Raw genomic sequence first — 57,671 nt, forward strand, 5'->3', positions numbered from 1 at the left:
TGGCCAAGTGGATCAACTCGGCGGCAAGGCCAGCGCCCAAGTGGACACGACTCAAATCGCCCCCATCCATTCCCCGGCTCCGCAAACCCAGGCACCGCACGAACACCCGCCGCACCATCATACCCCCCATGAGCATACCCCCCATGAGCATACCCCCCATGAGCATACCCCCCATGAGCATGCGCCCCACGAATCCCATCACCCGCACCCCACGCCTGAGCGAGAAGCCCAAGCCGGACGCGAGCCAGTCACAGTATTAGAAACCCAGGTGGATGACTTATCGCCCCAGGCGATCGGCTATGTGTACGATCGCCTCTTTGCCGCCGGAGCTTTAGACGTTTTCGTGCAGCCCGTGATGATGAAAAAATCGCGACCGGGACATTTGCTGGTGGCGATCGCCGATCCGCCCCAAGCCGATGCCTGCGAAGCCGTCTTATTGACCGAAACAACAACGCTGGGAGTGCGCCGCACTGACCAAACCCGACTACGCCTACGCCGTGAACAAGTGCCCCTCCAGCTGCCTTGGGGAACGGTGCGGATGAAGGTCGCCTTTATGCCGGACAGCGATCGCCCCCTCAAAGCCCATCCCGAATACGAAGATTGCGCCGCGATCGCCCGACAACACCAACTCCCCTGGCAGGCAGTCCACAACCAAGCCCTGGCCCAATGGCACCAGCAGAGATCGTCCTAAACACCCCATTCACTACCAGCGTCTTCTTTCCCCTCGCCCCCCTGCTCTCCCACCCTTTTACTCGTTTCCTCACTTCCCCAAATCCCCCGCGAAAGCTGGCAAACTACAAAATAGCTCTTACCATAACGGTGATAGGCAAAACGAGCCGCAAGATTGAGTGGGAAAAGAGGTTCATGAATCGATTGCTTCGGTGGTTGGCCACATTCGCAGGAGTTTCTGTCGTCGGTTTGGGAGTGACGGGCTGCTTTCCTGATTTCTCCTCCAGCTCCGATGAGGGCGAAGACGACACCCTCGAATTTCGCTATGTAGACGGCGATGAAGAGAGCGAAAACTACCTGCTGGAACTCCGCATCAACGGGCCAATCCTCAATAGTCCCTCAAACTCCGGTTTCTTTGGGCTCGACTCGAGCGTGACCTATGCCTATCAGTTTCAAAAACTGATGGAAAAAGTCGCCGAAGACGATCGCATCCAGGGCATCTTTTTGCGAGTCTCGACGCCTGGCGGCACCGTCGTCGGCTCCAACGTCGTTTATGACGCCCTCGCGGCTTATAAGGAAGCCACCGATAGTCCGATTTATGCCTACGTTGAGGGTCTATCAGCCTCTGGTGGCGTATGGTCTATGGTGGCGGCAGATCAGATTTTGGCCGCACCGGGCAGCGTCATTGGCAGTATTGGCGTCATTGGCCCCACCCTGGTGTATTTCAACAATCCGGTCGCCCTCGATGGCGGCTTGCTGGGCGGCGGCGTTACTACCGAGGGGGGCATTCAACAATTTGTGATTTCCGCTGGCAAGGGCAAAGATCTGGGCAACCCCTTTCGCCCACCAACTGAAGAAGAGCTCGAAAATTGGCGGGTCAATATCAACAATGAATACGACGACTTTGTGACCCATGTGGCCGCAAACCGCGACATCACTGAACAAACCCTGCGGCAAGATATGGGGGCGTTTATCTTTGGCACTGAGCAGGCCGAGCAATATAACCTGATCGATGGCACCAGTGGCCGCCCCGAGGCGATCTCCGCCCTGGCCGAGTCGCTCGAACTCGGAGAAGATTACCAACTGGTGCGAGTTGGGTATGACGAACCGAGTTTGATTGAAATTTTGTTGGGTCGCGCCCCTGTAGAGCTCACCTACGAGCAAGAGCAAGCGATTATCCAGCAAGACCTCTGTGATTTGCAGACTTACAGCTTCCTCGCCTATTACGGCGATGTCTATCAGCTCTGTCCGACGTTAGAGCCAGCAGAATAGGCGCGGGCGTTGCTGATTTTGGGGATGAATTGAATCGCGGACAGAAATAACGACACGAATTGATTCACCATCGATCGTGGAGAGCGGGCATCTTGCCCGCGGTCTAAAAAACCGAATTCATCCTGCGATTTAGCAGCGCCTAGGCGCGAATTGCTGAGCCTTTACCAACGACGTGATGCTAGTCGTTACAAAGGCTCTAGCAAATGCCCACAACGCTCGTAATAGCTTTCGGCCACTTTATCGGTGGAGCAAATTTCTAAACATCTTTGGAAGCGTTGTTGGGCCTCAGCAAAGCGGTTTTGATAAAAATACGCGAGCCCGATTTCAAAATCGGTACGGCTCTTGAGTTTGCCAACTCTTTGCTCAGGGGGATCCGGCTCAAACACTTCGTACACACTGACATAGGCGACTTTGCCCTTCACTTGGACGCGATCGATCACCCGCATCGCATATCGATTCGAGTCACTCAATTCCAAAAAAGTGTGGTGAGAAATTAACAAATTGGCACTGTAAATCCGCGTCATGCGCTCAATCCGTGCGGCGACGTTAACGGTGTCACTAATGGCGGTACTATCCATCCGATTGCGGCCACCGACGGTGCCCAACATCACCGTGCCGGTATTAATGCCAATGCCAAACTCGAGGGCAGATTTGTGATATTGCGATCGCTCGGCGTTGTATTCATCTAACCGCCGCAGCATCTCAATCGCGGCTTGCAGCGCATCGTCTGCCCCCCGGCTAAACAGCGCCATAATCGCATCGCCAATATATTTATCGACAAAGCCATGATGTTCTGCGATCGCGGGCTCCATGCGCGACAAAAACGCATTCAAAAATTTGAAATTATCCGCTGGACTCATCTGTTCCGACAACGTGGTGAAATCACGAATATCCGCAAATACCACCGACATTTGCCGCTCCACATGATTCCCGAGTTCAACTTCGACAATGCTTTCTTTTTCTAAGAACTGTAAAAATTCGCGAGGCACAAAGCGCCCATAAGCCTGGTTGATTTTGGCCAGATATAGGTGTGTCTTGAGCCGCGCCAGCAGCTCATTTTTCGAAATGGGTTTAGTGAGATAATCATTCGCCCCTGCCGAAAGCCCTGCCACGAGGTCACCCACCTGGTTTTTGGCCGTCAGCATCATAATCGGCAGCACATGCGCCGGATACGTTTCTCGCAGCTGACGACAGACTTCAAACCCCGTCATTTGCGGCATCATGACATCCAACAAAATCGCATCGGGTTGCAGACCATTTTCGAGCAGGGCCAGCGCTTCTGGGCCGCTACCCGCTTGCGTCACCCGGTAGTTGTGAACTGCTAAGTGATTGCGAATTACCTGCCGATTGATGGGTTCATCATCCACCACCAAAATCGAAAAGTTGCTGCGTGCCAACACCGCATCGGCTACATCATTAGCGGCTGAACTGACTTCGATCGCGGCGCTGGTCTCAGTGGCAGTGCTGGTCTCATCGGCTAACACCACAGGCTCAGGCTGCAATCGCGTCAGGGAAAGGCGCGATCGCTCAGCCGTCAACCCTGACAAGCCCGAATCGGCGATCGCGAGTCCAGGGGCCTGAGTGGTGATGGGTAGCGTAAAGGTGAATTGTGACCCCACCCCGACAGCCGACAACACCTGAAACGTCCCCCCCTGCAACTCGACCAACTTTTGCGACACCGCTAGGCCAATGCCCATGCCTCCGTAGACCCGTGCGGTCGAACCATCCGCCTGCACAAACGGTTCAAAAATGCGCTCGAGTTTGTCTTCGGGAATGCCAATCCCGGTATCAGACACGGTAATCGCCAAGTAGTAGCCAGCAGTGTTTGTGTTAATCGCGCTCGCATCGGCAGCGTCAGGAAGGGCGGATGAAGGAGACGTGGTGGTAGCCGCGATCGCGCCTGGGTCGTTTTGATGCGGGTGATTGTCGTCAGACGGAGAATACGATTGGCGCACAATTCGATGTGCCCCTGACGCTGACAATAATTCATCAAAATGTTGCGGGCGTGGACAAATGCTCGGCAAATTGGCCGACAGCATGACTGGTTGGGCCTCATCTTGACGAATGATCTGGGCCGAGATGCCCACCATGCCGTAGTCGGTGAACTTTACTGCATTGGCTACCAAATTGTGCAAAATTTGCTGTAACCGATTTTCATCCGCTAACACGGGCGGCAATTTAGGCGATACCGCGTTAATCAACTGCACCTTTTTTTCCCGAGCCAGGGGCCGACTCAGCGTCAGCACCACTTCTGCCGCTTCGCGCACCCCGACCGGGCGCGGATGAATTTCGACCCGGTCTTGTTGCAGTTGAGCAAAGTCAAGAATGTCATCCACCAATGCCGACAAGCGCTTGCCACTGGCGACAATCATGGCTAAGTTGCCCTTCGTTTGTCGGGTCTGGGGGCCACTAGCGCCATCAATCAGCGACTCGGCCAAGCCAATGATGCCGTTCAGCGGTGTCCGCAACTCGTGGGACGTATTGGCCAAAAACTCATCTTTTAATTTGTCGAGACGTTTCAGCTCTTGGTTATGGTTTTCGAGTTGTTCAAATGATTGTTTGAGCTGCTGGGCCATGCTCTCAAAGGAGTGCGACAGCTCCGACAGTTCCTGAAAACGACCGTTTGGCAGCGGCGAGTCCCAAGTCCCAACGGCGAGCTTTTTCGAGGCTTCGCTCAAACGATGAATCGGTTGGGCCACCCAACGGGCGGTAATGCCGGCAATAATGCTCGCCACAATTAGGGATAGCAGACACAGCAGCAGCGTATTGCGCGTGTTTTCAGCGATTTGCCCTTTGAAATCCGCTTCGGGAATGGCCGTCACAATCAGCCAATCGAGTCCCCGACCATCGCGGAACGGCACAATTTGGACTAGTTGGTCTTGTCCGTCTAGATCGTAGGTAAATTGCTGAGCGGTGTTGACCTGTTCCAGGCTGCCATATTCCTCAATGAGATACTGGGCGGTTTCGCGAATAATGGGTTCTTTGCTGGCAGTGGCGGGCAGTCGGGTCTGTGCCCCACTGTCTAGGGTGAGGAAGGGCAACTCATCAGCTGAAGTGGCAACGATATCGCCAGTGCGCTCGATGATAAAGGCTTCGCCATTAGGGCTAATGTTGAGCGTGCGCAGATAGCCGCTAATTTGCTCTAGGGTCAGGTCGAGGGCTAAGACGCCGCGCAGCTTGCCGCGATCGCCATGAATCGGCGCAGCCAAGGTAATGCCTAAAACAGAATAGTCTTGCGACGCAAATTCATAAATAGGACTCCAGCTCGCATGGCGATTCTTCACCACGGCTTGGTACCAGGGTCGTCCCCGGGGGTCATAGAACTGCGAGCTCAACTGTTCGCGCCGTTCTCCCGCTTCATTCAGTCGATAGGTTTGCCGTTGAGGCAGCGTTTCTGGCGTCACTTCCCACAGCACGGTCTGGCCGTTGTTGCGCTCTTGGATGCCCACAAAAGTGCCGTCGGGATAACCCAAATAAATGCTAGTAATGCCGTCAGAGGCCCGAATTTGGTGCCAAAAATGTCGCGCAATCGTTTGGGAATCGGATAAGGCGACATCGCCATAAAACAGATTGCTGCGACTATCACGCTGCAGCAAGTTGGGCTGCAGCAAATAGGTCTGCACATGTTCGCGAATGCGATTCGCGGCTTCTTCGCTCAGTTGCGACGCCAGGTCATCGACGGCTTTTTCTCCGTTGCGCCAAGAGAGTGCTGTCGTCAACCCCACCGCTGCCGCAATTTGCAGCACAAACGACACCACTAAGACGAAGCGTAACGATAGCTGTCGAGAGCCAGAAGGTGACGAACGCGGGTGAGGTGGAGTGGACATACGGTGAACAGTCGTCGCGGGTGAGCATGAGCGAATCAGGGGGCGATCGCTGGAGTGTGATTGGGCGGCTCGATTCCCGAATTCAAATTAGGCAGTACACCAACAAAATTCCCTAATTTGGCCTTAGGAGTCTCTTTCTAACACCAATCAAATGAATCCGGTAAGTTTGGTTAAGTTCTCCTCAAAAAACTCCAATAGGTTGCGCTGTGTGTCGCCTTGCCGACGTTCACGATCGCGCTTACAAGGCTCAGCCCTTGCATTTGTGTAGGTCACTAAAGCCTTAAACGAAGCCCAGAGAAAATAATCAATTTGAGCCCCTATTTCGAGACTCTCAGTAATTTGGTCGCGATGTACCGCGATCAGTTAGTTAATCTCCTTCATGACTCCAGAGCATCTTCCTCCGTATACGTCCGTATACGGAAAATATACTGATCTATGGTTATTTATCCCGAGTTTGCTTGAATTTTTACTGAAGTCGGGATTAAGTTTCTGTAGATCTCCGGTCATCGGTTCGAGAATCTATACTGAATCTGAAGGCTGTGTTCGTAGCCTTGTTTTTCTGTTCACCGAAGATTAACTGGTCTTGATTCAATCTGAAGCGCTTTCTTTATTAGAGTGGTCTCGTCTCTGTCAACATTTATCCACCTTTGCGGCGACAAAGTTGGGGGCGATCGCGGCTCGTCAGCTACAGCTGCCCGCTCGTCAGGCTGACAGTGAGCAACTTTTGGCGGAGACCAGCGAAGCGATGCAAATTGACCAGCGACCGCCGGGTCTAAAGTTTGCGGGCATTCAAGACATTGGTGACGCCCTCGAACGCGCTCAGCGGCAAGGCTGTTTGCAGCCGCCAGAACTGCTGGATATCGCCACGACTCTCGCGGGGGCACGCCAACTGCGACGGGCGATCGATAGTTTTGAAGACGGTGAGTTGCCCACCTTGTCACAGCTAGTTGCCCCGCTGCGCACCTACCCAGAGCTGGAACAGGAGATTCACTACTGCATTGACGATCGCGGCAAAGTCGCCGATCGCGCCACCCCTAAACTCGGCGGCATTCGCGAGCAGTTAAAAGAACAGCGCAGCCAGATTTATCAAAAGCTGAATCACATCCTGCAACAGCACAGCAACGCAATTCAAGAAGCCGTGATTACCCAGCGGGGTGATCGCTTCGTCATCCCTGTCAAAGCGCCTCAAAAAGATGCCATTTCTGGCATTGTTCACGATGCTTCCACCAGTGGCGCCACCCTTTACATCGAGCCCAACAGCATCATTCAGATGGGCAACCGTCTGCGACAGCTACAGCGCCAAGAGCAAGTAGAAGAAGAGGCGATCTGTCGAGCCCTGACGGCTAAAGTTGCTGAAATTCATGACGATCTCGAAGACCTTTTGCGCATCGTCACTGTGCTCGACTTGGCCGCTGCCCGGGCGCGTTATGGTGAGTGGCTCGGCGCCAACGCCCCCCGCTTTGTGCCCCCTACCGAGCAAACAACTTTGCGTAGGCTGCGGCATCCCCTGCTGGTATGGCAACAGCGCCACGAAGAAGGCAGCGACGTGGTGCCCATTGATGTCATTGTGAATCCGCAAACCCGTGTGGTTGCGATCACGGGTCCCAACACCGGGGGCAAAACCGTCACCCTCAAAACTATTGGCCTAGCGGCCCTGATGGCCAAAGCGGGACTCTACGTTCCGGCCAGAGAGCCCGTGGAACTGCCCTGGTTTAACCAGGTGCTGGCCGATATTGGAGATGAACAGTCTATTGAGCAAAGCCTGTCAACTTTTTCGGGACATGTCAAACGGATTAGCCGTATTTTGGCGGCCATACAGTCCTTGAGCGAGTCATCCCTCGGACCAGGAGCTGGATTGTTAGCCGCTAGCGACGATCCAGCCGTCAAATCACCCGTGCTCAATGCCGATGGAGCGCTGCCGTCCTCCGCAGAGCAGAGTGAGCATCTTCCTTCGCCAACAGACATCCCCGCTCCCTCATCGTCAACCAATCAGGCCCCGGCGCTCACCAATACGCTGGTCTTGCTTGACGAAGTGGGCGCTGGCACGGATCCCTCAGAAGGAAGCGCATTGGCGATCGCGCTGCTGCACTATCTTGCTGACCATGCCCGGTTTACCGTCGCCACCACCCACTACGGCGAACTCAAAGCGCTGAAATACCAAGATGATCGCTTTGAAAATGCCTCAGTGGAATTTGACGATGTGAGTTTGTCCCCGACCTATCGCTTGCTGTGGGGCATTCCGGGCCGCTCCAATGCCCTGACCATTGCCCAGCGTTTGGGCTTAGATGAGACCATTGTGGCCGAAGCCCGCGATCAAATTGGCATTACTCATCAACAAGATGTGAATCAGGTCATTGCCGGGTTAGAAGCCCAGCGCAAGCAGCAGGAAACCAAAGCGGACGCCGCTGCTCAACTCCTGGCAGAAACGGAAAAACTACATCAACAAGTGGCTCGCAAGGCCGCCTTTCTCGAAGCGCGCGAGCGGGAACTCAAACAACAGCAAGAGCAAGCGGTACAAGCTGCGATCGCGGATGCTCGCAAAGAGATTGCGCGAGTGATTCGCCGCTTACAACAAGGTGAGCCGACCGCCCAAGCCGCCCAAAAAGCGACTGATGCCGTCAATCAAATTGCGACCCAGCATCAAGCCCCCACCCCAGCAAAACCGCCGAAGCCTGGATTTAAGCCACAAATGGGCGATCGCATCCGCATTCCCAGCCTGGGGCAAACGGCTGAAGTCCTGACTGACCCCGACGAAGACGGTAAAGTGATGGTGCGGTTTGGGTTAATGAAAATGACCGTAAGTCTGGCGGAGATCGAGTCTCTGCAAGGCGAAAAAGCAGAGTTGCCCAAACCGAAAGTAACTCCCCCCCCACCTCCGTCATCACCACCCACAGCTCCTGCGGTCCGCACGTCAAAAAATACATTTGATTTAAGGGGCATGCGAGTCGTCGAAGCGGAGGGTAAGTTGGAAGATGCCATTGCTTGCGCCCAAGGCCCCATCTGGATCATTCACGGTCATGGGACTGGCAAACTGCGGCGTGGTGTGCATGACTACCTCAAACGACATCCTCAAATCCAAAAGTTTGAAGCGGCAGAGCAAGCAGATGGCGGCACGGGTGTCACCATTGCTTATATGTAACGCTAAACTTCGGTAACAGGATTAGCCGTTGAGTCGCTTTCCACAGGTTCTGAATGAGTTCACCCCCTGAGTCTAATCTTGCCAAAGCGGCATCTCAATCTGTCGCCATTCCCCGTAGTTTGAGTCTCAAGACCAAAATTACGGGAGTGATGTTATTGACAGTAAGTGCGATCGCGGCGATCGTCCATTTCCCTTGGGCTTACACCTCCCGTCAAAATGTTGACGATATGGTGAGTCAAATCAACAGCGAGTTGATGAACAGCACCGAAAACGAAGTGGGTCATTTATTTGAAAACATTCTGTCTTCTAAGCAACTCATTACTAGTAGCTTAGACGAGGGCCTGATTCAGCTAGACGACCCCGAAGTTCAGGGACGATTTTATCTCAACTTGTTAAAGGCTAATGAAAATTTCACCTGGGTACAATTTGCCTTTGCCAATGGTGACTACTTAGGAGCGCAAAGGCGCTCCGACGGCTTATACAACCTAATTCAGCGTCAATGGGATGACACGCTAGGAGCCCAAGCCGAGCCTGGTTCAGAACTCGCTGAGGTGCAGGCAAAACGGGCCGAAATCGCCGATCAATATTTGCAAGATCAGCGGTTGCCAGCTGACTTTGAAACAGCTGACAAAACAGTGCGAACCTATCAATTCCAAGCCAACAACGATTGGCAAATTTTGGAAGAAAGTACCGGTAAAGAATTTTATTACGCTCCTATCAGACCGTTCTATCGGGATGCCTTTGAGCAACCTGACGAAAATGTCTGGACTGATTTATATGTATTTAAAACCGGCAATGCCGTTGGGTTAGATGCCGCCACTACCTATCGCGAAGCAGAGGATTCGCCCATTCGTGGCGTGATCAGCATTTCGTTTGAATTACAGCAAATCTCTCAGTATCTTGACGAACTCAAGGATGACGGTGAGGGGGCCATTTTTATTACTGATTCGCAAGGGTCTGTCATTGCCTCCAGTAATCCTCTGGCCTTATCTGAAACGTTTGTGGGGGAAGGCACCAATGCAGATGCGGAATTATTGCCCCTCGGTCAAGTAGAAGATCCCTTATTACAGGTCGCTTATCAAGCCTTTCGGACTAACAATATTGAATTAAATCAATTAATTGGGTTGCAAGAACTGACATTCTACGACTCGACTACCCGACAACGGTATTACATTGCGGTTCAACCCTTAGGGCAACTTGATTGGGTGGTTGGGACGGTTACCCCCGAATCGGTATTTTTAACCCGCATCAATCGCAGTCGTAATCGACTTCTTATCGTCATTACCGCATTTTTAGGAGTTGGCGCGATCGCCGCTGTTTGGTTAAGTGATCGTGCCATCACCCGCCCCATCATGAACATTAGCGACGCCGCAGAAGCGATCGAATCTGGCACCTTTACCAAGGTCAGCCTTGATGAAACCATTAATCGACGCGATGAACTCGGCAAACTCGCCCGGGTCTTCGAAAAAATGGCCCAGGAAGTTTATAACCGCGAGCAAAATCTCAAGCGTCAATTACAAGCCCTCAAAATTGAGATTGATGAATCTCGTAAAAGTCGTGAAGTTAAAGAAATTGTTGAAACCGACTTTTTCAAAGACTTAAAAATCAAAGCACAACATATGCGTGAGCGTCGTCATCACAACAGTTTTGATAAGTCTTCAAAAGAAGATGCGTGAGAATATCCTCGGGGCTTTGTTTTAGGCTGAGCAATTGAATGGGTCGATACCAGTTGTTAGAGAGCTCGCCAAATCGCTAATATGATTGCTTTTCGGACTGAGCTTTCCACTCTTCAAATGCAGCGATCGCTTCTGTCGCCATGAGAGGCTGCATAGTAATTTGACGATCTTCGCGAGCTTTTGCAACCTCATCGTAAAAATACTGGCTACTAAAGCCAAATCGTGCCGCCACTTCTTTGGTATTGCCGTAGTAAATTTTGTTGAGCCGCGCCCAGTAAATTGCCCCCAAACACATCGGACAAGGCTCACAACTAGTGTAAATTTCGCAGCCTGCCAAATTCCAACTGCCTAACTGCTCACAAGCCTGCCGAATCGCAGTCATCTCAGCATGGGCGGTCGGATCATTGACCGAAGTCACTTCATTCATTCCCCGCCCCACAATCTCGCCATCTTTGACAACTACAGCCCCATAAGGGCCTCCTCGACCTTCACGAATGGCCTGTTTTGAAAGGGCGATCGCCGCCGCCATAAATTGTCGATGGGTGGTATCTGTCATACGTCACTATCAAATAAAATCACATGCAGCGTAATTTTACCGGGCATTTCCACCGCAAACACCGAAATCAACCTGACACCTAAAAATCTGATCCCGTAGACACGCTTTCAAATGCAATGGGTGAACTCAAACTTTGCTCGATAAATTCGGTGGCTTGTTCAGCCGACAATGGACGTGAGAACAGGTATCCTTGCCCATAATGACAGCCAGCAATCTTTAACAATTTGAGTTGCTCTAAGCTATCAATGCCTTCAGCAACCAATTTCATACTGAGCTTTTGTCCCAAGCTAATAATCGTTTCGACAATGTCGTGATCTTCAACACTATTCTCCATGCTGCTGACAAACGAGCGGTCGATTTTTAGCGTATCAGTGGGAAATCTATGCAGATAACTCAAGGACGAATAACCGGTCCCAAAGTCGTCAATTGCCAATTGCATGCCGAGCGCCTTCAACTCTAACATCAGTTTATGGGCAGCCTCCACATCGCGCATGATCATACTTTCAGTAATTTCGAGTTGTAGATAATGTCCAGGCAGATTCAGCTGTTGCAAAATAGATTTAATTTGTGGCACTAAATCTAGCTGATCAAATTGTCGCCGTGATAAGTTAACATTCATTTTCAGGGAGAGTTCTGGAAACTCCTCATGCCAGGCCTGGATTTGCTGACATGCAGTTTTAATAATCCATGCTCCCAAGGGAATAATCATGCCAGTTTCTTCAACAACTGGAATAAAGTCATTAGGAGAAATTAATCCTCGTTCTTCTTGATTCCAGCGAATGAGTGCCTCAAAACCGGAAACTTTACCTGTTTCGAGATGAATAATGGGTTGATAAAAAAGGGAAAATTCTTTATCTTCTAAGGCTTTGATTAGATCACTCTCCAGGTCTAATCGAGCAACGGCTTCTTCACGCATATCGTTTGAAAACACTTGAAATTGAGCCTCTTTCAAGGCTTTAGCCCGATACATTGCGGTGTGCGCATCTCGCAATAGTTCTTCTGGAGTTTGCCCGTAGTTGGCTTGAGCGATCGCCAACCCGACGCTAGCCGAAATCGATAGACGATGATTCCCTAGCATCATTGGACTCGATAGTTTGCTACGCATGTCATCCAAAAATGCTTTGACCTCAGCTTGGCTGATATTATGAAACAAAATTGCAAATTCATCTCCGCCGACTCGAGCGACCTGTCCATACTCGCCCAACATCTTTCGCAAACGCTTAGCAATTTCTATAAGGACACGATCACCAGCAAAATGTCCTAGACTTTTATTAATAATTTGGAAGCGATCAATATCTAAAAATGCTACAACCACAGGATTAGCTTTCTGACTATTTAGAGCTCGCTGAATTTGCAGTAAAAAGACCTCTCGACCCGGCAGATCGGTCAGGCTATCATAAGTTGTACGATAAATCGACTTTTGAACAATTACTAATGTCCCTGCACCCAAAATACCTATTAGTGGTTCAAATATGGGTAGCCAAATAAACTCTGATAGCGCCATCCAGCCCATCCCAAACAAGCCTAGCGGGAGGGCAATACCAGCCAACAGCAATATCTCAGGGCGGCGAATCTTCCAGGTCAGAAAGCTGGCTAAGCCAGTCCAGGCAAATAGCCACAGCAACTCCCCAGAGGGCGGTAAAAAGATGTATTGGGCGGTCCTTCCCTCGGCAATATCCAACAGTTGGCTAATAATTTGGGCGTGTACAACGACCCCAGCCATTTTGAATTGATTATCTCGACTAGCGCTGTAAGGCGTAAAAAACTCGTCTTTGAGACTTGGAGCCACGGACCCAATCAACACAATCTTGCCGTTGAACTGAGCCGGCTCAAAATTCCCTTGCATAACATCTTCAACAGAGATGACTTCTGCCGCTGCTGCTCGCGATCGAAATCGCATCAGCATCTGATATCCCCGATCGTCAGCATATTCATACCCCCCCGACTTCGCATCTAATCGGGGAATTGGCTGACCATTGATATAAAGGGCATCCTCATCATATTTGAAGAGCGTGTCGCTTTGCGGCAAATAGGCCAGGGCAGAGCGCAATGCAAAGGAATAAAAGGGGCGGTCCGTCGCGCTCACAAATAAGAGCCCACGTCGCACGACCCCATCGGGGTCGATGCTGAAATCGTTGAAGCCCACTCGTTCCCACGGCACGCTATCGGGAGGGGGCACTTCGCCAACGCTTGGATCAGTGCCCACATTAGTGATGGCAATGAGATTATTGGCCGAAAGTTGTGTCTGCAGATCCGCTAATCCTGGCGGATGTTCAGTTTTGCGATAGATGTCTAACCCGACAACTTTGGGATTGTATCTCTGGATAATCTGCAAAACTTCGGCTACTTCGCCGTCTGAAAGTGGATGCCCATATTTTTGAATATCAGTTTCTTTAATGCCAACGACGATCAAGCGAGGATCTTGGCCTTCATCTCGTTTGAGCCTGACTAAGGAATCATAAATAAAGAGTTCGAATCGCTGGAGTCCACCTAATGCCTTAGCCCCAGTGATCAAAGTCGTCGCCAATAGAGTCGCGATCAAAATTGAGCGCCCACTGAATGGCAACGACTGTGACAATCGGCTAACTATCGGTTTGACTGTTTGGTTTAGCTGTAAGAGCGATCGCACCATATGAGCCACATTGCTGAATGGACTGCCTTGGTAACTGAGAGGTCAAAGGCGATTGATCTCTACATACTCACCCTGGCAGCACTATTCCGGTCAAACACAGACTGTGGTTTAATGCTCAGCACTTTTTCCCAAACATTGATGTAACGAAAATAATTCGTAATCCTATAACGAGAAACCGAATATCTAGCGACCAGTAACATTGACATTGTTTGCGGAAATTCTAGTCGCTAGATGTAGTTAGATTAACGAACGTCTGTTGCTTGGACCGTGAAATGAGTGCCGCCACCGCGGCGCTGACCCGGAAATTCATCGCCGCCACCATCGGCTAAAGTCTCAGTGGGAATGCTTAAGAGCACTAAACTAGCACTACATAGAAGACCTAAAAAGAGTAAACCGCGAGGAAGAACCAGTAGTTGAATGAGTAAAGATTTCATGGCTTATGCACCTGACTGATTGCTGTGATGGTAGTTGCCTGTACGTCAACAAGGGGCAAGAAGCGTAACAGAGGTTTTGAGTAGATTTGACACCTAAGCCGTATGTGCGACTGAGGGCCAAGCGCTTTTCATACGTTTCATCTACTATTTAAGCTTCGATTCCCCTAAACCAACACAGGGATGTTACGGGAATAAGTTAAATCCCCAGATTTCCTCAAAGTCAGCAGTCAGAGTTGCTTAGTATTGAGGATTATCAGCATCCTAGGGCAGTCCACAAGCCTTAAGCATCGCCACAGCGCTCAGGAGAGACCCCAATTTCGTTAAGTATTTATAACGGGGCTGAAAACACTTTCATGAAGCTATTTTTACCTTTTCAGCCTATATACACGTAAGTGTTTGGGTAAAGAATGAGTTGTGAGATTCCTTGCCTGAGCATGCGATACCAATACTTGAGTTGGCAGGCTCAGGCAGCGATTGACCTCTGACAGCCAGGAGGCTGAGGCTCGTGGCTGATTTGTTGGAGGACTGTGGGGCATGATCATTGAAATGGCCGCTCTATTTGCCGTCGTGTTTGAATCATGAACCCTAATCGTGGGTCAGAGAATTGTCTTCGATACCTTATGCTTGCTCACTTTGGCTGGCTACGAAAATTCTTGTCCCAACACGATGACGGCTAGTAACCGGTGCTGAGGCCAAAGCGACAAGCTGCCATCGGTATCCCTAACGCCACAATTACGATAAAGTTCTGTCACAAATCAATCAGATAATGGCAAGCTTACTTACCGTTATGCTTGTTCCCCAACAGGGTGAATTTTTGACATTGGCTAGATGCGAAAACTATGGGCGAGTCTAAACAAATTCGAGTCGGGATTGTCGGTGCTTCGGGCTATGGCGGTGTGCAACTAGTCCGGTTGCTGAGTGAGCATCCTCACGCTGACATTACGTATCTCGGGGGTAACAGCAGTGCTGGACGTGAATATGTTGAGATTTACCCACATTTGGCAGTGCCGCTGACGGTTGAGGCGGTCAGCGTTGAGGTGATTGTTAACCGCTGTGATGTGGTTTTCCTGTCGTTGCCTAACGGTCTGGCTTGTGAGTTAGCGCCGCAATTGTTGGCACGTGGCTGTAAGGTACTGGATCTATCAGCAGATTACCGATTTGCCAACTTAGACATTTACCAAACCTGGTATGGCAACGATCGCTCTGATGCGGGCACAAATCAACAGGCGGTTTATGGTTTGCCTGAGTTGTTTGGTGAGTGTTTGCCAGAGGCTCGTCTGGTGGGGTGCCCGGGGTGTTACCCCACGGCTAGTTTGCTGGCGATCGCTCCCCTATTGAAGCAAGGTTTGGCCCAACCTGACAGCCTGATTATTGATGCTAAATCTGGCACTTCGGGAGGCGGTCGCCAAGCCAAAGAACATTTACTATTGGCCGAGGCCGACAATTCACTGGCCGCCTATGGGGTGGCGAAACATCGTCATACTCCGGAAATTGAGCAAATTTGTTCGCGGCTGGCGGGTCGAGAGGTCATGGTGCAATTTACGCCGCACTTAGTGCCGATGGTGCGGGGCATTTTATCGACGGTCTATGCCAATCTCCGTGATCCGGGGCTGGTGCGCGAAGATTTGCACACGATTTACAGTACGTTTTATCGGCGATCGCCCTGGATTACGGTATTGCCGACGGGGGTTTATCCACAAACCAAGTGGGCCTGGGGAACGAATCGCTGCTTTCTCAGTATTGAAGTTGATGCTCGCACGGGACGTGTCATCGTCATGTCGGCGATTGACAACTTGATGAAAGGTCAAGCTGGACAGGCTGTTCAGTGTTTCAACCTGATGCACGGTCTAGATCAGCAAATGGGGTTACCCAAGCAAAGCTTTTATCCGTAAGAAGTGGTGGGTATTTAATAAGAACGGCGACTCGGCTGTCCGCTGCCAGTCTCGATGTTGTATTGGGCAAAGAAGAGAGTCTACAGCGTTTTGATTCTGATAGTTTCTGGCGTTCTCCGCGAAGACTATTCGTTTCAGCGGGGAGCGGGCCTGTTAGCCAGTTTCCTCTGATTGCAAGTCAGGCTAGTAAGCGATCGCTGTAGGGCAAGTCTGCAGGCTCATACTCCATCAATCTGAGGTGAATAGGGCAAGCTGCTGGATCGCCCATGTCGTATCGCTTGTTGTAGATTCTGCAAGAAGAAGAAGCCCTCTAATCGCTCAGTGCTGATTCAGTATTTACCCCCTATAGAGATATATGATGAACGATTGATTCATCTATGTCGGTGAGGTCAGGGATTTGAGTTCAGTGTTGCGTCCACCGGAAAAGCTCCAGGCTAGGCCAGCTCAATCCATGCAGGCCACTTGGGTCTGGGTGCTGGCGTTATTTCTGCTGGGGCTACTCCTGCGGGTCACCAATCTTGACCTGAAGACGGCTTGGATGGATGAGGTTAGCACTGTCATTTTTAGTTTGGGCAACAGCAGCTTTTTGTTGCCGGTGGATCAACTGGTTGATCTTGACGCCCTACTACAGCCAATTCGGGCCCAAGCGAGCGCGACACCAATTGATTCCGCCAGATTCCTGTTGCAAGAAAATAACCATCCGCCGCTGTACTTCATGCTGGCCCATCTGTGGATGGATCTGTTTTCGACGGATGGCGTGACCGCGTCGTTGCCGATCGCGCGACTATTTTCAGCCTTTTGGGGCGCAGCAGCGATTCCGGTTATTTACTGGGCGAGTCGGCACACCTTTCAGTCGCGATGGGCAGGGATATTCAGCGCCGCGTTGATGGCGGTGTCACCCTTCGGCATTTTTTTGGCCCAAGAGGCCCGACATTATGGCTTGGCGATTACCTTGATCAGCCTGTCGTTGGGATGTTTTGCGATCGCTACTCGGGCAATTTTGGCGGGCAATGCGCCGAGTTGGCGACTGTGTTTGGGATGGATATTGGTCAATGCGCTGGGGTTTGCCAATCACTACTTTTCGGCGTTGAGTTTTACGGCTGAGAGCATGGTGTTAGCGGCGATCGCGCTGCACCAGTGGCGGCATGAGGGAATCGCAGTGCTGAGGTGTCGCGGCTGGCGACGAATTTATACAGTGGCGCTGATGACGACGGTCAGCATTTTGGTTTGGTTGCCTGTGCTGATCAACTTTTACGGTAGCCCCCAGACTACTTTCTTGAAAGAAGAGGGTGCTTCTCTCATGAAGTTCATCAACCCCATCGCCCAGAGCTTTGCGGCGATGGTGACGAGCTTTGTCACCCCTGCCAACTTTTTTGCCCAAAATCCTTGGCAGATTGCGTTTATCGCAGGGTCCATCTTATTCACGTTGGCATTCATTGTGATGTTTGTGCCGGCGATGGCGCGAGGGACGCGGCTGCTTAACCGTCGGCCGACGGGCCATACGGGGTTGGCAATTATGGGCGGCTTTGGCTTAGCGATGCTGGGACTGTTTGCCCTGATTTGCTACGGCCAAGGGTCGGACATTACGCGCGGCTTGCGGTACATGTTTACCTACTACCCAGCGCTGATGATTTTGGCGGGAGGGATATTTGCCACTTACTGGCAGGGGCGATCGCCTGCCGATGCCCTCAGCGTGGCCACACCATTCACTCAATATCGCCTCAGTGGGCGGCGATTTGTGCAAGGGGTTTGGGTCGCCGGCCTGCTCAGTGCGCTAATGGTAGTGAATAATCTGGCGTTTCCTAAGTACTACGCCCCCGATCGCTTCATCCCCTTTATGCAGGCCCATTCATCTCATCCGATTGCGATCGCCTCGACCGAGAAAATCTTTGCGGAACCGACCGTGATTGGGGCCAAATTTCTCAGCCTCGGATGGGAGATTGAGCGCAGTTTTCACCCCGATGATGCGGCCAGTGGCTGGACCACCCCACCCGTCTTTTTTGCCATCAAACAGGGGGATGGTGTCGAGCGCCCCGTCACTGAGAGCTTTGCCAATCTGGTCAGTCAGTTCACTGAGCCAACGGACCTTTGGGTGATTCGCCCAGAAATCGATCCCGCCGATCCGCTCATTACGGCGAAACCTTCGATCTGTCAGTTGGCAGCTGACCAACCGCAAGGGAATAAAGGCGGTTACCTATACCTGCACTTTAGTTGTCGTAATTCAGCGCCAGCTTTAGGATAAGGCCCTGCTTCTCAGGATGAATTGAGTTACTTCTCCAGAGGCGCTTGTGACACCGTTGGGGAGACTTGGCATTTTGCTCGCGAACGCCAATTTCCTCTCTTCCAGCAATTCAACCACACTTGGGATCGCTGGGAACTCTAAAGGACTCAGCGCTGCCAAACCCGGGGAATCGTAACAGCAGTGCCGCCATAGTAGGGACGCAACAACTGCCACACTTGCACAAACCAGCGGCGGGCCTCACTAGTCGATTGGCCCCGATAACGACAGAGTAAGCCTCGCTGTAGGGCTGTTACCCCCGCCTCGCCTCGGGGATGGGGCTGCTGCTCCCAAGCAGCGCGCGCGGCGTTCACAACTTCATCGGTAGGCATAGCGCCGACCCACACTAGCGTGCCGATCACGGGGCAAGCGTTCAAAGCATGGGGACTTTGCCAGAGCGTGTCGCTGCCGACGAGTCGTTGCGGATCGACCCAAATGAGCTGGCCATCGTGCCATACCTCAAACCGCGATCGCACCTCGCCCTGACAAAACCTTTCGCCCCGTGCCGTGCGGCCTAAGCGAAGCACATCCCACCCGAGCCAGTGAGCCTCGGCGGCGAGTTCAACCCGCCAGTTTTGATGGTATTGCGCACCCTCAAACACGATCGCCTCTTGGGGCAACCATTCCAGCCAAGCCCCCGACTCAACATGAATAGAGCCGTTTACTTGGGCGGGTTGGGGATGGTCGGAGTAAATTTTAGCGGCGGCGGCAGTGGTGACGAGGGCGGCGGTATTGGCCTGTAAGTACAGGTCATAGCTGAGGCGATCGCCCCCGACCATGCCCCCGGCGGTATGCAACAATACCGACTGACAAAGGCTTGGCCCCTCTGGATAAAACGGTCGCTGTACCTTTAGCGGCGCTTGGGTTTGCGCCTGTGGCACCGTGCGATCGCCGCGTCGTTCAAACGTAAGGCAAGCTTGTCCGTGCCACGATCGTCCCGACGGCGGCGGGGGGGCAACGGCTGAATGAATGACCTCAGACCCCAAAATTCTTCTCTCCGTAGACTGGCATGGCTGACAGCATAGCGGATTCAGCCGGAGCGATCGCGCTAATGGCTGATTTTGGTTAAGGCTGACAATTGTCATCACGTGCGGATGTCATGGCTGAACAGGCGATGTAAAGCGGGCAGGAATCCCTATAATGAGTGCCGTGATCCGTTGTTAAATATTCCTAACGGCAGTCCGGAGCTGGTTTCGTCTATGACTAAGTCTGAGCATGGGTTTCCCGGTGCAACCGCCCGCCCGTCTACGATTCGCCCAATTGGGGTCTATGCTCTGTCAGGACTGGCGTCTGACGGCGATCGCCTCTTTTCTATTGATACGGTGCGCGGCTATCTCGTCGCCATTGATCCCAAAACGAACAACACCGTCATTCTGAATCCCTACCAGCTCGAAGATAAAGAATGGATGGGGGTGGGTGGCTTGTCTCAAGCGGACGATACGTTTTGGTTTACGCAGGATGAGTCGGTTTTTTGGTGCGATCGCGATACTCTAAAGCCGACCTTTTTTGCGCGGTTGCCTTACCCGGCTGATGGCGTCGCGGTTTGGGATGCCACCGTTTACGTGAGTTCCCAAAAGTCGGGCTATATTCATTTATTTGAGCGCAGTAGTGGCGCGAAACTGGGTAAATTTCCGCAGCCGGGCGTCGGTGCTGAGACTCTGGCCGTCAATGATTCTGGGCTCTGGGTCTGCGATCGCGATGAGCAAACCGTCTATTGCCTGAATCCCCGCACGGGCCAAATTCAACTGAGTGCGCTGACCCCTTTTACATCGCCCACAGGCATTACGTTTCACCCCGGCGAGGGCAACAGCGAACCGACCTGCTACGTGGTCTACGCCGACGAAGAACCCTATCTGCGAGATAACCCCAACAGCGAGACGCCGTTAGAGTTGGCGTTTCGCGATCGCACCTTCATCCATCCCCTACATATCTACACCAATCCTGACGAGCGTTATACCCTCTCCAACGGTTTTCTGATCGAGATTTCTTACGTCGAAGAGCTGTCTCAGTTAGATGCTGTGAGCCTGGATAACGTGGAGTGGCGCATTGCGCTACCGGCCAATACTCAGCGACAACGATTGCGCCATGTGGAACCGATCGGTCACCCGTTCACCATCGAAGAACAGGATGGTCAACAGGTGGCGGTATTTCGATTCGACCACCTCAAACCCTTTCAAGGTGGCCTGGTGGGATGGAAGGCAATCGTTGAAATGTATAGCCTGAAATACTTTCTCATCCCCGACGATATCGACGCCACTTTGCCGCTGCCAGCAGGCTTCCAGCGGTATCTCATCGATGATGACGAACTCTCGATGGATACCCCCATCATTCAGCAAGCGGCGCGGGATGGGGCAGGTCGTGAGACGAATGTCTTGCGCAAGATGCTGCGCATTCGGAACTTTGTGTACGATCGCCTCTCGTACGGGATTCAGCCCAAAATTGACACTCCCGATATTGCCTTTGAACGCGGGGTGGCTTCCTGTGGGGAATATGTCGGGGTGCTGTTGGCGTTAGCCCGACTCAGCGGCATTGCCTGTCGCACCATTGGCCGCTACAAGTGTCCGGCGCATCCCGAATCTCGCCATCTGCCACTAGAACCCGACTTTAACCATGTCTGGTTAGAGTTTTACGTACCCGGTGTGGGCTGGCTGCCAATGGAATCCAACGTTGATGATGTGATTGAACAGGGACCGTATCCCCAGCGCTACTTTATGGGCCTGGCCTGGTATCACACAGAACTGGGCAAGGGCATTCCCTTTAGCAAGCTCAATGCGGACGACAAACCCGAGAAGCTGTCGGTACGGCACTTAGCCATCAATCACATTCGTTTTCAGATTTTGGATGAACTGGTGCCAGCGGCGGCAATCACGGCGCCGGTGAATGCCGTAGGCACTTAAACGCGCTGCATTGCACCGGAATTAGTATGACCCGCGAGCCCCATTTCTCTGCATCGAACTTGTCCTCGCCGACTACCGAGCGGCTGCGATCGCTGATGACGACAGCGGGTATTCCCAGTTTTCGCGCTCTGGCGCGACAAGCTCAGGTTTCCGACTGGGCGATTCGGCAATTGCGGGGCGATCGGATTCAGACAATGCGCCTCGAATCGCTGCAAAAAATTGCGGCGGCCCTAAATCTCTCACTGACTGAGCTCCTGCAACAGTTTGGCGCGATCGCCGATGCGTCATCGGTGTCACATGACACCGCTCAGGATGTCGCGCTGGCATCTCTCCAGGCAGAATATCAGCGTCTGCAAACTCAACTGGAACAACAAGTCACCCAATTACAAACGCAATTTCAAACCGCTGCCCTGAGCACGTTGGAATCCTGGCTGCTCCAATGGCCCACCGTCACCCATGCGGTTGAGAAAAATCCTGACTTACCCGCCAGTCGCTTGGTGCCTCTGGTGCAACCTGTACAAACTTTAGTGGAGCAGTGGGGGTTGGCAGCGATCGCCCCAGTTGGGGCCACCGTTCCCTTTGATCCACAACTTCATCAACTGATGAGCGGCCATGCTGAGCCTGATGATCTGGTCAGAGTCCGCTATACCGGCTTTCGCCATCAAGGCAAACTGCTGTACCGCGCCAAAGTCAGCCCAGTCGAGACTTAACGGCTCCATTTTCATATCAGCCTGTAAAACAGCACAGACGGAATTACCACTCCTTCAGCCAATACCTAAAAAGGCCATCGCAGTCAGGTGTTTGGCCTTTTCAGGGTATTGGCCGTACCCTGTAGCATTATCGCTTCGTGCCACAAAAAGCCAGCCATCGCGGTGTGGTATCACCCTGTAGCGTTGCTGAGTGGCCCGGTACCCGATACACGTGAAAGGCATCAGGGGCAAAGCCTGCCTCCAAGGCATAATTCGGAAACTCTGCGAACCTAGAGGAAGCGAGATAGGGTTCTGAGTTGGCCCATACCTCGGTATCACGGAAATACCGGGCAACGGCACTCGGGGGATCCATGAATAGCTGACTCTCCAAGTGCACCATCACGCCACCGGGCTTTAGCAATCGATAACTCTCAGCAAAGACCCGCTGCCGCGCCACTCCCGGAATTTCGTGTAGCAGAATGTGACTCACCACCAGATCAAAGGACTGATCAGCAAAATCAGTTTTTTCTGCATTTTGCTGGGCAAAACGCACCGACTTCCCTAAAAGATTCGCTCTTGCTGCTCCATAACGCAGCAGCGAGGCTCCCAAATCAACCCCTGTGACTCGGGCCTCAGGGTACGCTTCGGCATAAGGCAAAGTGCTGTGTCCCACGGCACAGCCTAAATCTAAAATATGGCGAGGATTGAGGTGTGGATAATGTTGTGCGAGCACTTGATGAATCAGCGTTTGGCCCAATTCATCATTCAGCGGGCCAAACCAACCGCGACCGTACAAAAAAGTACCGTGGTCGTACAACAAGCCTGTGCCAAATTCATCTGCTTCGTCATCTAAGTGATAGCCCCCGGGCATCCGGTGAATGTCGGCTTTGCGCTGATGGAGAGGAATCACAAAATCGCGCTGGAGTGCTAAGTTCTCGCCCGTTACTTGATGGGCGGCATACACTGCATTAAGCCGATCTCGATCGGCCTCAATCGTTTCCAAAACCCTTGCCCAAAGCCGATCCTGCCACTCACCCCGTTGCCGATGTACCGCCGCCACTTCTGGGCAGGTGTCAAGCTCATAGCGAATGTGACGATACTGCGTTTCCTCATCAGTGTCAGAGGGCAGAGCCGCGATCGCCTGCGTGATCTTTTGTTGGAACAATCCAAACATCGAATCTCGAAATTCTTTGATTTGACTGATCAGTGCAACATCATCTGATGCCGCATGGGCTCGCGGAATCAAATCATGCTGAAATTGCTTGCTCAGTAGGACCATAGGGCTTATTCAATAATGGGGAAATCGAAAACCTAGGTTCAAAATAAATTGCTTCCTCTCTAAGGACTTCAGCACATTAACGACGCCAAAACAAGAGCTTCGACAACAACTTAGGACTTCTGGCATTTTGTGGTTTCGCGGTGGGATTCGCTGGTAAGACCTTGCTGCTGGCCTGCTTCTCGACGGCTGTATTGAAGTATTTGAGTAAAGTCTTCTGTTCAACCGGCTTCCAAGAAATAATGGCCGTGGCAATGCAAAGGTAAATCGCTACCTGGGCCAGAATTTGCGCGAGTTGATCAGCGGTTAAGTCGCTGTCGCCCTCCAACATCGACGGGGCTACCAGCGGATTGCGACCATTCAAACTGGTTACCTCCAGGTCGCTAACTAAAGCCAAGAATTCTGCCATATCAGCCGATGCGGCTAAGAGCCTTTCCGCAGTATCGGTCAGTTCCTTAGGCGGCTCACCAACTCGCTGATAGAGTTGTGCGTCAGGATGACTGCCGTCGAGACCTGAATCAGTGCTATCGGCCCGCACAAAGGTGTCTTCCAAATTGTCATTACTCGCGATCGCGGCAAGTGCATCTCCCACCTGGCCATTAGGTGTCGAGGTTTGTGGGACACCCCCAACTTTGGCGGCCACAGTCGAACCGTTTTCAGATGGCGATTCCGAATTCACTGGCACCTGATTCGAACGAGACATCCCCCCTAGATTGACCAGATTTCTGCCGCCACCCGCATCGACCGTATCATCACCGCTACCAGCCAAAATAATGTCGTCGCCATCGCCAGTCGTAATATTGTCGTCCCCGCGACCAGTAATGACGACGTTGTCACCTCCAGTCACGCGCACAATGTCATCACTATCCCCAGTGGAAATAATGTCGTTCCCACTCCCGGTAAAGACGACATCTTCGTCGGCTCCAGTCACCACAACATTGTCACCATTACCCGCATTCACCCAGTTATTGCCATCACCAGCCAAGATGATGTCGATGCCATCGCCAGAACGGATAATGTCATCACCACTACCGGCGGTAATTCGGTTCCAGCCGTTGCCTGCGGTGATGATGTTATCGCCGTCACCGGCATCAATCACCCCAATACCATCGCCAGAAATAATCGTGTCATTGCCACTACCCGCATTGATGAAGTTGACGCCATCACCTGCAATCACCATATTGTTGCCATTCCCGGCGTCGATGTCGTTAAAGCCGTTGCCAGCCAAAATGACATCATCATCCTTGCCAGTGGTAATGGTGTTGGTACCGTCTCCTGCGACCACAGTGTTGTCGCCATCCCCAGCCGCGATGTCATTGGTGCCATCGCCCACCATGATCAAATCTTGACCGCTGCCTGCGGTGATGGTGTTTGTACCGTCACCGGCCGAAATGATGTTGTCGCCATCCCCAGCCGCGATGTCGTTAGTACCGTCACCGACAGCGATAAGGTCGGAACCGCTGCCTGCGGTGATGGTGTTTGTACCGTCACCGGCCGAAATAATGTTGTCACCGTCGCCAGCAGCGATGTCGTTGGTACCGTCACCGACGGTAATCAGGTCAACGCCACTACCAGCGGTAATCGTATTGATGCCAGAACCAGCGGTCACAGTGTTGTCACCATCACCCGCATGAATTTCGTTCTCCCCTTCACCGACGAAGATGAAGTCGGAACCGCTGCCAGCCGTAATGAGGTTCGTACCGTTGCCAGCGGTCACGGTATTGTCACCGTCCCCAGCAGCGATGTCGTTGGTACCGTCACCGACGGTAATCAAGTCAACGCCACTACCAGCGGTAATCATGTTGGTGCCAGAGCCAGCGGTCACAATGTTGTCACCATCACCCGCATGGATTTCGTTCTCCCCTTCACCAACGGAGATGAAGTCGGAACCGCTGCCAGCCGTAATGAGGTTCGTACCGTTGCCAGCGGTCACGGTATTGTCACCGTCCCCAGCAGCGATGTTGTTAGTCCCTTCACCCACAGTAATCAGGTCAGTGCCGCTACCCGTCGTGATGGTATTCGTGCCGTCACCTGCCGTTATGGTATTGTCGCCATCCCCGGCAGCAATGTCGTTGTTGCCGTCGCCCACGGTGATCAGGTCAGTACCGCTACCTGCGGTAATCGTATTGATGCCATCGCCTGCTGTGATGAGGTTGTCACCGTCGCCTGCGGTAATGTCGTTGATGCCATTGCCAACCTGGATTTGGTCAACACCACTGCCTGCCGTGATGAGGTTAGTGCCATCACCCACCGTGATGGTGTTGGTGCCATCCCCAGCGTGGATTTCGTTCTCTCCTTCACCAACGGTAATGAGGTCCTCGCCACTACCCGCCGTGATGGTGTTGGTGCCATCGCCCGCCGTGATGGTGTTGGTGCCATCGCCCACGTGAATTTCGTTGGTGCCGTCACCCACATTGATCAGGTCGGCACCGCTGCCTGCCGTGATGGTATTCGTGCCGTTGCCAGCAGTAACCGTATTGTCACCGTCGCCCACGTGAATTTCATTGATGCCATCGCCGACCTGGATTTGGTCAGTGCCGCTACCAGCGGTAATCGTGTTGGTCCCATCGCCCGCTGTAACCGTATTGTCACCGTCGCCCGCGTGAATTTCATTTTCCCCTGCACCTACGGTGATGAGGTCAGTGCCACTGCCCGCTGTGATGGTGTTGGTGCCGTCACCTGCCGTGATGGTGTTGTCGCCATCGCCTGCTGCGATTACGTTTGTGCCGTCGCCGACTTCAATCAGGTCAATGCCGCTACCAGCGGTAATGATATTGATACCGTCACCCGCCGTGATGGTGTTATCCCCGTCGCCCGCATGGATTTCGTTTTCCCCTTCACCCACATTGATCAGGTCGGCACCGCTGCCTGCCGTGATGGTATTGGTGCCATCGCCCGCTGTGATGGTGTTGTCGCCATCGCCTGCGTGGATGATGTCGATTCCATCACCGACCGTGATGATGTCATTGCCGTCACCGCCGTAGACTTCGTTATTACCTTCGCCCGCCGCCAGGGTGTCGTTGTCAGACCCTTGACCGGGAAGCAAGGTTTCGACGATGGTTTGCCAGGTCTGGTCAAAAAAGCGGCGGATACGGGCATTGCCACCCACGAGTTTGTCGTTGCTGGCTCCCGTGGCGATCGCATCATCGCCCGTGCCACCCACAACGGTGTTATCGCGGGCATCTTCCAGGTTGACGGTGTCACCCGCGCCAGTTTCAGGATTGATGGAGGCGATCGCCTGTCCCTGGGCATCCGTGGTAATTGCCGCATCGTCAGTAAAGACGGTATCGCTGCCAGTGCTGAGGGGCGTTTGAGTATTCTGCACCGTGTCGCTGTCTGCGCCCGTGATCACGAGATTTTCGCCGCCGCCGATGTTGACGGTATCGCTGCCGCCGCTGCCTGCAGTGCTCGTAGCAGTAATCACTTGACCATTTGTACCGATTGTCGCTGCCGCATCGTCGGTGAAGACCAAGTTGTCGCCGTCCAGCAGCGTAACAGTATCGTCGCCGCCTCCCGCAATCACGGTGTTGCTGCCGTTCGCGATGAAGATGGTGTCGTCAGCCGCTGTCGTGCTATCGCTGGTTACGTGAAGCTGACCGTTGGCGTCGGTTTGAATGGTGCCATCATCACCCAAGATCACCGCCTGGGTATTGACCGAGTGGGTGATTGCAAGTTGGTCAGCCCCGGCCCCACCGATAATGTCGAGATGCGACAAGTTCGCCACCGTAGCGGTGGAGGTATCGGCTCCTTCACCGAGGTCAGCGGCCAGCGCGCCATTTTGGGCGTTGACGGTCAGGGTGTCGTCACCCGTCTGCGTCTCGATGGTTAAGGTCGAGCCGTTGAGGTCTGCGGGTTGGTCACCGTCAGCAACGGTGATGTTGTCAGCCTGCACCCCGCCAGTAATGTTGGTGTCAGCGCTGATTGCCGTCACGTTCAACGTATTCTGCCCCTGACCGAGAATCAGGTCGAGAGTTTCTAAATCGCTGTATTGCAAGGAGTCCGTCATCCCGAAGCCGACCAAGGTATCGGCGCTGAGGTTGCCCGTGCGGTTTTGAGTGTCGCCAGAGTTATCGACCACTAGGGTGTCGTCGCCCGCGTCACCGCTGACGGCGAGTCGTGCCTGAATGTCAGTCAGGGTGCGAGCGTCGTTGTGGATACTCACGGTGTCGTTGTCCGTACCACCTGAAATGGTGGTATCAGTGGTAATTTTCTCAACTTCCACCTGATCGTTGCCCGCCTCAGTGCCGATGTAGACGCTACCGTTGCTGGTCTGGGAGGTCAGGTTAACGCGATCGCTCCCGTCCCCAGTGCGGAAGTCCAGCGGATTGTTGAAGCGGTTGGTGAGGGTGATGTCGTCGTCGCCCGCGCCAAGTTGCACCTCCATTTCGTCTACCCCGGTGTAGGTAAAGCGATCGTCCAGGCCAAAGCCGAAGACGTTGCTGTCGGTGAGTTCAACGGACTCCTGATAAGTCTTACCTGTTTCCTGGAAGTCGAGGCGCAGCAGGTCATGACCCGCGCCAGTGTTAACGTCGAGCTTGATCGCAAACTCGGCGTCTTTCACCGTGAAGCGATCGCTGCCGCTACCCAATCGCAAATCGACCGCATCAAAGCCTTCAAAGGCGAGACTGCCTGCCGTTTCAAAGCCCGTGATTTGCTGATTTTGCAGGGTCAGGTCAAAGGCATCGGTGACATCAGAGTAATCCAGTAACAGCGTGTTGGTGCCGTTGCCCGCATCGACCATCACCTCGGCGGTAATCTCCTCATCCACGCTGACGAGGTTGTTGCCATCGCCCAGCCAGATATTGAGGAATTCGATGGTGTCGTAGGCGATGTTGCCGCCCATGCCTGCGAGTCCGGTGATGGTAGTTTCGGTCACTGCCAGCGTGTTATCGGCGTCGTTGCCGCTGGCGTCGATGTTGAGGGTGTCGCCAAAGCCATGACCGTTGCCGTGGAGAATCAGGTCGGCCTGAATTTGGTTAACCGTTTGATCGGCATCGCCCAGGTTAATCTCGTCATTGCCTTCACCCATCCAGACTTCGGTTGTCGTGTTAGTGGCAACCAAATTCAAGATGTCGGCTCCGGCCCCAGCGTTGACGGTCTGGTGATGGCCGTTGAAACTCCCGTCCAGGTTCAGGATGTCATCGCCATCCCCGCTATTGATAACGATGAGATTGTGACTATTGAAGACACCGTTGAGGTTGAGGATGTCGTTGTCGTTGCCGCTCTCGACCACAATGTTGCCGCCGATGAATAGGCCGCTGAGGTCGAGTTGGCTACCGACCGGATCCTTTGAGGCGTTGCTGCCCTGGTTTTGATAGTCGCTGCGAAGCTCGATGTCGCCGCTGCCCGCGTTGACGATCGCGGTGCGATCAACCGTGATGTTATCCCCAGCTTCGAGGATGATGTTGCGATCGCGGGACGTAATATTCACGCCGCTGCCAATGGTGAGATGGTCGTAATCAGGATCAGCCGATTCGCCCGCCTTCAGCTTGACCGTGCCGCGAGCGGTAATGTCGCGGGCAATGGTCATGGGGCTGTGGGTTTCGAGTTGCACTGCGCCCTCGGCGGTGATGCCGTTGACGGTCATGCCGCCGTAGTTGCTCAAGTTGACTGAGTCGCCTGCCGTGACAACCAGGTCAGCGACGCTGGTTTCCAACAGGTTGGTGGCGGTGCCTAAACCGCCCTTGAGCAGGGCCGTCAGCGATTGGGCCACGAGGTCGGGGGTGCCGTCCATCGCGACGCCGTCGAGTCGGCCTGCGGTGATGTTGGCCGCACCGCCAAACTGGTTCTCTTGTAAGAGGACAGCCGCTTGAACTGCCTCTAGAGTCAACGCCCCGCCCGGAGCCTGTACGTTTGACAGGTTGATTGCGCTCAGCAGATTCCCCAACAGGGTGAGGTTGCCGTTGGCGATGCCGACCTGATCGAGGCTCAACTGGCCTGTACCCGTTGCCGTCAGCGCCAGGTTGCCGTCGGTGATATTGGTGGCTTGTAGGCTGCCGTTAGCGATCTCGATCGTGGTCTCGCCGCCAAAGGTCGCCTGATTCATGGCCAGGGTGGCTTGCTCAGCGGTCAGGGTCAGACTGCCGTCAGCGGTGAGGTTGGTGAGGTTCACCGCGCCTAGTTGAGCCCCCATGAGATTGACGGTGCCGTTCGCAATCTCGACCTGATCCATCGCGACGGTGCCCGTGCCCATTGCAGTCAGCGCCAGGTTGCCATCAGTGATATTGGTGGATTGCAGGTTGCCGTTGGCGATCGCGATCGTGGTCTCGCCACCAAAGATCGCGTTCGTCATCGCCAGGGTGGCTTGCTCAGCGGTTAACGCGAGGCCGCCATTGGCAGCGGTCACGTTGTTGACCGTGAGGTTGCCGATTTGCGGGGCAGTGAGGGTGACGGCACCGCCATCGACGGTGACTTGATCCCAGGTGACGTTGCCCGCCCCCGTGACGTTGAAGGTCAAGTTACCGTCGGCAACAGAACTGTTGCGGAACTCGATACTGTCAGCTTCATGAATCACCATGTCGCCGGTATTCACCAGGGTCGCGGTGAGCAGATCAGCGTTGGTGATCACATCCAGCTTCGACAGGGCTGAGAGGGTCAGGTTTTGGGCCGCAATTTCGCCGCTGCTGGTGAGTTCGCCGCCGATAAAGTTGCCGTCGGCGTCGAAGTAGCCCGTGGAGGCGATCGCTAGATGCGTGGCCTGACCGGGGCCCGCTTTCAAGTGCAGACTGCCACCACTGGAAATGGTGATGTCGGTGCCCTGGATGTCGGCAAAGTTGGTCAGGTTACTGAGGTCGCGCTGGGCTGACAGAACGAGCCGATCCGCGTCAAGGGCAAAGCCGTTTTCCGCTTCCTTCAGTTCACCCGCTGCCTGGGCGACCTGGATACCGCCTGCCAATTCTTCGACCAATTTGGACTTGAGGCCCAAGCTGTCAGGCGTGGCTACCTGGGTAAAGTTGATTTCCACCTCAGCATACTTGTCGGCATTGGTCGTCTTGAAGACCTCGTAATCGCCCTCGGTAGACGCCACCACCTTATAAGTGGGAACGGCGTCGGTGAGGTCGAGCACCGTGTAGAGGTATTCGCCAGCGGCATTCTGTCGGGTGTAAACGACGTCGCTGTCGGGGCGATCTTGGTAGTAATCGCGACCATCGTTGCCGGTGTAAACATAGCGCCCGCTCTGGCTCTCGCGATCCTGATAGCTCAGGGTGTTGAGCACCGGAGCCAGCACCAGGTCGGCCTTGGCGGTGTCGTCCAGTTCTTGCAAGGTGCCGCCGCTGTAGGCGTAGACGCGGTTGCTGGCGAGGTCGTTCACCTGGGGTTGCTCCAGGTAGTAGGTGGTGCCCGTGTTCACTTCGCGATAACGATAGCGACCCACCACATCCTGGGCTTCCACCAGATTGAGGCCCGCAATACTGGTCTGCTCCAGGGTGCCGCGCACATCGCGGTAATACTGCCCTTGAACGATGACTTCGCTGTCGTTGGGGTTCTTATCTTCACTCAGAGCCAGATAGTAGGCTTCGCCGCTGTTGAGGTCGATGTATTCGCGAAAGTTGAGGCGATCGCGCACCACGACCTGGTTGCCTCGCGCCACCAGATTGACGCTATCGAGTTGCAGCACCTCGCCCGTGATCGGGTTGCGGAAGGTGTTGGGCGAGACGATGATGCTACCGGAACCCAGTTCCAGATCCAGATCCTTCGTAGCGACGTTGGGCAGGGTGATGGAGCCTTGCAGGACGCCAGTTTCGCCATAGCCCAGGGTCATTTCGTCCGCTTCCAGGCGAATGCGGTCATCAACCACGAGTTGTCCGGTGCCGCGCAGGCTTAGCAAGTCGGCAGCGATGACCTGGACACCCCGTTGTGCGGGGGTAGTCGTGTCATCTTCGGCGATGGGATTGCCGCTGGCATCCAGGCGATCGCCGTCCGCATTGATGATGTAGCCCTCGTCGTCGAGCCAGTTGCCGTTGGCGTCGATGACGTTGCCGTCCGCATCTTTTCGCACATCAATCTTGATGCTTTCTGAACGGCTGCTAATGTCGATGATGCCGCCTCCGGCAGTCAGGTCAGCGGTGGTTTGGATGGTGCCGATGGAGTTGAGCAGCAGGTTGCCCGTGGTGGCTTCCAGGCGACCAATTTCGAGCGCCCGCTGGTGTTCCCGCAGCTCGTCTTCAAACCAGTTGTTGATTTGCAGATCGCCGCTGGCGGCCACGGCGGACTCAATGCGAGCCACATTGGTCTCTAGTGAAGTGATGGTTTGCCCCGACAGCGTTAGGATTTCGGCCCGCAGATCCACTTGCTCGTCGCCCAGATTGCGAGCGGCGATCGCCCCGCCCGCCGTCAGGGTCAGTTCGCCGTAATATTGGCCCGCATCCACCAGGTCGAAGGTGAGGTTGCCACCTGCCGCGAGGGTGATGGATTGTCCGGTTTCGCTGTCCGAAATTTGCTGCACCGTGCCCACCGACAGGTTGCCCGTAGTGGAGAGGGTGAAGTCACCGCCGCTAATCGCGCTGGTGACATCGGCGAGGTCGCCCTGATTGGCAATGCTGACCGCTCCGGCCCCGACACTCTTGACGTTCAGGGTAGTAAGGTCGGTGTTGAGTTGGGCATTCCCGGCGATAACCAGATTCAGGATCTCGGTGGTCACCCGACTGCTAGCAGCGCTGGTAATGTTGCCCTGCACATCGAGATCCACCTGATTGGCCTGCAACGTGCCATTGTTGGCGAAGTGTAGGTCGCCCAAGAGCAGATTCAGGGTGGCGGTGTTGTCGGCAGTGAGGCGGTTGACGGTGACATCGCCAAAGGCGGTCAGGGTCAGGTCGCCACCTGCTGCGGTGACTCCGGTAGAGACGCCAGCGTTTTCTAAGGTCAGGTCTAGTGCAGCGTTGGTGCTGCTGAGTACATCCAGGCTATCAGCCTGAATGCTGGCGCTGATGGTGTTCAGGGCACGGAGGGTGACATCGCTGCCGATGAGAATGCCGTCGGGGGTGCCGGTGGCATTGCCTGTGGTGTCGAAGGTGCGATCGCCGTAGGTGTCAATCGTGCCCGCGCGGGCGGTGACGTTCACCGTGTCGCCTTCCAGCCAGCTCCCAGCCAGGGTGATGTCCCCGGCGATGTTGCCCGCGGTGAGGGTGAGGGCGTTGGTGGCGGTCAGTTGAGCGATCGCATCTCCGGTGATGCTGCCCGTGCCGCTGGTGCCTGCGGTGACATCAATATCGCTGGCGTTGACGTGACCACCCAGGGCAATGTCCGTGGCGGCGGTGAAATCAACCGTGTCGCTAGTGGCGATGCCGCCGAAGTCCAGGCTGCTGCCAGAGGTGAGGGTGACCTGACCGTTTGTGTTCGTAGTGGTCAACTCGCTAGCGTCGCTGACGCTGATTTGCTGCGCCTGCACAGTAATGCCGCTCTGGGCGGTGAGGACAGCCGGAGCCGCCAGAGTTGCGCCATCGGGAGTTTGGCCTTGGATGGTGGCGCTGCCGAGGGCGTTAAGGGCGATCGTGCCGCGATCGCCCACGGTGCTGAGTTGGGCGCTGACGGTGACGTTGTTGCCACTGTCAATCTGGATGTTGCCAGCTTTGATCGAGTCACCGTTGAAGCCGCCAAAGGACTGCTCACCGCCCGTATTGCGAATCGTGCGCCAGAAGAGTTGATCTTCGGTGATGTTTTCGGTGCGATACAGGGTCTCGGTCTTGTAATCGACCACCTTCACCAGACCTTCCACAGTCTCGTAGCGAGGACGTTGACCAAAGATGTCCTGAGCGTTGCTGGCCCACTGATAATCCAGCGTCAAGCGCGTGTCGTAAATGCTGCTGTATTTAGACTCCCAGTTATAGCGATAGTCTCGGAAGGTCTCGTAGATATCTCCCACCTTCCGCCAGGAGGAATTGACGTTGATATCGTAGTAGGCCCGACCCCAGCCATCACCACCGGAGGCATAAATACTCGTACCGATACTGCTATGGGGAATTCTCCCAGAACGACTACTCGACCCGATAAAATCGTCGTCACTAGGGTCATCTTCCCAGACTTCCCATTCGACTCTGTAGCCAGCATCCCACCTTAGATTTGATCTTGATGATGTTTGTGAACCGTTAATGTAAGTTCGGAATTTGCCATAAGGCTCATCACCCCCCAATTCAGTATCTACGTCGAAGGATTCGCCCGTTTTTCGAATCGAGACATCAAAGAGTAGTTCTTGCTGTTCGCCTACCTGCACATTTTGCGTTCCCGCCGATGTCTGGCTGTTAATCAGGCGCGTCGTGTTGAAGAAACTGTCAGAGGCGGTCACTCGACGACTATTCAGGTCATTCCCATATCGAGAGGCTTCGCCATACCAGAGTGGCGTCTGACTATGGAAAACATCTTGACCATCGCTTTCTAAACGACCATCTTCGATGGAATAACGACGACGACCATTACTGTCGTAGCTGATCGCCCAGCGACTTTGCTCATTGTCATAGTCCAGTTCTCGATAATAAGTCTGGCTAGAAGCCGTGTGGCCGGACTTGATCTGGTCATAGAAAACCGTTGCTTGATCCCAATATTGGCCGACATGCTCTTGCCAGGTAGTGGCTTCACCCTGAGAAACTACCCGCAGCACGGCTTCGATATCTGCCGCCATGCCTTTGGGTACGCGAATGAACTTGTCGCCCCAGCCATCCACATTCACTTTGATGACTTCCGTCTCAACCGCGTCAGCTTTAACCGCGTAGTCATTGACTAAGTGCTCATTGTCTTCAATCGTCACGGTTTCAGAACTGATGGTCTCAATGAAGCTGTAGTTGCTGGCGTAGCCGAGAGCATTGGCTACAGCTTCCTTTTGGTCAGCGGTCAAGTCTTCAAACTTGTGATCGGCTGGAGGAGTACCTGCCGTCCCCCAATTGACACTAGCGGTGGTGTAGTCTTCGCCGTTGATGAAGCCCTGCTTATAGTCCTGTCCGCCCACAATCTGCTTGGTCTGAATGACTTCGCGTTGGGTCTCGGTATAGCCCAGTTGCGACAGCACCACTTGCTGCTGAGAGCCGGTGAGTTGAGCAAAGCTGTGGTCGGCGGCGGGCGTCCCGGCACTGCCCCAAGCAATGTCATCTATGGTGTAGTCCACCCCGTTCACTAGGGTGTCTTTCTCCGTCCCGTCGGTATGGACATAGAGGGTGAGTTCGACGGTTTCCTGCTCCACCGATTCCGTGACTTCCTCCAGCTTCCAGTAGATGGTGTTGGTGGTGGGGTTGCCGTTGAGGGTGCGGTTCACCTCGGCGTTGGTGAAGCTGTAGTCGTAGAGTTTTTCGTAACCGAGCGACTGAAGCACCCTGGCTTGCTGGTCGTTGTTGAGCTGATTGAAGCTATGGTCGGCACTGGGAGGTGTTACACCCGTCCAGTCAATGTCGGCCACGTTGTAGTCGGCCCGGTGGACGAACCATTCTTTGACTTCTCCAGTGGCGGCGTTGTAGTAAGCATCCTGGGTCAGCTTCACGTTCATGGTGAAGTTCTCGGTGCCGATGCGCACCTCGTCCAGCCCGGTCTGTTCCGTGGCGATGGTGTTGACGTAGGTGACGACCTCCACCTCGCGGGTGCCGTCTTCCACCTCGTAGGTGCCCGTGATGACCGGGACGGTGATGGCCTTCTGCGACAGAGAAGAGAAGCTCGAAGACTTGGTGCCGTCTTGCAGGGTCGCGCCCGCTTCCAGGTTCACGTCGCCGCCCGCCAGCAGAGTGACGGTGCCCTCGGCTTCCAGCAGTCCGGCCTGGCTGATGGTGATGGTACCGCCCGTGAGATCGGCGCGGGTGAGGTCGCCTAGCAGTTTGGCGTCATTCCAAGTCAGGTCAACCCCAGCACGAATGTCGATGTCGCCGCCCGCATCCAGCAGTCCAGTCACCTCAGCGGCATTCACTGCATTCAGCAAAATGTCGGCGTTGCTGCTCAGGAAGCCATCGACCCAGACATCCGTGGCGGTTACGTCAATCCGCTGGCCGGTATCCACCGCCGCCCGGGGTAGAGCGTACTCATGACGCAGAATCGAAACTTGTTCCGCTGCATCGAGGCTGACGGTGCTGCCCGCCTCAGTCGTCTTCAGCCAGCCTTCGCCCAGCAGGCTAATGTTCTGCCCGTCGAGGGTGATGTCGTCTTGAGCCCCCAGACGACTGTCGTAGACCGTGATGTTGCTGTCACTACTCACGTCAATCCGCTGAGTGGTGGCGGTGAAGGTGTCGCCTGCTGGGGTGAGTTTGCCAATGTTGCCTTGCAGGGAAACGTCACCCGTGGCCGACAGGTCAATGCGACCGTCCGCGCCCGTTTCAATCACGCCACCCTGAGTGCGGGTGAGATTCGCCGGATTCCCGGTGTAGGAGATCGGTGCTTCGCCTACTGCCAGCAGATTACCGCTCGCGTCCACATACTTGCCGTTGGCGTTCACCAAGTAGTTGGAATCGTTGACGTAGGTGCCGCTGCCGTCCGCGTAGCGCAGACCGTTGACGATGAGACCCAAGCCATTCGCATCACTGCCACCCGCCACGGTGACGGTGTTCTCTGCCCGCAGGGTGCCGTCCACCAGAATCAGGCCATCGCTGGTGAGGGTGACGGTGTCGGTGGTGTTGCCCGCCACGGAACCGATCGCCCCTTTCACATCGGCATCCCCGGTCAGGGTAATGTCGATCGCCTGCCCCGGTGCCTTGGTGGTGATGAAGCTGTCTTGGGACAGGCTGAGGTCAGTGGCATTGGTACCGCCGTTGACGGTGATATCCACGCCGCCCGTCGCCTGAATGGAGCCGCCCCGATTCACCCAGTTGCCGTTCTCATCGACGCCTTGCCCGCCGAGGAGGACGCGATCGCCCGCCTCCACCACCACGTTGGCATTCACGCCCGACCAGGTACCCGAGCCGTCATCTCCAGCTTGCAGGGAACCGATCAGCCGCAGGGTGTCGGCGTTCACTTGCAGGGTGCTGTTGGCGCTCTGGCTGGCGACTTTGACACCGGAGTTGATGGTCAACTCACCCGCCGCATCCAGGGTCAGACCGTCGAGAGCGTTGATGCTCGCCCCTTGCTGGGTCAGGGTGCCGTTTTCATCGACAATGCGCCCGAAGGTCATGGTGCCGTTAGCGTTGGTCTGGCGGATTTCCAGCGTCTCGCCTGCGCCTGTGACCTGGATTTGACCGTTGTAAACCTCGACCACGTTCCCGGCCTCGATGAGCACAGAGCCAGCGCTAGTGAGGTCGCCCGCTACGGTGGCGCGGTTAGCCGCGGTAAGGGTGACTTCCTTGGTGGTACTAATGCCGTCGGCCTGCCCCTGAGACAAGAAGCCCAGCATCTCGACATCGGCTCCGGAGAGGGTAATGTCGCCCTGGCTGACGATGCGGCCTGACTCGCGAGCCACGGTCAAGGTGCCGGTCGTGGAAGTGAGGGCGATCGCCTCCATGTTCGGGCTGTTTTCGCCAATAGTGCTGTCGATGTGGACATCGCCCACCCCGGTGATGGTTACCTGGCGAGCATCGATTTCGCTGGTGCCGAAGGTGTTGATGCGGTTAGAGGTCAGAATTACCTCGTCAGTGGCAGTGAGGCTGCCGTGCAGATCCAGTTGAGTGTCAGCGGACAGGTTAATGTCCGACCCCGCGCCCCCGGCCACGATGTCGCCCTTCACCAGGCCAAATTCGCCGACATTGGCGCTGATGGAACCGTCGATGGTTTCCAATAACCCCGTGACATCCAGCTCAATATCCATGCCATCGGGGGAAGTGCCGCTGTGCAGATTGATGGCATCGTGAGCGATGACCTTGCCCGCGATGTACAGCTTGCCGTTCGGGCCAGTGGGACTGCCGATAGACACCACTGAACCCGCTTGCTGGGCGCTGATGGCATAGGGCAGCGAGGAGTCGATATTCCCTGTCAGGTCGGTGAAGCCGAGTAGGTCAGCATTCTGCGTTCCGGCTGATTCCAGCGCAAATTCATAGGCGCTGGTGAGCAGGAATTGCCCATCCCGCAGCTTCACATCCCAATCCAGTTCTTCCGGCGTCGCGAAGGCATCGCCAACGGTGTAGTTGGGGTCGTTGGAGGCGGCGATCGCCCAATCCGCATTCACCAAAGCCGCTTCCAAATCCGCCATCAGATCCATGACGGTGGTGTTGTCTGCCGCGTCGCTGGCGCTGAGGGTCACGGTCGCTGCCAGGTCAATATCGCCCTTCTGCACCCGCAGTTGCAGGGTCACGTCATCCGTCAGCGTACCGTCAGCAGATTGGATAAAGTCGTTGGCCTGCACTTCTTGCGTATGGGCCGGAGCGAGGATGTCCAGGCGACCCGGTGCATTCAGGTTGATCTGGCTGTTTTCTCGCCAGGTTTCTAACTGGGTGGAACCGTAGAGCACGATGCCCCGACCAGATAGGTTCATGGAGCCATCCGCCGGATCTGGCTCAACCGGATCAACACCGCCGATGAGGTCAATCTGCTTCCCGGCTCGGAGGGATTGACCGAGGCGAATCTGGTGATCGGCCTCAATCTTGATGGTGGATTCGCCGTTGAAGTGCTCAACTCGCCGACCGAGGTAGTCGCCATCGGCATCGCGCACCTGGGTAATCTCGCCACCGGGCAGCAGCAAGCCCTGAATGTCGGCATCCTGCGCTGCCTTGACGTAGATGGAACTGTCGGCCTCGTTCGTGACCAGTTCGCTCGCGCCCTGGATGTAGACCCCGGTGCCGGAGGTGTGGGCACCGCCCTCGATTTCGATGCGATCGCTGGCGAACAAATAGCCCCCCGTCTGAATCGCTTCGCCCTGGCGGTTAGTGGTGTTGCCGCCAATGAAGGCCTGACCTTCCGCATCGACGCGAATCAGTCCGGCATTCCCCGACCAATCCACGGTCTGGTTCACCAGGTTGCCGTTGGTGTCAAATTCTTGGAACAGCTTGCCGCCGGAGACCAGGGTGCCCATCATCTCCAGGTTGCTGGCGCTGTTGAGAGTGACGTTGCCGCCCGTGCCGTCGCTGCTGTAGCCGCCTGCCGTCGCGCCGCCCGCCGTGGTGACGAGGAGACCCAAGCCGCGATCGTCCGCTCCTGCCACACCGCCGTTGAGGGTGACGCCCTTAGACCCCAGTACCCCGGTATCCAGATAGAGCTGCTGTCCGGCAGTCACGGTCACGGTGGCATCGGCCCCGGCCCAGGTGACGCCGTTGCTGCCTACGTCGCCGCCCGCGATGACGGCCCCCCGCAGATCCACATCCTGGGAGCCGCTGATGTCGATTTGGCTACCCGCCTGCTTGCTGTTGATGCGAGCCGTTTCGTGGACGTAGATGCTGGAACCGTCGCTGTTGGCCCCGTTGGTGTCGGTGCCGTCTGCCGCAAAGCCGCCCTGAATGGTGATGTCGTTCTGTGCCGTGAGGAAGCCCTCGACATAGGTCCAGCCCTCGGACTGCACGTTCAGGTTGGAGTTGTTGCCGAGAACCTCGATGTTGCCGCGAATGATGATGTCGTCCTGCGCCGCCAGATTCAGCGTGGTGTCAGCGGCCAGGCTAGTCAGCGTACCCGTCATCAGGATACTGAACTGGTCTTCGCCAATCTGCTTCAGGTAATGGTCGTTGCCGTTGCTGTCTTGGGGCAACTGGTTGAAGTAGCTGTCGGCGTAGGAATTGAGGGCCGTGCCAGCGGTGAGAATCATTTCGTCGCTGGTGGTGACGGTGCCCTTAATCACCAACTCGTGTGGGGAAATGATGCGGGCATCCGCGCCGTCTCCGGTCTTGATAGCGGTGGGTTTACCGTCGATGTCCTCGAACTTGGCCCCGGCGGTGACCGCACTGCCGCTATCCATCAGGACGACCTGCCCCGCTTCCAGGCGAATCTGCCCTTCGTCATCGCGAGCGGCGACCACGGCCCCTTCCATGAGGTTGAGGACGGTGGTGGCATAGAGGTCAGCAGTGGAACCCGTGCCCTTGGCTTCGACGAGTCCGGCAATCTTGGTGCTGCCGATGGTGTCGATGTCGATCAGGCCACCCGCTTCGGTGACGACGATTTCGCTGCCGATGTCGGTGCGGAGGCTGTTCGGGCCTTCCCCGGCAAAGGTGACGAGGTTGTCGGTGCCCGTGGTGGCTTGCACATCAATGTCGATGTTGTCGGTAGCCCGCAGCCAGCCGCTGACGACCATTTGCTCATCGATCGCCATGTTCAGCGTGCCAGCGGTGATACCGGAGTCCGGCAAACCGTTGGGGTTGTGCAGATTCTGAGAGTTGATCTGCGCCAGTCGCGTCTCGATGGTCAGGGTCTCGTCCGTGGCGCGAACATCGCCCTCGACATTGACGCGATCGCTCAACAGCGTCGTCGCATTGCGGAATTCGGGCTGATAGCTTTCCGGGTGGCGAGGCTGGATAACTTTCTCAGCCATGCCGTGTTTCTTCGCTTCGGTGCCGTAGAGGATGTCGCCCAGGGTCATGACGTTGCCGCGATCGCGGCGACCAATGGTGACGGTGTCGAAGGTATCGCCGATCGCTGCCAGATCCAGGCTGGACAGATTCATGGCGTTGGCGGTGCCGTTGTTCAGGTCGTCGCGATCTTGAGCATCGGCATTTTCCGCCGCGCCGCCCAGCCGATACGTCCACACTAGTTGATTGGCTTGCAGCGTCAGGTTGCCGACACCGTTCACCTGGTTGGCCCCGGTGCGGAAGTTGATGTCGTCGGCGGTTAGCACCATGTCTGCGCCGTCCGTGCGCCCGGTGACGCTGCCGCTTTCTAGGGTCAGCAGCGCATCCTGTTGTAGCAGGGTCAGCGCCAGGTTGCCGCTGCCGTTGGCCAGGGCGTACTGGTCATTGCCGTCGAGGATCTGGTTGCGCCAGTCGTCGCTGAGATTCGTGATCCAGTCTTGCCGAGTCAGCCATTCGGGGGCGATCGCCAGGTTGGGAATCAACAGCCCCGGATTCTGGAACGCGCCTTCATCACCGTTGTTCACCAGGTTCAGGTCATCCGCTTCGGTGATGACGATGTTACCCGTGCCGTCCAGCGAGGTTGCCGCTGTCAGGGCGCCTACTTCCGTCAGCAGGGCCGCATCGGTTGCCCCAATGCCATCCTTGGCTTTCACAATCAAATGACTGTCAGTGCCGATGATGCGTGAGCCGTTGGTGTTGATGATGGAGCCATCGGGAGCCGTGAGGCGCACCCAACCCGCCCCCTGGCCGTTATCGCCGGCATCGCTGGAGACCTTCAGGTCAGCCGCCAGGTTAATGTCGGTGCCGTCGCCGTAGGTGCGCAGGTCGATGTAGCCGTTGTTCGTGGCGTTGAGCACCTGGGTCACGTCCAGATCCGTCAGGGAATCCAGCAGGATGGCGGCGGCGTTGATCTGGCTGCCCAGGTTGATGGTGGAGGCGATCGCTCGGAATTCCGTCGCCCCCGTCTGAGCGGTACTGTCGGTGGTCAGATTAACCTGACTGCCGAACTCCACAATGCCCGCCGCATCGCTAAACTGGGCCGCTTTGCCCATCACCGTCAGCCGCTCCAGACCGTCGGTGTAGTTGAAGATTTCGCGACCGTTGCGGACTTGCTGATCGTTGAGGGCGATCGCGTCCCGCATGGTCTGTTCCATGATCACCTGGTCAAAGGTGCCCGCCGTGTCATCCAGGTTGATGATGCCGTCTGCTTGGGAGCCCGTCGCTTTGCCCAGGGTGACGCGGTAGGTGTCGTCGCCGCCTACGTCGCTGATGTTCAACGTGCCAGCAGCAAAGGCGGAAATCACCACGTCGTCGTTGCCCTGGCCCAAAATCAGGTTGGTGACGCTGGTGCCCCGCGACTTCACTTCGTTGATGCCGTCGCCGACCTGCACAGTGATGCCGCCACGATTCACGGTCACACCCAATTCCTGGGTGCTCTGGGAGAAGTCGAAGGCGTTCGCCCCCTGGGTATCACCCAGGCGATCTAACCCAAAGTCGTTGCCGAAGACGTAGGTGTCGTCCCCTTCGCCGCCAGAGAGACGATCCACCCCGAGGCCGCCTTCCAGAATGTCATTACCCAGCCCCCCGGAAAGGCGATCGTCACCCGCGCCACCGCGCAACACGTCCACGCCGATGCCGCCTTCCAGTCGGTCTTCGCCCGCGCCACCATCCAATATGCTGCCGCCGGTACCCGCGATGAGAATGTCATCCCCTTCGCCACCCGTAATTTCTACCGCAATGTCCTTGAGGCGCGAGGCATCGAACAGGTCATCGCCCAGTCCGCCATCGGCCACTACCTTGGTGACCCCAGTGTATTGCTGGTAATAGCCATCAAATTCCACCCAAACGGTATCCCCTGAACCGTAGAGGTAGAACTGTTCGCCGCCGTCTTCGGTGTTATAAACTCGGTGCCCCGCGCGGCTACCACTGTTCAGGTACAGGATGCCGCCTTCGTTCGTCGCCAGCACGGGCTGCACCTTGGGCGCGTCATACCCCATCTCCAGCAGGTTGATGCGGAACAGTTCGGCATCCAGCAGGTTTACCCGCTTGATCTTCAGATCCAGATCCACAATGGCGCTGGCGACAAAGTCCACGGTGCCGTCGATGTTCACTAGATTCAGTGGGCCACCGCCTTGATAGCCCCACATGGTGGCGATTTCCGAGCCGCGAATCTTGCCATCGCTTTCCCAAATCTGGTCGATGACGTACCCCGCAGCATCCTTAACGAGAGTAGATTTCTCGATATCCTGCACATCCACGCCGATGCCCACATCGATCGCCCCTTTCAACCCCGCTGAGATGGGGGGCGCTGACAACATCCCCTTCAGCCCCAGTTCCATATCCAGGGTGAACTCCGGCTTCTCGTTGCCGTCGGCATCAAAGTCCCGCAGGAAGAAACCATCCAGCGCATAGAGGGGATTGCCCGTCGCGATCGCCTGGCGAATGCCAAAGGTGTCGTAGCCAAAGGCCAGATCCGCCGCTGCCGCAAAGCTACCGGAGGCAAACACGTCGATGGACGGCGTAATGCTGGGGGGTAGCAGCGGAATCGTCGCCAGCATCACCTCGAAGCCCTTCTCAAATTCCAGCAGGGGCATTTCGTAGGTGAACAGGGTGGCGTCGCCACCGCTGAGCAGCGATGTCCAGTTAGAGATGTCCTTGACATACTCCAGCATCTTGAAGCCTTCGCGGGCGGGCTTGCCGCCGCCCAGAGATTGCGCATCCTGGCGAGTGTTGCTGGCCATAAAGGCTTCCAACTTCACCATGTCCGCTGCCGCCGCTTCGACATTGCTGGTGTCCGCGTTCAGCTTGCCGGTACCAAAGCCCCCGATGTCGCCCAGTTCCAGCCAGCCGCCCACTTCCAGGTTGGCGACTTGTTCCACCAGCCCCAGCATTTGCTGGGCATCGTCAATGAAGCTCCAGTCAATGGGCGATCGCCCTTGCATCACCATGATCAGGTTGATGATGCCCTTCACCGTGTTGTCTTCCAGAAGCATATCGACGCCCGGAACTTCCTGCGTCAGCACGTCGATGAGCGGCTTCATCGGTTCCAGCACGCCGTTGATGCGTTCTGCAACGGGCTTCAGGAAGTCGGTGACAAAGCTGCCCAGATCCACCCGGAAGTCGGTGATGTTGATTTCCGGGGCGGTCAGACTCTCGCCCACGGCCCAATCCCAATCGATTTCCAGATCACCGCCGAGACGGGGTAAGCCTTCGGCCCCGTCCAGTTCCAGGGTCATGCCCAGATCCAGCCCGGCATCGACGCCAAACTTCACGTCAAAGATGTCGCCCATGCGTCCCGACAGTAGGCGATTTAGGGTAAGGCGGTTATTCTCATCGCCCACCAGATCCAGATCCAGCCCACCGTAGAGCCCGCTGGCGCGACCATCGGGGTTGTTGTCCGTCAGGTTGGCCTTAAAGAACAGCAGTTGGCCATCCGCGTTGAACGGGGTGGTGACATCGGGGTTTTCTGGATCACCATCCAGGAAGACATCAATGTCCACTTCCAGTTCGGGGTCAGCCCCATCCTGGGCCGCTGTCAGATAGAAGGTGTCTTGCAGGCTGATGCCAAAGCCGAAGTCGTAGCTCCAGCCCATATCCAACGCAAAGCCGCCGTCCACCTCCAGACTGAAACCGGGGACATCAATGTCCAGGGGAATGTCGATGCCGGTGCCGTAGATGTCGCCGCCCAGATCAATATTGAACTGGATCGCGTCCGCACCGCTGGGCAGGCCACCGCCGACACTCCAATCCTGGAGCCACTGGCCCGTCTGGTCGTACCAGCCCACCTGTACGTCTTCTACGGTGATCTGCTGGTCGTTGTTCAGATCGAGGATGATGCCCAGGTTGTTGGGGCCGAGGATGTTGTAGAGGGTTTCGCGAATGTACTCGATCGCTTTCCCGTCACCGCTGAGTTTTTCCCGCAGGTCGCCCAGCAGGCCGTAGCGCATTTCTCGCAGGAAGGACGCGGCTTCCGCCAGTTGATCGCCGACCAGGGGCACATCCTGGGCCAGGTTGGAATCCAGCACGTCTTGCAGACTGCCGACCGCGAGATCGACGCCATCCAGAATCAGGGATGGATCATTGATCATGGCCAGCAGGGAGAACTGACCGCCCAGTTCCTCGAACTTGCCCCGAATGTTGGGGTAAGTCATCAGCAGGGGATCGAAGTCGCCCGCATCGGGGGAGCCTGCCAAATGCTTGAACAGTTGGGCCAAGCCCTGGTCGCCGTAGACCGAGTTCGTCTTGGCGGTAATGGCATCCAGGTCAAAGCCGATGCCAAAGATGCTGAGGTTGATGGGGAGGTTGACATCGAAGCCGCCTGTGACCTTCGCGTCGATGTTCGCGCCGATAGATTCGGAATTGAAGTGGAACAGACCGTCATCCAGCACGGTGGAGCCGTCTTGCTGATCCACCGCCACCAGCACGCCCGCATAGTCGTTCGTGGCCAGTTGCCCATCGCCATCCAGCACCACGGTGCCGCCCGTGACGCCGATATCCATGGGGCCGACCTTGAAGCCCAGGTCGAGGTTTTCGCCCACCAGTTTCGCCCCAATCTGGGCGTGGGTGCCTTTGCCCGTGGCCGCGTCGTAATCCCGCAGCACGATGTCGGGGTCGCCGTCGATGAGGCTGTCCAGATCTACGCCAATGTCGAAGTTGAGTTTGGCGATCGCCTCCAGCATCAAACTGCCGCCGCCGTTCATGTCGGCCAGGGCATCAATGCCTTCCAGGGCCGCCGCGCCGATGTTGCCGGACAGTTCCTTAAAGGTGTCGAGATCCAGCGCAAAGTTGAAGTTCTCGCGGAACAGCGCGTCCCACCCCAGATGAATATCCAGGTAGTCACCGTTCAGAGACAGGGAGAAGAGTTGTTCATCGGGAGCCAGACTATTATCGTCCTGCAAACCGAGGGCGTTTTCGATCACCCCTTCCACCTCTTGCAGCACCCCAGCGGGGTTGTTGGCGGCGATTTCGAGTTGGGCTGCGAGGTCATCCAGGAAGGCGAACTGCTCCTCCAGGGATTGGTTGATGATGGGCAGGACGGAGGTATAGAAGGCGTTGTCCGCCAGAGACTCATCGAGGAAGTCAATGCCCGCGCGGATGCCGCCGATCACATCGGCAAAGCTGAGATTTTTGAGGCTGACCAGATCCGCCAGGTCGGGCAGCACGACGATCGCCCCTTCATTTTGCACCGTACCCGCCGCCAGGGCAGTGGCCAGGTCAAAGGGCTGATCGAGCGCCTGATACAGCACCTGCGCCCCGGCGTCGATTTCCATCAGGTCGGGGACGTACACCGCGATTTCGGCATGGGGGGCGATGTTGATATCCCCAAAGCCGCCGTTCACCGACAGACCGCGCAGTTTGGCCGCGGCACTACCGTCCAGTTCCACATTGAAGGCGTCGAACAGCGCCCCGTCCATCAGGTCGTTGAAGCTGAAGCGGCGATCGCCCGGAGTTTCAGCGAGGGGATCGCGATCCAGGCCAGCGCTGATGGTGGCGTTGAAGTTGATGCCGGAGCCGGTGCCCGCGCCGCCCGCCGTCAGGCCCAGGAAGCCCAGTTCGGCGGCGACTTCCAGGTCATTAACGTTGAACTGTGCCGAGCCGTTCAGCTCGACATTGTCCACATACAGATTGACGTTGTCGTTGCCGTCGGGGCCGTCGAAGTCGATGACCAGATCCATGCGGCCATTGACGCCTGCTTGCAGGGCTGCTTTCGCCTCCGTGGAGAGGGACAGTTCACCCAGATCCAGGCCAAAGTCCAGTCCGGCCTCCAGGGGATTCATCTGCTGCTGGAAGCTGAACGGCAGCACCAGTTCGTTCTTCACCGGGTCATAGGTGAGGGGGACATCAATGGGCAGGATGCCGGAATTGTTGATGGCGACGAACAGGTCTTGGTAGGTGCGTAGCAGTTCGCGGGCCTCGTGGATGACAAAGCCTTGAGCCGCGAGGTTGACATCATCGGCGCGATCGAGCACCAGATTTTGCACTGCGCTGATGGCGCTGATGGCGTAGGTCTCGCCGTTGGTAAAGGTGATGGATTGGCCCACCAGATCCGCCGCATCAATGGCATCCGTCGCCAGTTGCAGTTGCCCGTCCTTAAGGATAAATAGGCTGTTGTCCCGCAGTTCCGGCAGGGTTGCCTGACTGTGAATGATGAAGGTGGCGTCGGTCAGATTCAGATCCGCTGCGCCGTCGAGCACCAGGGTATTGCCGTCGGTGACGCTGGCGATCACGTAGGTGTCGCTACCGTTGAGGGTGATGTATTGGCCCACCAGGTCAGCGGCGAAGTCGCCCGTCGCCAGGGTGAGGGTGTCGCCGCTGACGGTGACGCCGTTGTTGAGCGCCTGGTTGATGTGCAGAATTTCGTCCGCCCCGTGGAGGTAGAAACCGCCGTCCGTAGGCAGTGCCGTCAGCGCCGTATCCAGTGTCAGCGCGTTGAAGTCGCCGATCGCCAATTCGTAGGTGTCGCCATTAGCCAGGGTGATTTCCTTCCCTTCTAAGTCGGCCAAGGTGAAGCCAGCAGCACTCAGGGCACTGTCGGGGAGGAGCAGGGTGCCGTTGGCGATCGCCCCACTCAGGTTCTTAATCAGGTCAATCTGCGGCTGATAGAAGTCAATCTTCTTCAGCACGTTGTCGTTGATGGCAGAGGCAAAGTCCAGGGCATCTCCCAGTTCCAGATCGAGGAACGGCAGGGAGGTTTGCATCACCTCGTAGTCGCGGTAATCTTCGGCCCAGGTGATCAGGTCTTGCAGCATCACCATGACGTTGCCCACGCCGAAGTTACGGAAGTTGAGCAACTGGTCAAAGTTCTCGTGGCGGAAGCTGATGCCGTCGCCCGTGAAGATATTGCCTTCCAGATAGGCTTTGGGCGTGATGCCATTGGTCAGATCTTGACCGCCCAGGGAACCGTAGAACGGCATCATCAAGTCGAGGCGATCGCTGGTGGTGGTGACATCAAACTCGCCGTTGACATAGCTCACCTGACCGCCCAGCGTCAGATCCAGGGTGGCCTTTTCCTTACCCGCTTCGTGGGAACCGATGCTCATACCCAACGGACCAAAGTAGGCCCCCAATACCAGATCATCGGCCTTGGCAGTGGCGGTGAAGTCCAAACGGTTGACATCAAAGGTGGTGGCAAAATTCGTCCAATCGAAGCCCAGTTCAAAGTCAATGCCCAGATCGACCCCGATATCGACATTCAAGTCGTCTTGGAACTCGATGCCAAAGCGCGCCGCTTCCTCCGGCAGGGCGATGCCGATGGTGGTTTCGTAGCGATTTTCCGCCCCGTAGGAGAGGGAGAAGCCCGTCTCGTCAATCACAAAGTCTAGACCGCTGGCGATCGGCAGATTCGCCATCCAGTCGGTATCCAGATAGTCGAACAGTCCCCGCAGCGTCTCGGTGGTATTGGGGTCGCTCTCGCTGATGTACTCCTGAATCGACTCGCCCATGGAGAGGTACTGGCCAATTTGCAGAATGTTCTCTAGGGTGGTGTCGGTGCCCGGAATTGCCATTGCTAACGGCGCATCGCCGATGGGCTGTCCCTGCTCGTCAAATTCCGGTACCAGGGAATCTTTCAGGTTAATGAGTTCCTGCGCCCCAAAGGCCAGAGCGTCCCGCAAATCATCCGTCAGCACCGCATCCAGATTCGAGGCGTTGAAGCGGCTGATATTTTCACTGGTGGCAAATTCCAGAGTTTGGGTCTGGTCGCCGATCGCGATCGTTTCGGAGATCTTCTGGCCCGTGGTGTTCACCTCCACCGCCAGATCGCCCGTGAAGGTCAGGCCAGCGATTTCCAGGCTAGCGGTGCCGTCCCCTTGCAGGGCGTAGGTGCCGTCGTTTTGCAACAGCAACCCCAGATTGCCGCTGTTGAGACTGCCCACCATGTCCGGCGTCAAGCTGACGTTGGCCGAGAGATTTTGCCCCGCCGCCAACAGCGAGCCGTCGGCTTGCAGCACCAGGCCAAAGTCCCCGGTGAAGGTGGTGAGTCCGGCAATGCCCAGTTCGAGTCCGGTGCCCTGAATCTGGTTGGTGCCATCGGCGACGGTGGTGGTGCCCAGAAGTTGATCCGCCCCGGTGTCGTTGTATTGAGCGGCCACGTTCCCGGTCAGAGTCAGACCGGGCAGTCCCGCTAACGCCGCCGTCCCCTGATCCACGGTGTAGGCCAGATCGACCGCGCCATCAGCTCCGTAGAGCAGGCGCACAGCAGCGGCGACATCGCTGACCCGCACACCGATATCGTCGCTGGTATCGGCAGTGCGGGCACCGCTACCGATGAAGGCAGTGGCATTACTAGACGTGACATCAATGGTTTCGAGGCCGTCCTGTTCGCCGATGGACAGGGTAAGGTCACCGCTGAGGCGGGCGTAGTCGGCCAGGGCCAGGTCAGCATTAGTGAGGGTAATATCCAGGTCGGTTTCATCGCCAATGGTGTTGATGGTCACCGCACCGCTAAACCAATCCATGCCGACAAACTGAGCAGCCGCGTTGGTGAGGCTGTAGTCAAAGGTGTCGTCCGCGTTGAGGGTGAAATCAAAACCAGCGCCGCTGAGGCTGACGCCGATGTCGTCGTCGGTCGTCTCCGTCGCCGCCCCCAGACCGAGTTGGGCACCGATATTGGTGCCGTCGAGGTTGATGGTCGACGTGGTGCCATCATTCACCACCGAGAAGTCGAGATTGCCGCTGATGCGGGCATAGTCCGTAAGTTGCAGGGCGACATTCGCCAGGGTGACATCAATCTGGTCTTGGTTGCCTGCGGCGCTGATGGCTCCGGAGAAGGCCGCTCCGTCAATGCCCTGGAGTTCGGCTTGAGCTTCGGTGAGGCTGTAGGTATAGGTGCCGTCGGGTTGTAGGGTCAGGGCAATGGTGGCGTTGCTGATGGCGAGGCCGCGATCGTCGGCAGTGTCAACCGTATCTAGGCCGAGGCCGACAAACGCGCTGGCGTTGGTGGCATCAAAGTCGATGGTGCCGTCGGCGTTCGCTTTGAAGACGAAGTCGCCGCTGAGGGTGCCCAGGTCGCCAATGGTGAGGTTCAGGTCGGTGAGGTACAGCTCGATGCCGTCTTGATCACCGATCGCCCCCACCTGGCCGGAGAAGTCCAGCAGGTCAATGCCCACCAGGCTGGCAGTAGCGCCATCAATGGTGTAGTTGTAGGTGTCGTCGGGATTCAGGGTCAGATTCAAGACCCCGTTCTCCAGCCGTGCGCCCACATCGTCAGTGTCGTCGCTGGGGGTGCCGCCATCGTCGCCGACAAAGAGGTTGATGTCTTGGGCCAGCACGTCAATGGCGCGTTGACCGTTCTCATCCAGTGCGCCGAAGGTGAGGTCAATCTGACTGCTGGCCTGCACCACCCCGCCCAGATCCAGATTGCCGATACCCGTGATTTCAGTGATGTTGCCTTCTTCAGCGGTGAAGGCCAGGTTCACGGTCTGATCTGGCCCCAGTTCCAGGGACTCGCTCACCGCCCCGCCTGTGCGATTCAGCCGCGCTTGCAGATCGCCAGTCAGGGTGACGCCGGGAATGCCGACCAGGGCAGCAGAACCGCCGACTTGCAGCGCGTAGCGATCAGAAGCCGTACCGTCCAGGGTGGGCAACACCATGGCCAAATGACCGTTGGTAAAGGAGACGCCCTGGGCATCAGTGGTGCCGTAGCCCGTGCCCATGAAAGCGGTGACATCGGTGGCTCCCAGCAGGAGCTTGGCGATCGCGCCGGGGTCAGTGCTGTCAATGGTGTGCTCGATGCCAAAGTTGCCGGACAGAGTCAGGGTATCGGCGATGTTGAGGTCGGTGTTGCCCGTGACGCGGGTGAGGTCAGCGTCGGTGTCAATCTGGAGCTGGATTTCGCCGCCCGGAGTCGTGATGAGTTCGTTGACGAGCTGCTGAGTGCGGTTGACCTCGACCTTCAGGTCGCCGTCCAGAGTGACATCGGAGAGGCCCACCAGGGCTCCAGTGCCCACGCCCATGAAGGCGAAGGTCATTTTCTCCTGCTCGGTCAGGGGCTTTTTGAAGTCGATTTCTTTGTACAGCCCCAGGCCAAAGTTGGTGTCGGTCACCTTGACGCCGATTTCATTCTCGGTGCCGTAGCCCTCACCCAGGAAGGCGTAGCCGTTGGTGATCCCCGCCAGCAGCTTGGTGGCTTCGATCTGCTCTTCGTCGTAGAGCACGGAGACATTGCGGAAGCTAACCTGGCGATTGGCCGTTTCCGTACCGTCCGTCGCCGTCGGATCGTTGGTGGAGGTGGCATCCCCAGCGGTGAGGGTGACGCTGATGCCCAGTTCGTTGGCGAGGCGATCGCTCAGGGCCACTGCCGCTGCCCGCCGCTGTTCGGCGATATCGTTCGTAGCGGTGAATTCGATCCCCGTCTTGAGGAACTGGTGGTCGCCACTGCCGCCATCAGTGGTCAGGTTGATGACGGTGCCGTCCTCCGTTGCGGCGAGTTGGAGGCGATCGCCGGTTACGTTTGCCACATAGTAGGTCGCCCCATCGATGAGGCCACCAATGGCTGAGCCAGAGGCGCGATACTGGATCGCTTCGCCCACCTGGAATTCTCCGGCGTTGGGGAGAGCGATCGTGTCCGCCTGAACATCGACCTTGATGTCATTTTCGGGGTCGAAGGGGGTGCCCGTGCGAATGAAGCGGTGACTGCCAGAGCCGTCGCGGGTCAGGTTTACAGTATTGCCCTGGTCATCCAGCAAGCGAATCCGCTGACTGTTGACCACATCCACGGTATAGGTTTCGCCCTTCTGGAGGCCGCCGATCGCCCGCTGGTTGGCGTTCAGGTCGTAGCGCACGGTTTCACCATCGCGGAAGCCGTGGGCCGAGTCGAAGTTGATGGTTTCGGCGCTAGTATCGACGCGGATGATCTCCTGCCGTCCCTGGAGCATCATTACTGGCATAAAGCGGAAGCTGGTGCTCCGATCCGTTTCGGCCACGTCGATGTAGTTGCCCAGGGCGAGGTCTTCAGCGGTTTTCGCCAGCCGGAAAGTCTTGTTGTCCAGCACCTTGACGAAGTAAGTGTTGTTCGGCAGGGGCTGATAGACGGGCGCACCGTTGTTGTAAAAGTCGGCGTTGATGCCCGTGAGGGGAGAATAGCGTTTCCCGGCTTCAATCTGGAGCGAAACCTGCTGCCCGGTGTAGAACCCGTGACTCGACCACAGGCGAATCGCATTCCCTTTCACCACGTCGAGGCCGCTGGTATAGCCGAGATGATCGCGACCGCTTTGTTCGATGAGCGAGAAGGCATGGGTGCCCGTGCCGGGACTGGTGAAGTCCAATCGGTTGCCCCGACGATCCCTCAGGCCGATTTCGCGATCGCTGATCCGCACCACGTACCAGGGATGAACCACCGTGGATGTGTGCAAACTGTCGAAAGTGCCGCCGATCGGACTGCCATCTTTGGGATAGTAGTACTGGATTTTGTCGCCATCTTGCAGATTGTGCTTGCGGTCAAAGCGAATCACATCGTTGGCGACATCAATGGTGGTGCCCCACTCGTTGTAGGCATCGAAGGTGAGTACCGGGAGCAGGCGGTGGTCGCCCTGGCTGTCGCTGGTGACATTGACGACAGTGCTGCCGCTGAGATGGCGCAGGCGCACGGTATCGGCGTCGATGACTTCCACGGTGTACTGGGTGCCGTCCTTCAGGCCACCGACGGGAGCGTTGCTACCCGCTTCGTACTGCACCCGGCTCATATTGGTGAGGCCGTGGGGCTGACTGTAGTGGATGTAGTCGCGATCGACATCCACCGCGAGCTTGTTCTTCGCAGCAAAGCTTTCCACTTGCCGCAACTGGTGATTGCCCGTGCCGTCGCTGGTCAGATCGATGATGTCGCCGGTCGCCAGATCCCGCAGTTGCAGGCGCAGATCGTTGATAATCTCGACTTCGTACTGGCTACCAGAAGTAAGCCCGCCGATCGCGGTTTCGCCAGCCGCGACTGTGTATTCCACGATTTGCCCATCCACCAGACCGTGGGGCTGCTCCAGGGTGAGCCAGTCGCGATCGATATCGACAAAGTCTTCGTTAAAGGCCCAACCATCGACCGTGGCGCTGATGGCCTTGACTTCGGAATTTTCGGCTTCCAGTCGCTCTTTCTCTGCCAGCAGGTCATCCCGCAGGGCTTGATACAGATCGTCGGTGATAGTGGTGGCGTACTGATCCAGCGTCAGCGCGTCCACCGTCGGCGTTGAAGTGAGGTCCAGGTCTCCCGGCGTTTTCTCCAGGAACCACTCTGCCGAGAACTCACCGCCAAAGGCCACGGCATCCGCCGCATTGCCGTAGACGGTGCCCTCCACCCGCATCTGGTTGGCCTGCTCTTCTGTAAAGAGCACCTGCACCGAGTCGTCCAGACCCACTTGAATGATTTCGTCAACTGCCCCGCCCGTCTCGTTGAGGCGGACTGCCAGGGTGCCGTCCAGGCTCAGGTCATCCACCCCGACGATGGAGGCCGCGCCACTGGCAATCATGGCGTAGGTGCTGTCGCTGGTGCCAGTGGACAGATCGCTCGTGCCGTAGACCACCAGGCCTAATTTGCCATCGCTGATTTGAATGCCGGAAGCGCTATCAGTGCCGCCTTCTGCACCGACGAAGGTTTGCGCGTTATCCAAACCGATGAGGAGTTTCGTCGCGGTTAGGTTGCCATCCACGGTGACCGTCTTCTGCACGCCGAACTGTCCGGAAGATTGCACTACGCCGCCAAAGTCTAGGGTGGCGGCTCCGGCGACTTGCGTCACTTCGCTGCCATCGGCAAAGGCGATCGTCACTTCGCCCGTGGGGGTGACAAAGGTACTGTTGACCGCCTCGCCCATGCGGTTCAGGGCAATGTCCAGTTCTCCACTCAGGCCCAACCCGTCGATGCCGATGAGTCCGGCGCTGCCCGTGCCCTGCAAAGCGTACTGGCCAGACGCCGTGTCGAGAATCAGCCCCAGAGTGGTGTCGCCCAATTCCACCCCAATGGCATTCGCCGTTCCCGCACCGCTGCCCACAAAGGCGCTGGCTTCATGCAGCGCCAACTGGAGTTGGGTTCCCTCAGCGGTGTCTACTTTGTTCAAGTAAAGGCCACCATCAACGGTGACAAAGCCCCCGGCATCCACCGTCACCAGCCCCCCGGTGATATGGGTGACATCGTCCCCGGTGGCGAACTGCACGATCCTGTCGTCGCCCGGTAGGGCAATGGTTTCATTCACCGCCTGACCGCTGCGATTGATGGCCAGATCCACGGCTCCCGCTAACGTGACGCCGTTGAAGCCCACCAATGCCGCCTGGCCCGACCCTTCCACGGCATAGCCGCCATCAGCGGTGTACAGCACCAGCCCCAGATCCACATCGCTGACCTGGACGCCGGGTTCGTTAGCTCCGACAAAGGCCCTGGCATCCCGTGCGCCAAGCCTGAGGCTATCAGCCGTTTTCTCGATACCAAACTCACCGGAGAGTTCCGCAAACCCGGCCACGCCCAGATTCAGAGTGCCGACCAGTTGCTCTAGGTTGGCCTCGGCGGCGCTGAAGTTGAGGTTCAGGTCGCCGTCGGGGGTCGCGATAGTGCGATCAATCGCGGTGCCCAAACGGTTGATATCCAGATCCAACGAGCCGGACAGGTCAATGCCGCTCACCCCCTGCAATCCCGCCGCGCCGCTGGCTTGCAGCGCATACTGGGCCGGATTCGCGCCGTCTTGTTCCACATACAGCGCTAGTTGACCGTCATTGAGGGTGAAGCCCGTATCGGCATTCCCGATTAGGGCGTTCAGGTTCTTCGCCCCGATCAGCAGTTGGCTCTGCTGCGTTCCACCAGACTCGACGATCGCTTGCTCAATGGCAAACGCACCGCTCAATTCGCCGATGCCGTCGATGCCCAGGGTCGCGGCTCCGGTGATGTGGGGGAGAGCGATCGCATCCGCTAAATCCAGATTCAGGGTGGTGCCATCAGCGAGGATAAGGCTCTCTTGCACCGCTCCACCCGTCGCATTCAGCGCCAGTTCCAGTTCCCCGGCTAGAGTCAGATCCGACAGGCCCAACAACGCCGCCGATCCCTTCGCGCTAAAGGCATAGGTGGGGTCAGCAGCGTCTTGGTCGTAGAGTGCCAGGGCCAGACTGGCGTCACTGAGTTCTACCCCCAGTGCATCCGCCGTCCCGTAGCCCGTTCCCAGAAAAGCGTTAATGCCCGCTGCCCCCAGCTTCAGGGTTTCGGCATCGCGACTGAATCGGAGGCCACTGCCAGACAGCAGCGCATTATCCCCAGCCGTGAGGCTAAAGTTGCCCAGGTCAACGGTGGTGCCCAAAGCGTCGCCGCTGGCACTGATGGTGGTTCCCGACAGATCCAGATCGCCCAGACCAAAGAGCGCGGCACTATCCGCACTGAAGCCGTAGCTGTAGGAGCGATCGGCCTTCAGGCTCACAGCCAGGTCAGCATTGACGATGGACAGCCCCAGGTCATCTTCCACCACCTCTGTATCCGCCCCGCTGCCTACAAAGGCACTCAGATCCTCGGCATCCAGGTCAACAACTTGTCCATCTGCTGTCTGCTGGCTGGTGAAGGTCATCTGGTCGCCACTGAAGCGGGCACTATCCCCCACCTCCACGGTGACTCCCGTCAGGGTGACGGTGCCGCTCGTGTTGTTCCCGCTGGCGCTGACATCATCCGAAGCAATAATCAGGCCATCCACCCCGACCACAGCCACGCTGCCCTGAGCAATGGTGTAGCTGTAGGCCGTGTCTTCCAGGGCCAGTTCCAGCGTTGCCCCCGCAATCAAGAGGCCCGCGTCGTCAGCGGTATCCGCCGTCGCGGTGCCGTGTCCCAGGAACACATCCAGCCCCTGTCCCCCCAGCGTCAGGTCAAGGCCGTTGGCATCTTTCACGATGTTCAGGTTCAGCAAGCCGCTCACCTGACCAAAGTCACCCAGCGTGAAATCGCTCACGTCAAAGGTGAGTTGCTGCCTACCTTCAATGGTGGCAAAATCCCAATCCTGATTCAGCAGGGTTTCAATAGAGTTACCGATGCTGGTTAGCGCCGGGGGCAGGTTCTTCAGTACCAGGGCGCTAGTATCCAGCTTGTCAAAGTCGTAGCTGTAGCTGCCGTCACCGTTCAGTGTCAGGGCAAAGCCGACATTTTCCAGAGCGATGCCCATGTCGGTGCTCGGGTCGTTGCCATTGCCCAAGAACAGGCTGATGCCTTCACTGCTCACCCGCAGGTCAAAGCCGTCATCGGTCTTGAGCACATCAAAGTTGAGAGGCCCGCTAACCTGTCCAAAATCACCCAGGTCAAAGTTTGTAACGTTAAAGCTGAGCCGCTGACCATCAGGAATACCGGGAATCTCAGCAAAGTCCCAATCGCCATTGAGCAGACTTTCAACTGAGGTTTGCAATCCGCTCAGTTCCGGCGGAATGTTCTTCAGCAGCAGTTCTGTGGTGGGGAGTTTGGCGAAGTCGTAGCTGAAGGTACCGTCGCTGAGCAGGCCCAACGACACGGCGATGTCGTTGAGTTGCACGCCCATATCGGTGAGCGGGTCGGTGCCATCCCCCAGGAACAGGTCGATGTCGGGACTGGAGAGGTTGAGGTCAAAGCCGTCTGCTGCTTTGAGAATATCCAGGTTGAGGGTGCCGCTGACGCTACCGAGGTCGCCTAACTCAAAGTCGGTGACGGTGAAGCTGAGACGTTGACCGTCAGGAATTTCGGGAATCTCAGCAAAGTCCCAATTACCATTCAATAGAGTTTCGAGCGAGCTTTGGATGGTGTTGAATTCAGCGGGCAGATTCTTCAGCAGCAGTTCGGTGGTGGGCAGTTTGCTGAAGTCGTAACTGAAACTGCCGTCGCTGAGCAGTCCTAGGGACACCGCGATGTCGTTGAGTTGCACGCCCATGTCGGTGAGTGGGTCGGTGCCGTCACCCAGGAACAGGTCGATGTCAGGACTAGAGAGGTTCAGGTCAAAGCCGTCTGCTGCTTTGAGGATGTCGAGATTGAGGGTGCCGCTGACACTACCGAGGTCGCCTAACGCAAAATCGGTGACTGTGAAGCTCAACCGTTGCGCATCGGGAATACCGGGAATCTCAGCAAAGTCCCAATCGCCATTGAGGAGCGTTTCCAGCGAGCTTTGACTCGTACTAAACTCAGTGGGCAAGTTCTTCAGCAGTAGTTCAGTGGTATCGAGCTTGGCGAAGTCGTAGCTGAAGGTACCGTCGCTCAAGAGTCCCAGGGACACGGCGATGTCGTTGAGCTGCACACCCATATCGGTGAGTGGATCAGTGCCGTCACCGAGGAATAGATCGATGTCGGGACTGGAGAGATTCAGGTCGAAGCCACCATCCGCAGCCGCCAAAATGTCCAGGTTGAGGGTACCACTGACGCTACCCAGGTCGCCTAACGCAAAATCGGTGACTGTGAAGCTCAACCGTTGCGCATCGGGAATACCGGGAATCTCAGCAAAGTCCCAATCGCCATTGAGGNNNCGGCGATGTCGTTGAGCTGCACACCCATATCGGTGAGTGGATCAGTGCCGTCACCGAGGAATAGATCGATGTCGGGACTGGAGAGATTCAGGTCAAAGCCATCGGCAGCTTTGAGGATGTCGAGGTTGAGAGTGCCGCTGACACTGCCGAGGTCGCCTAACGCGAAATCAGTGACGGTGAAGCTCAACCGTTGCGCATCCGGAATGCCCGGTACTTCCGCGAAGTCCCAATCGCCGTTGAGTAGGGTTTCCAAGGAGCTTTGAATGGTGCTGAATTCAGCCGGGAGGTTTTTCAGCAGCAGTTCGGTGCTGGGGAGTTTGGCGAAGTCGTAGCTGAAGGTGCCGTCGCTGAGCAGGCCCAAGGACACCGCGATGTCGTTGAGCTGGATGCCCATATCGGTGAGTGGATCAGTGCCGTCACCGAGGAATAGATCGATGTCGGGGCTGGACAGATTCAGGTCAAAGCCATCGGCGGCTTTGAGGATGTCGAGGTTGAGAGTGCCGCTGACGCTGCCGAGGTCGCCTAACGCGAAGTCGGTGACGGTGAAGCTCAATCGTTGGGCATCGGGCACATCGGGAATATCGATGAAGTCCCAATCACCGTTGAGCAGCGTTTCCAGAGAGCTTTGAATCGTGCTGAACTCAGCCGGGAGGTTCTTCAGCAGTAGTTCCGTGGTATCGAGCTTGTCGAAGTCGTAGCTGAAGGTGCCGTCGCTTTGTAAGCCGAGGTTGAGAGCAATGTCGTTGAGCTGCACACCCATGTCGGTGAGCGGGTTGGTGCCGTTGCCGAGGAACAGGTCAATCGCATCACTAGACAAATTCAGGTCAAAGCCATCGACACTCTGGATGATGTCGAGATTGAGGCCACCGCTGACGGTGCCGAAGTCGCCCAGGGCAAAATCGGTGACATTGAAGGTGAGGCGCTGGGCGTTGGGGAGGTCGGGGATGGCGACGAAATCCCAATCCTGGCTGAAGAGGGTCTCGATTGCCGTGGCGATGCTGCTCAATTCGGCGGGCAGGTTCTTGAGGGCGATCGCGGTCGTCGCCAACTTGTCGAAGTCGTAGCTGAAGGTGCCGTCGCTCTGGAGGCCGAGGGTGAAGCCAATATCCGTCAGTTGCACACCCATATCCGTAGCCGGATCGGTGCCGTCGCCGAGGAATAAGCTAATGCCATCGCTGGAGAGATTCAGGTCAAAGCCGTTGGCATCCTTGAGAATATCGAGGTTGAGGGTGCCGCTGACGGTACCGAAGTCACCCAGGGCAAAGTCAGTGACGTTGAAGCTCAGGCGTTGTCCACCTTCGATGGTGGCGAAATCCCAATCCTGATTGAGTAGAGTTTCGATGGAGGTGCCGATGCTGGTCAGCCCGTCCGGCAGATTCTTCAGCAGCAGAGCGGTATTGGTGACCTTGCTGAAGTCGTAGTCGTAGGTGCCGTCGGGGAGGACATCTAGGGAGAAGTCGATGTTTTCGAGCAGTACGCCCAGATCCACTGTGGGGTCTGCGCCTGCGCCGATGAAGGTGGTGATGTTCGTGGCGTCGATCGCCAGTTGATTTTCCAGAACGCCGTTGATATCGACGGTCTCGGTGACGACCTCAAAGCCGCCGCTGATTTCTGTGAAATCCAG

At 56.3% G+C, this 57,671-nt stretch carries 16 protein-coding genes (2 of these 16 running past the window's edge); 8 read left to right on the forward strand and 8 right to left on the reverse strand.

Annotation, left to right across the window (positions count from 1 at the left end; all coding sequences use genetic code 11):
- Both larC and DYY88_RS18245 read left to right on the forward strand, forming a co-directional pair.
- Positions 1-691, forward strand: partial view of a nickel pincer cofactor biosynthesis protein LarC gene (larC, locus tag DYY88_RS18240; protein ID WP_039728944.1) — the 3' end only. Its footprint begins 734 nt before the window's first position; only the last 691 of its 1,425 coding nucleotides appear in the window; its start codon lies beyond the left edge, outside the window; the stop codon is at positions 689-691.
- Between the two features lie 173 nt (positions 692-864).
- Positions 865-1,941, forward strand: coding sequence for a S49 family peptidase (locus tag DYY88_RS18245; RefSeq protein ID WP_052288645.1), 1,077 nt, complete (start codon positions 865-867; stop codon positions 1,939-1,941).
- A gap of 185 nt (positions 1,942-2,126) precedes the next feature.
- Here DYY88_RS18245 and DYY88_RS18250 read toward each other — a convergent pair whose 3' ends face one another.
- Positions 2,127-5,768, reverse strand: coding sequence for a response regulator (locus DYY88_RS18250; RefSeq protein WP_044151403.1), 3,642 nt, complete (start codon positions 5,766-5,768; stop codon positions 2,127-2,129).
- A gap of 583 nt (positions 5,769-6,351) precedes the next feature.
- Between DYY88_RS18250 and DYY88_RS18255 the strand changes: the two genes are divergently transcribed.
- The gene (locus DYY88_RS18255) at positions 6,352-8,907 is read left to right on the forward strand and encodes an endonuclease MutS2 (RefSeq protein WP_039728943.1); all 2,556 of its coding nucleotides are present in this window, start codon (positions 6,352-6,354) and stop codon (positions 8,905-8,907) included.
- A 53-nt stretch (positions 8,908-8,960) separates the two neighbouring features.
- Entirely contained in the window at positions 8,961-10,583 is a 1,623-nt protein-coding gene (locus DYY88_RS18260; protein ID WP_052288643.1) for a HAMP domain-containing protein, read from the forward strand.
- A 76-nt stretch (positions 10,584-10,659) separates the two neighbouring features.
- Here DYY88_RS18260 and DYY88_RS18265 read toward each other — a convergent pair whose 3' ends face one another.
- From DYY88_RS18265 to DYY88_RS24535, 3 genes are all read right to left on the reverse strand, one after another.
- Positions 10,660-11,139, reverse strand: coding sequence for a nucleoside deaminase (locus tag DYY88_RS18265; protein WP_039728941.1), 480 nt, complete (start codon positions 11,137-11,139; stop codon positions 10,660-10,662).
- Positions 11,140-11,218: 79 nt separating this feature from the next.
- The gene (locus tag DYY88_RS18270; RefSeq protein ID WP_160299609.1) at positions 11,219-13,666 is read right to left on the reverse strand and encodes a putative bifunctional diguanylate cyclase/phosphodiesterase; all 2,448 of its coding nucleotides are present in this window, start codon (positions 13,664-13,666) and stop codon (positions 11,219-11,221) included.
- Between the two features lie 347 nt (positions 13,667-14,013).
- The gene (locus DYY88_RS24535; protein WP_152624706.1) at positions 14,014-14,205 is read right to left on the reverse strand and encodes a hypothetical protein; all 192 of its coding nucleotides are present in this window, start codon (positions 14,203-14,205) and stop codon (positions 14,014-14,016) included.
- An 839-nt stretch (positions 14,206-15,044) separates the two neighbouring features.
- On the opposite strand from DYY88_RS24535, the gene argC reads away from it, so the two are divergent.
- A complete protein-coding gene (gene argC / locus DYY88_RS18275; protein ID WP_039728940.1) occupies positions 15,045-16,097 on the forward strand; it encodes an N-acetyl-gamma-glutamyl-phosphate reductase in 1,053 nt (350 codons plus the stop codon).
- Positions 16,098-16,548: 451 nt separating this feature from the next.
- Complete coding sequence (locus DYY88_RS18280) at positions 16,549-18,339, forward strand: glycosyltransferase family 39 protein (RefSeq protein WP_052288642.1); 1,791 nt, start codon at positions 16,549-16,551, stop codon at positions 18,337-18,339.
- Between the two features lie 146 nt (positions 18,340-18,485).
- On the opposite strand, the gene DYY88_RS18285 is transcribed toward DYY88_RS18280, so the two are convergent.
- A complete protein-coding gene (locus tag DYY88_RS18285; protein ID WP_236146390.1) occupies positions 18,486-19,361 on the reverse strand; it encodes an urease accessory protein UreD in 876 nt (291 codons plus the stop codon).
- 213 nt (positions 19,362-19,574) lie between these two features.
- On the opposite strand from DYY88_RS18285, the gene DYY88_RS18290 reads away from it, so the two are divergent.
- A complete protein-coding gene (locus tag DYY88_RS18290) occupies positions 19,575-21,272 on the forward strand; it encodes a transglutaminase-like domain-containing protein (RefSeq protein ID WP_044151401.1) in 1,698 nt (565 codons plus the stop codon).
- A gap of 26 nt (positions 21,273-21,298) precedes the next feature.
- A complete protein-coding gene (locus DYY88_RS18295; RefSeq protein WP_039728938.1) occupies positions 21,299-21,982 on the forward strand; it encodes a helix-turn-helix domain-containing protein in 684 nt (227 codons plus the stop codon).
- A gap of 127 nt (positions 21,983-22,109) precedes the next feature.
- On the opposite strand, the gene DYY88_RS18300 is transcribed toward DYY88_RS18295, so the two are convergent.
- The 3 genes from DYY88_RS18300 to DYY88_RS18310 form a co-directional block, all read right to left on the reverse strand.
- A complete protein-coding gene (locus DYY88_RS18300) occupies positions 22,110-23,240 on the reverse strand; it encodes a methyltransferase domain-containing protein (protein WP_039728937.1) in 1,131 nt (376 codons plus the stop codon).
- Positions 23,241-23,316: 76 nt separating this feature from the next.
- A complete protein-coding gene (locus DYY88_RS18305; protein ID WP_130199508.1) occupies positions 23,317-55,989 on the reverse strand; it encodes a hypothetical protein in 32,673 nt (10,890 codons plus the stop codon).
- On the reverse strand, positions 55,986-57,671 hold the 3' portion of the coding sequence (locus tag DYY88_RS18310; RefSeq protein WP_130199509.1) for a DUF4347 domain-containing protein. The gene runs 6,384 nt beyond the window's last position; only the last 1,686 of its 8,070 coding nucleotides appear in the window; its start codon lies off the right edge, out of view — the gene reads right to left on this strand; the stop codon is at positions 55,986-55,988. Before DYY88_RS18310 ends, DYY88_RS18305 begins: the two co-directional genes overlap by 4 nt.

This window comes from Leptolyngbya iicbica LK, assembly GCF_004212215.1.
GTDB lineage: Bacteria > Cyanobacteriota > Cyanobacteriia > Phormidesmidales > Phormidesmidaceae > Halomicronema > Halomicronema iicbica.

What these genes read in the sequence shown, in the direction of transcription:
- DYY88_RS18245 (WP_052288645.1), top strand. Translation starts at nt 865, where the DNA reads ATGAATCGATTGCTTCGGTGGTTGGCCACATTCGCAGGAGTTTCTGTC.
- DYY88_RS18250 (WP_044151403.1), bottom strand. Translation starts at nt 5,768, where the DNA reads ATGTCCACTCCACCTCACCCGCGTTCGTCACCTTCTGGCTCTCGACAG.
- DYY88_RS18260 (WP_052288643.1), top strand. Translation starts at nt 8,961, where the DNA reads ATGAGTTCACCCCCTGAGTCTAATCTTGCCAAAGCGGCATCTCAATCT.
- DYY88_RS18265 (WP_039728941.1), bottom strand. Translation starts at nt 11,139, where the DNA reads ATGACAGATACCACCCATCGACAATTTATGGCGGCGGCGATCGCCCTT.
- DYY88_RS24535 (WP_152624706.1), bottom strand. Translation starts at nt 14,205, where the DNA reads ATGAAATCTTTACTCATTCAACTACTGGTTCTTCCTCGCGGTTTACTC.
- argC (WP_039728940.1), top strand. Translation starts at nt 15,045, where the DNA reads ATGGGCGAGTCTAAACAAATTCGAGTCGGGATTGTCGGTGCTTCGGGC.
- DYY88_RS18280 (WP_052288642.1), top strand. Translation starts at nt 16,549, where the DNA reads ATGCAGGCCACTTGGGTCTGGGTGCTGGCGTTATTTCTGCTGGGGCTA.
- DYY88_RS18290 (WP_044151401.1), top strand. Translation starts at nt 19,575, where the DNA reads ATGACTAAGTCTGAGCATGGGTTTCCCGGTGCAACCGCCCGCCCGTCT.
- DYY88_RS18295 (WP_039728938.1), top strand. Translation starts at nt 21,299, where the DNA reads ATGACCCGCGAGCCCCATTTCTCTGCATCGAACTTGTCCTCGCCGACT.
- DYY88_RS18300 (WP_039728937.1), bottom strand. Translation starts at nt 23,240, where the DNA reads ATGGTCCTACTGAGCAAGCAATTTCAGCATGATTTGATTCCGCGAGCC.